This window comes from Micromonospora sp. NPDC047187, assembly GCF_040643355.1.
Lineage (GTDB): Bacteria > Actinomycetota > Actinomycetes > Mycobacteriales > Micromonosporaceae > Micromonospora > Micromonospora salmantinae.
On record NZ_JBEYUF010000003.1, the window covers coordinates 168,200 to 225,251 of the forward strand.

50 protein-coding genes and 1 pseudogene (2 of these 51 cut by a window edge) are annotated in these 57,052 nt (G+C 71.7%); 24 read left to right on the forward strand and 27 right to left on the reverse strand.

Going from position 1 to position 57,052, the window contains the following annotated elements; genetic code table 11:
• Positions 1 to 242, forward strand: the 3' portion of a protein-coding gene (locus ABZ794_RS08090) for an aspartate aminotransferase family protein (RefSeq protein ID WP_357514839.1). Its footprint begins 1,105 nt before the window's first position; only the last 242 of its 1,347 coding nucleotides appear in the window; its start codon lies off the left edge, out of view; its stop codon occupies positions 240 to 242.
• 119 nt (positions 243 to 361) lie between these two features.
• Here the strand turns inward: ABZ794_RS08090 and ABZ794_RS08095 are convergent, their stop codons facing one another.
• Complete coding sequence (locus ABZ794_RS08095; RefSeq protein WP_238691079.1) at positions 362 to 730, reverse strand: DUF3499 domain-containing protein; 369 nt, start codon at positions 728 to 730, stop codon at positions 362 to 364.
• Positions 731 to 883: 153 nt separating this feature from the next.
• On the opposite strand from ABZ794_RS08095, the gene ABZ794_RS08100 reads away from it, so the two are divergent.
• Positions 884 to 1,333 carry a metallopeptidase family protein gene (locus ABZ794_RS08100; RefSeq protein WP_074316962.1) on the forward strand — a complete coding sequence of 150 codons (450 nt, stop codon included), beginning with the start codon at positions 884 to 886 and terminating at the stop codon, positions 1,331 to 1,333.
• 73 nt (positions 1,334 to 1,406) lie between these two features.
• Here ABZ794_RS08100 and ABZ794_RS08105 read toward each other — a convergent pair whose 3' ends face one another.
• From ABZ794_RS08105 to ABZ794_RS08130, 6 genes are all read right to left on the reverse strand, one after another.
• Entirely contained in the window at positions 1,407 to 1,664 is a 258-nt protein-coding gene (locus ABZ794_RS08105; RefSeq protein ID WP_007455784.1) for a WhiB family transcriptional regulator, read from the reverse strand.
• Between the two features lie 458 nt (positions 1,665 to 2,122).
• The gene (locus tag ABZ794_RS08110) at positions 2,123 to 2,452 is read right to left on the reverse strand and encodes a phospholipase (RefSeq protein WP_238691078.1); all 330 of its coding nucleotides are present in this window, start codon (positions 2,450 to 2,452) and stop codon (positions 2,123 to 2,125) included.
• A gap of 19 nt (positions 2,453 to 2,471) precedes the next feature.
• Positions 2,472 to 3,866, reverse strand: coding sequence for a DUF4331 domain-containing protein (locus tag ABZ794_RS08115; RefSeq protein ID WP_357514841.1), 1,395 nt, complete (start codon positions 3,864 to 3,866; stop codon positions 2,472 to 2,474).
• Positions 3,867 to 3,917: 51 nt separating this feature from the next.
• Positions 3,918 to 4,196, reverse strand: a complete 279-nt coding sequence (locus tag ABZ794_RS08120) for a hypothetical protein (RefSeq protein WP_357514843.1) — start codon at positions 4,194 to 4,196, stop codon at positions 3,918 to 3,920.
• Between the two features lie 162 nt (positions 4,197 to 4,358).
• Positions 4,359 to 6,902, reverse strand: a complete 2,544-nt coding sequence (locus ABZ794_RS08125) for a bifunctional FO biosynthesis protein CofGH (protein ID WP_210784888.1) — start codon at positions 6,900 to 6,902, stop codon at positions 4,359 to 4,361.
• A gap of 200 nt (positions 6,903 to 7,102) precedes the next feature.
• Positions 7,103 to 8,101: a hypothetical protein gene (locus tag ABZ794_RS08130; RefSeq protein WP_210784889.1), complete on the reverse strand. Its 999-nt coding sequence runs from the start codon at positions 8,099 to 8,101 to the stop codon at positions 7,103 to 7,105.
• Positions 8,102 to 8,199: 98 nt separating this feature from the next.
• On the opposite strand from ABZ794_RS08130, the gene cofD reads away from it, so the two are divergent.
• The gene (cofD, locus tag ABZ794_RS08135; protein ID WP_357514845.1) at positions 8,200 to 9,147 is read left to right on the forward strand and encodes a 2-phospho-L-lactate transferase; all 948 of its coding nucleotides are present in this window, start codon (positions 8,200 to 8,202) and stop codon (positions 9,145 to 9,147) included.
• Complete coding sequence (locus tag ABZ794_RS08140; RefSeq protein WP_210784891.1) at positions 9,144 to 10,229, forward strand: coenzyme F420-0:L-glutamate ligase; 1,086 nt, start codon at positions 9,144 to 9,146, stop codon at positions 10,227 to 10,229. The genes cofD and ABZ794_RS08140 overlap by 4 nt, the downstream gene beginning before the upstream one ends.
• A gap of 30 nt (positions 10,230 to 10,259) precedes the next feature.
• Here the strand turns inward: ABZ794_RS08140 and ABZ794_RS08145 are convergent, their stop codons facing one another.
• Entirely contained in the window at positions 10,260 to 11,252 is a 993-nt protein-coding gene (locus tag ABZ794_RS08145) for a winged helix-turn-helix domain-containing protein (RefSeq protein ID WP_210784892.1), read from the reverse strand.
• A 278-nt stretch (positions 11,253 to 11,530) separates the two neighbouring features.
• Positions 11,531 to 12,578: pseudogene (locus ABZ794_RS08150) on the reverse strand (hypothetical protein).
• A 39-nt stretch (positions 12,579 to 12,617) separates the two neighbouring features.
• Here ABZ794_RS08150 and ABZ794_RS08155 point away from each other — a divergent pair.
• Positions 12,618 to 13,235: an NUDIX domain-containing protein gene (locus ABZ794_RS08155; RefSeq protein ID WP_210784894.1), complete on the forward strand. Its 618-nt coding sequence runs from the start codon at positions 12,618 to 12,620 to the stop codon at positions 13,233 to 13,235.
• On the opposite strand, the gene ABZ794_RS08160 is transcribed toward ABZ794_RS08155, so the two are convergent.
• Together ABZ794_RS08160 and ABZ794_RS08165 are read right to left on the reverse strand one after the other, a co-directional pair.
• Positions 13,204 to 14,295 carry a sugar phosphate nucleotidyltransferase gene (locus ABZ794_RS08160; protein WP_210784895.1) on the reverse strand — a complete coding sequence of 364 codons (1,092 nt, stop codon included), beginning with the start codon at positions 14,293 to 14,295 and terminating at the stop codon, positions 13,204 to 13,206. The genes ABZ794_RS08155 and ABZ794_RS08160 overlap by 32 nt on opposite strands.
• A 63-nt stretch (positions 14,296 to 14,358) precedes the next feature.
• The gene (locus ABZ794_RS08165) at positions 14,359 to 15,504 is read right to left on the reverse strand and encodes a glycosyltransferase family 1 protein (protein ID WP_112582435.1); all 1,146 of its coding nucleotides are present in this window, start codon (positions 15,502 to 15,504) and stop codon (positions 14,359 to 14,361) included.
• A 154-nt stretch (positions 15,505 to 15,658) separates the two neighbouring features.
• Here ABZ794_RS08165 and ABZ794_RS08170 point away from each other — a divergent pair, with 154 nt between their 5' ends.
• Positions 15,659 to 16,348: a TIGR03089 family protein gene (locus tag ABZ794_RS08170; RefSeq protein WP_210784896.1), complete on the forward strand. Its 690-nt coding sequence runs from the start codon at positions 15,659 to 15,661 to the stop codon at positions 16,346 to 16,348.
• Between the two features lie 122 nt (positions 16,349 to 16,470).
• On the opposite strand, the gene ABZ794_RS08175 is transcribed toward ABZ794_RS08170, so the two are convergent.
• Positions 16,471 to 18,468: an acetoacetate--CoA ligase gene (locus ABZ794_RS08175; protein WP_357514849.1), complete on the reverse strand. Its 1,998-nt coding sequence runs from the start codon at positions 18,466 to 18,468 to the stop codon at positions 16,471 to 16,473.
• A 143-nt stretch (positions 18,469 to 18,611) separates the two neighbouring features.
• Positions 18,612 to 19,130: a hotdog domain-containing protein gene (locus ABZ794_RS08180; RefSeq protein ID WP_091394150.1), complete on the reverse strand. Its 519-nt coding sequence runs from the start codon at positions 19,128 to 19,130 to the stop codon at positions 18,612 to 18,614.
• Positions 19,131 to 19,153: 23 nt separating this feature from the next.
• On the opposite strand from ABZ794_RS08180, the gene ABZ794_RS08185 reads away from it, so the two are divergent.
• Complete coding sequence (locus ABZ794_RS08185; protein ID WP_210784898.1) at positions 19,154 to 19,825, forward strand: hypothetical protein; 672 nt, start codon at positions 19,154 to 19,156, stop codon at positions 19,823 to 19,825.
• Positions 19,826 to 19,873: 48 nt separating this feature from the next.
• On the opposite strand, the gene ABZ794_RS08190 is transcribed toward ABZ794_RS08185, so the two are convergent.
• A complete protein-coding gene (locus ABZ794_RS08190; RefSeq protein WP_357514960.1) occupies positions 19,874 to 21,094 on the reverse strand; it encodes a multidrug effflux MFS transporter in 1,221 nt (406 codons plus the stop codon).
• A 379-nt stretch (positions 21,095 to 21,473) separates the two neighbouring features.
• On the opposite strand from ABZ794_RS08190, the gene ABZ794_RS08195 reads away from it, so the two are divergent.
• The 6 genes from ABZ794_RS08195 to ABZ794_RS08220 all read left to right on the forward strand — a co-directional run bounded on the left by ABZ794_RS08195 (position 21,474) and on the right by ABZ794_RS08220 (position 27,533).
• Positions 21,474 to 22,025 (forward strand): RNA polymerase sigma factor, encoded by a 552-nt coding sequence (locus ABZ794_RS08195; RefSeq protein WP_357514851.1) that lies wholly within the window; start codon positions 21,474 to 21,476, stop codon positions 22,023 to 22,025.
• On the forward strand, positions 22,022 to 22,825 hold the full coding sequence (locus tag ABZ794_RS08200) for a hypothetical protein (RefSeq protein WP_357514852.1): 804 nt from the start codon (positions 22,022 to 22,024) through the stop codon (positions 22,823 to 22,825). Before ABZ794_RS08195 ends, ABZ794_RS08200 begins: the two co-directional genes overlap by 4 nt.
• Positions 22,826 to 22,860: 35 nt before the next feature.
• Positions 22,861 to 23,661, forward strand: coding sequence for an ABC transporter ATP-binding protein (locus tag ABZ794_RS08205; RefSeq protein WP_210784928.1), 801 nt, complete (start codon positions 22,861 to 22,863; stop codon positions 23,659 to 23,661).
• On the forward strand, positions 23,658 to 25,046 hold the full coding sequence (locus ABZ794_RS08210) for a hypothetical protein (RefSeq protein WP_238691071.1): 1,389 nt from the start codon (positions 23,658 to 23,660) through the stop codon (positions 25,044 to 25,046). Before ABZ794_RS08205 ends, ABZ794_RS08210 begins: the two co-directional genes overlap by 4 nt.
• On the forward strand, positions 25,043 to 25,657 hold the full coding sequence (locus ABZ794_RS08215; protein WP_238691070.1) for a hypothetical protein: 615 nt from the start codon (positions 25,043 to 25,045) through the stop codon (positions 25,655 to 25,657). Before ABZ794_RS08210 ends, ABZ794_RS08215 begins: the two co-directional genes overlap by 4 nt.
• A gap of 247 nt (positions 25,658 to 25,904) precedes the next feature.
• Positions 25,905 to 27,533, forward strand: a complete 1,629-nt coding sequence (locus ABZ794_RS08220; protein WP_357514963.1) for a GAF domain-containing protein — start codon at positions 25,905 to 25,907, stop codon at positions 27,531 to 27,533.
• Positions 27,534 to 27,536: 3 nt separating this feature from the next.
• On the opposite strand, the gene ABZ794_RS08225 is transcribed toward ABZ794_RS08220, so the two are convergent.
• Complete coding sequence (locus ABZ794_RS08225; protein ID WP_210784904.1) at positions 27,537 to 28,175, reverse strand: response regulator transcription factor; 639 nt, start codon at positions 28,173 to 28,175, stop codon at positions 27,537 to 27,539.
• Between the two features lie 203 nt (positions 28,176 to 28,378).
• On the opposite strand from ABZ794_RS08225, the gene ABZ794_RS08230 reads away from it, so the two are divergent.
• Complete coding sequence (locus ABZ794_RS08230; RefSeq protein ID WP_210784929.1) at positions 28,379 to 29,341, forward strand: nitroreductase family protein; 963 nt, start codon at positions 28,379 to 28,381, stop codon at positions 29,339 to 29,341.
• 192 nt (positions 29,342 to 29,533) lie between these two features.
• Positions 29,534 to 30,109: a hypothetical protein gene (locus tag ABZ794_RS08235; protein WP_357514854.1), complete on the forward strand. Its 576-nt coding sequence runs from the start codon at positions 29,534 to 29,536 to the stop codon at positions 30,107 to 30,109.
• A 123-nt stretch (positions 30,110 to 30,232) separates the two neighbouring features.
• On the opposite strand, the gene ABZ794_RS08240 is transcribed toward ABZ794_RS08235, so the two are convergent.
• Both ABZ794_RS08240 and ABZ794_RS08245 read right to left on the reverse strand, forming a co-directional pair.
• Positions 30,233 to 31,222 (reverse strand): nitroreductase, encoded by a 990-nt coding sequence (locus ABZ794_RS08240; protein WP_357514856.1) that lies wholly within the window; start codon positions 31,220 to 31,222, stop codon positions 30,233 to 30,235.
• Positions 31,223 to 31,520: 298 nt separating this feature from the next.
• On the reverse strand, positions 31,521 to 32,690 hold the full coding sequence (locus ABZ794_RS08245; RefSeq protein ID WP_210784907.1) for an acyl-CoA dehydrogenase family protein: 1,170 nt from the start codon (positions 32,688 to 32,690) through the stop codon (positions 31,521 to 31,523).
• Between the two features lie 250 nt (positions 32,691 to 32,940).
• On the opposite strand from ABZ794_RS08245, the gene ABZ794_RS08250 reads away from it, so the two are divergent.
• On the forward strand, positions 32,941 to 34,368 hold the full coding sequence (locus tag ABZ794_RS08250) for a UDP-glucose/GDP-mannose dehydrogenase family protein (RefSeq protein WP_210784908.1): 1,428 nt from the start codon (positions 32,941 to 32,943) through the stop codon (positions 34,366 to 34,368).
• Between the two features lie 151 nt (positions 34,369 to 34,519).
• Positions 34,520 to 39,415 (forward strand): permease, encoded by a 4,896-nt coding sequence (locus tag ABZ794_RS08255; protein ID WP_357514858.1) that lies wholly within the window; start codon positions 34,520 to 34,522, stop codon positions 39,413 to 39,415.
• Positions 39,416 to 39,581: 166 nt separating this feature from the next.
• On the opposite strand, the gene purE is transcribed toward ABZ794_RS08255, so the two are convergent.
• The 6 genes from purE to mca all read right to left on the reverse strand — a co-directional run bounded on the left by purE (position 39,582) and on the right by mca (position 47,482).
• Entirely contained in the window at positions 39,582 to 40,073 is a 492-nt protein-coding gene (purE, locus tag ABZ794_RS08260) for a 5-(carboxyamino)imidazole ribonucleotide mutase (RefSeq protein WP_210784910.1), read from the reverse strand.
• Positions 40,074 to 40,104: 31 nt separating this feature from the next.
• A complete protein-coding gene (locus ABZ794_RS08265) occupies positions 40,105 to 41,280 on the reverse strand; it encodes a 5-(carboxyamino)imidazole ribonucleotide synthase (protein ID WP_210784911.1) in 1,176 nt (391 codons plus the stop codon).
• Positions 41,281 to 41,401: 121 nt separating this feature from the next.
• Entirely contained in the window at positions 41,402 to 43,495 is a 2,094-nt protein-coding gene (locus ABZ794_RS08270; protein WP_357514861.1) for a thioredoxin domain-containing protein, read from the reverse strand.
• Positions 43,496 to 43,547: 52 nt separating this feature from the next.
• Complete coding sequence (locus ABZ794_RS08275; RefSeq protein ID WP_210784913.1) at positions 43,548 to 46,079, reverse strand: bifunctional diguanylate cyclase/phosphodiesterase; 2,532 nt, start codon at positions 46,077 to 46,079, stop codon at positions 43,548 to 43,550.
• Between the two features lie 179 nt (positions 46,080 to 46,258).
• Positions 46,259 to 46,552, reverse strand: coding sequence for a hypothetical protein (locus tag ABZ794_RS08280; protein ID WP_210784914.1), 294 nt, complete (start codon positions 46,550 to 46,552; stop codon positions 46,259 to 46,261).
• Positions 46,553 to 46,600: 48 nt separating this feature from the next.
• Positions 46,601 to 47,482, reverse strand: a complete 882-nt coding sequence (mca, locus tag ABZ794_RS08285) for a mycothiol conjugate amidase Mca (RefSeq protein WP_210784915.1) — start codon at positions 47,480 to 47,482, stop codon at positions 46,601 to 46,603.
• Positions 47,483 to 47,685: 203 nt separating this feature from the next.
• On the opposite strand from mca, the gene ABZ794_RS08290 reads away from it, so the two are divergent.
• A complete protein-coding gene (locus ABZ794_RS08290) occupies positions 47,686 to 48,126 on the forward strand; it encodes a DUF4307 domain-containing protein (protein WP_210784916.1) in 441 nt (146 codons plus the stop codon).
• A gap of 156 nt (positions 48,127 to 48,282) precedes the next feature.
• Entirely contained in the window at positions 48,283 to 48,780 is a 498-nt protein-coding gene (gene greA, locus ABZ794_RS08295) for a transcription elongation factor GreA (RefSeq protein ID WP_091394193.1), read from the forward strand.
• A 96-nt stretch (positions 48,781 to 48,876) separates the two neighbouring features.
• Here the strand turns inward: greA and ilvA are convergent, their stop codons facing one another.
• The 4 genes from ilvA to ABZ794_RS08315 form a co-directional block, all read right to left on the reverse strand.
• Positions 48,877 to 50,097 carry a threonine ammonia-lyase gene (gene ilvA / locus ABZ794_RS08300; protein WP_210784917.1) on the reverse strand — a complete coding sequence of 407 codons (1,221 nt, stop codon included), beginning with the start codon at positions 50,095 to 50,097 and terminating at the stop codon, positions 48,877 to 48,879.
• 77 nt (positions 50,098 to 50,174) lie between these two features.
• Positions 50,175 to 51,584, reverse strand: coding sequence for an amidase family protein (locus ABZ794_RS08305; RefSeq protein WP_210784918.1), 1,410 nt, complete (start codon positions 51,582 to 51,584; stop codon positions 50,175 to 50,177).
• A 13-nt stretch (positions 51,585 to 51,597) separates the two neighbouring features.
• The gene (locus tag ABZ794_RS08310) at positions 51,598 to 52,740 is read right to left on the reverse strand and encodes a cystathionine gamma-synthase (RefSeq protein WP_210784919.1); all 1,143 of its coding nucleotides are present in this window, start codon (positions 52,738 to 52,740) and stop codon (positions 51,598 to 51,600) included.
• Between the two features lie 101 nt (positions 52,741 to 52,841).
• The gene (locus ABZ794_RS08315; RefSeq protein ID WP_210784920.1) at positions 52,842 to 53,888 is read right to left on the reverse strand and encodes a hypothetical protein; all 1,047 of its coding nucleotides are present in this window, start codon (positions 53,886 to 53,888) and stop codon (positions 52,842 to 52,844) included.
• Positions 53,889 to 54,028: 140 nt separating this feature from the next.
• Here ABZ794_RS08315 and ABZ794_RS08320 point away from each other — a divergent pair, with 140 nt between their 5' ends.
• The 5 genes from ABZ794_RS08320 to ABZ794_RS08340 all read left to right on the forward strand — a co-directional run.
• Positions 54,029 to 54,451: an HIT family protein gene (locus tag ABZ794_RS08320; protein WP_238691066.1), complete on the forward strand. Its 423-nt coding sequence runs from the start codon at positions 54,029 to 54,031 to the stop codon at positions 54,449 to 54,451.
• A gap of 75 nt (positions 54,452 to 54,526) precedes the next feature.
• Positions 54,527 to 55,189 (forward strand): peptide-methionine (S)-S-oxide reductase MsrA, encoded by a 663-nt coding sequence (gene msrA, locus ABZ794_RS08325; RefSeq protein WP_210784922.1) that lies wholly within the window; start codon positions 54,527 to 54,529, stop codon positions 55,187 to 55,189.
• A gap of 40 nt (positions 55,190 to 55,229) precedes the next feature.
• Positions 55,230 to 55,571, forward strand: a complete 342-nt coding sequence (locus ABZ794_RS08330) for a hypothetical protein (protein ID WP_210784923.1) — start codon at positions 55,230 to 55,232, stop codon at positions 55,569 to 55,571.
• 3 nt (positions 55,572 to 55,574) lie between these two features.
• Positions 55,575 to 56,228, forward strand: coding sequence for a nucleotidyl transferase AbiEii/AbiGii toxin family protein (locus tag ABZ794_RS08335; RefSeq protein WP_357514866.1), 654 nt, complete (start codon positions 55,575 to 55,577; stop codon positions 56,226 to 56,228).
• Between the two features lie 377 nt (positions 56,229 to 56,605).
• On the forward strand, positions 56,606 to 57,052 hold the beginning of the coding sequence (locus tag ABZ794_RS08340) for a ribonuclease Z (RefSeq protein ID WP_357514868.1). It continues 483 nt past the right edge of the window; 447 of the gene's 930 nt are visible here — the first part of the coding sequence; the start codon lies at positions 56,606 to 56,608; the stop codon falls past the right edge of the window.

Below are 57,052 nucleotides of genomic sequence, written 5' to 3' on the forward strand. Positions count from 1 at the left end.
ACGGCATCGAACTGGTCAAGGACAAGGCCACCCGGGAGACCTTCGACGAGGCCGAGTCGGAGCGCCTGCTGCGGGGCTTCCTCTCGACCGCCCTGTTCCAGGCGGGCCTCTACTGCCGGGCCGACGACCGGGGCGACCCGGTCATCCAACTGGCCCCACCCCTGATCGCCGAGCAGCAGCACTTCGACGAGATCGAACAAACCCTCCGCACAGTCCTAACCCAAGCCTGGACCAAGCTCTAACCCCACCCACCCACCGCTGTTGATCAAGAGGTTTGCGTCAAAGACGAGCCGGCTGATGACCGAAACCTCTTGATCAACCCAGGGAAGGGGGCGGGGCGGGGGCCGGGCGGGGTGCGGGGTTAGTGGTTGGGGGGGATTACTCGGAGGTGGCCTCGGCGGCCGGTTTGGTGGGGGTGCTCGGGACGGTTCTGGTCCGGCTCCGGGGGGCGGGGGGCCGGACGGGCGGCTTCGCGGACCGCTTCGGCCAGCGCGACCAGGTCGTCAGTCGTGGGCGGCGGCGGCTCGAACTCGCCCTCGTGTCGGACGACGTCCCAGCCCCGCGGCGCGGTCAGGCTACGGGCGTGCGGCTCGCACAGGTCGTACGTGTGCGGCTCGGCGAACGCCGCCAGCGGCCCCACCACCGCTGTCGACTCGTTGTAGACATAGGTCAATGTGGCGACCGCTTGCCGGGGGCAGCCGTTACGGGAGCAGCGCCGTGGTGACCTCACGTGCGGCAGGGTATCTCCATTACCGGGTCCGGCGCATCGCTTCGCGTTGCGACACGCCCGTCATGGTGATCACACTCGACCGTCCTGGGCGCGCCGCGCCACGGGATCGGCGCTGCCGCTGGCCAGCCCGACGCGGGCGCTACCCTTTGCCTCATGACGAGCCCGGAACACCGCCGCCCCGGCTCCGGCCGGCGTGCGCATCGTGACCGGCACGGGCGCGGCCTGCGCGGGCGGCTGGTTCCGGCCACCGTCCCGCTGGCGCGGACCAAGGCCGAGGTCTTCGACGACCTGGTCCTGGACACCGTCGAGACGCTGGAGCGTCGGTTCGCCAAGGAGCTGGCCGGGGTCGAGTTCGCGGTCGAGGACGTCCCGCCGGACCTGAACGTCTACGACTCGGACGTGCTGGAGGACGGCGAGGTCCCGTTGGCCCGGCTGCTGCCCGGCCGCCCGGGCCGGCAGGAGGTGCCGCCGCGGATCGTGCTGTACCGGCGGCCCCTGGAGTTCCGGGCGATGGACCGTGAGGACCTCGCCGATCTCGTCCACGACGTGATCATCGAACAGGTGGCGAACCTTCTCGGAGTAGACCCGGACGAGCTCGCCTGAGCCCAACCCCCGAGCCTGAGCCAACCCCCGAGCGGAGAGTCGGGCGGCCCCCACCGCCTCGACCTCGCACCGCTCAGGCTGCCCGCCGCTTCAACTTGCGCCGCTCCCGCTCGGAGAGCCCACCCCAGATGCCGAACCGCTCGTCGTGACCCAGTGCGTATTCGAGGCACTCGGTCTTGACCTCGCAACGCGAGCAGATCCGCTTCGCCTCGCGGGTCGAGCCGCCCTTCTCGGGAAAGAACGCCTCGGGGTCGGTCTGCGAGCACAACGCCCGCTCCTGCCACTCCGGCGCGTTTCCGAGCAGGTCGGCCACCTCAAGCTGGCCGTCCATCAAATGCCTCCTTGTCGCGCACCGGCGTCATCGCCGCTGCAACCCCCCACGCGAAAGGCGTGCTTGTCCGTCCGGTCCCGTTTTGTTGCGTTCCGTGCGAACAACCCCATTCAAATTACACGCGTGTAATGCGTGCGCCGTCAAGCCAAACTTGATAATGGAGTCGCCCTCCCGACACCCCCGGCCGGCCACTCGGGCCGTCCAGCCTCGCAACCTGCCCTATCGATTCAGACCCCGGCCGAGTAACGCCCTCTCCGGCGAGTTGCCCGACTTTTCTGCCGTGGCGCTTCTCCGACGAGTCGCCGACCGGACGGCACCAGAGACCTCCACCCCTAAGCTGATCTTGGTGGGGGACAGGTTAACGCGGTGCGGCGCAGACTGCCCGTCGAGCTGCGGACAGCACTCGCGCCCCGTCCACATTGTGGACGGGGCGCGGTGGTGAAACCGATGCGTCGAGGTCAGCCCGCGGCCCCGAAACCGCTGCTGGGCCAGGCGAACTCGGCTATCTCTCCACCATGGACGGAAATCGTGCCGGCGGGCGTACAGTCGTCCCACCAGACGGTATAAATTCCGCTCGGCAGATCGGGATAGACCGCACTGTGGAACGAGCCGTCCCGCACCCGACGCTCACGCACCGCCGAGTGGACCCGCCGGTCGTCGTCGCGACTGATCTCGATCTCCCTGCCGTGCAGATCCGGACCCGTGTAGACGATCAGGGCGCCGGTGTCACCGCCCAGATCGAGGACGACTGTCCCGGTCTCCGACGGCCCGTACGCGTGCTCGTGCATCCGCTCGCCCCCGGCCCGATCAGGACGCCGCCGGCGGGTTGTTGAACCCGTCGTACGGCGTACCCAGGTAGGGGAAGTTTCCGAGGAACGGCGCGGTCACGTCGGCGGCGCTCAGCCCCGGGGTGACCGCGGCGGCCGCCGCGTCCGGTTGGAACGTCTTGTCGACCAGCGGGACGGTGACCCCGGCGATGGCCCGCAACGCGATGCTGACCACGTCGTCGCCGACCCGCCGCCCGTTCGGGAACCCGGCCAGGTCGCCACCGAGCACCCCGAACCGGTCCGGCCGCCTGGTGGGCGGGATCGCCGTGTTCAGTCGCAGCATGTCGGCCTGCACGTCGCCGGTGGCGTTGGTGAAGCCGTCGATCAGCCCGGCCGGCACGCCGGTGAGCAGGATCGCCACCAGATCAGCTCGGGCCTTCTTCGCCTTGGTGAGCTTGTCCAGGTTGGGGAAGACGTCCGGGTAGAGCGCCGGCAGCAACGCGGCCAGCTCCGGTTGCTCGACGAACTGGGCGAAGCGCTTGTCCTCCGACGGCGGCAGCGAGTTCCACAGGTCCTTCTTGGACATCGGCACGATGACCTCGTTGAACAGTGGATTGCCCAACCGCGAGACCTGGGTGAACGGGCCGGTGCTGGTGTCCGCCCCGCCCCGGTCGCCGAGCACCCGCACCTGCCGACGCGACGCCGACGTCCACACCCCGATCACCGACGCCCGATCGGCGGCACCGTACCGGTTGGCGCGTCGACGCACCCGCTCCAGCGGCACCTGCACCGCGATGCTGTGCACGTTCATCCGGTCGGTGGCGTTTACCGGCTCCCCCTCCGCCTTGAAGATCTTCTTCCCGGCGACGTGCAGTTGCTGGAACGGCCGCAGCGTGCCGAGGTCGAAGATCGCCCCGAGGTCCACGAAGAACCCGTCGGCGCGCTGCCCCGCGAAGACCCGCTCCCCCGTGGAGAGCGAGTAGGTGGCCTGCCGCACCAGGTCGGCGTACTTCGGGGTGGACAGCGGGCCGACGTTGCACGGCGGGCAGGGCAGCCTGTGCGCCAGCCGGTGCTCGCGGCCGTCGGCCACCCGGGTCAGGCTGTAGAACTGCCGCCGGTTCCAGTTCTTGCTGTCCAGCGAATCGATCGGACCGGTGTTGTAGAGAAAGCTGTTCGGGTTGGTGATCTCGGTGGTGAATTCGAACCGGTAGGTGACATCCGGACGACCGTCACCGTCGTTGTCGATATGGATCTCGTAGCGCACGTCGTCGCCGAACTCGAAGAAGTTCGGGCCCCCGGAGGGGAGCTGCAACGGCACGTAGTTGGCGATCAACGTGACAGTGTCGCGCTTGTCGGGGCTGACGAACGCGTACAGGTCGGAGCTGTCGGCGACCGGATCCTTGGCTATCTCCGGGGCCTCGCGGTGGGAAGACATGACGGACCAACCTCACTGGGCGGGGACAGGATGGCGGGGCGGAGGGTCGGGTCAGCGCCGGGCGGCGCGCCGCAGCCGGTCCGCCAGGCCGCGGTCGCGTACCTCGATGCGCGTCTCACCGACGAAGACGTCCATCGTTCCCGAGTCGGCGTCACGCAGGTGCACGACGATCGGTTCGTCGGCTCGTCCGGCCGAGCCGGGGGCGTTCTGCGCGGCCGACAGGCCCGGCACGGTGAGGGCGGCGGCACCGAGGGTGGCGCTGGCCGCGGCGGTCAACGTCTGCCGGCGGGTCAGTCGCGGCCACTGCCGCTTCCGCTGATCACTGGTCATGGGCAACCTTTCCGGCGGTGGCGCGAGCGCGCCCGCGGAGACGGACGGGTCCGGTGCCGTCTCGCGACGCCGCCGGGCCCCTGAGGGGACACCGGCGGCGGTCCTCGCCGCGACCGCCACCGGCATCGCGTGGTACGGCCGGTGGCGGGGAAAGGTTCGACGTCAGGGCCGGGCGTGACCGTACGCAGTCGAACGCTTGCGCGCCGGACGACCGGCGGCCGTCGCGATGGCCCGCAACTGCTCCTCGGTACGCGCAGAACCGTTGTCGGAGCCGGCCATCCGGGAGATGGTCTCCTCCATCAGGGTGCCGCCGAGGTCGTTGCAGCCGCCCTGGAGCATCGCGACAGTGCCCTCGTCACCGAGCTTCACCCAGGAGCACTGGATGTTGTCGATCCGGCCGTGCAGCAGCAGCCGGGACATGGCGTGCACCACCCGGTTCTCCCGCCAGGTCGGCCCGGGTCGGGCGATACCCGCCAGATAGATCGGAGCGTTCGTGTGCACGAACGGCAGCGCCACGAACTCGGTGAAGCCGCCGGTGCGGTCCTGCACCCCGGCCAACACCCGGAAGTGCGCCAGCCACTGCCCGGGGTGGTCGACGTGGCCGTACATCATGGTGGAGCTGGACCGGATGCCCAGCTCGTGGGCGGTGCTGACCACCTCGACCCAGGCGGCGGCCGGGAGTTTGCCCTTGGTCAGCACCCAGCGCACGTCGTCGTCGAGGATCTCGGCGGCGGTGCCCGGGATGGTGTCCAGCCCGGCTTCGCGCAGCTGGAGCAGCCACTCACGGACCGGCACCCCGGCCTTCGCGGCGGCGGTGACGATCTCCATGGGCGAGAACGCGTGCACGTGCATCTCGGGCACCCGGGCCTTGATCGCGCGCACGATGTCGGCGTACCCGGTGACCGGCATCTTCGGATCGATGCCGCCCTGCAGGCACACCTCGCTGGCACCGAGGGCCCACGCCTGCTCGGCCCGGTCCGCGACCTGCTCGACAGAGAGCCGGTACGCGTCGGCGTCCCGCTCACGCTGCGCGAACGCACAGAACCGGCAGCCCACGTAGCAGACGTTGCTGAAGTTGATGTTGCGGTTGACCACGTAGGTGACGTCGTCGCCGACCGCCGCGCGGCGCACATCGTCGGCGAGGCGGCACAACTCGTCGAGCGCCGGCCCGTCCGCGCCGAACAGCGCCAGCGCGGCATCGGTGTGCGCGGGGTCGAGCAGCGCCGCCGGGTCGTCGGCGGCGAGCCGCAGCCCGGCCGCCAGGTCACGGTCCGCACCACTCCCGGCCGGTGCCAGGGGTACGCCCGTCCGGCGGGCCGTCGCCTCCGGGGTGACCTTGCCAGCGACCTCGGCCCAGTCGCCGTAGACGCTGTCGAAGTCGCCGCGCCGGTCGTCGGTGCGACCGGTGGTGTCGATGGTGGCGTGCAGGTCGACCCGACCGCCGAACACCTCCTCCGGCTCCTGCCACGGTCGTCCCTGCGGCATCGCCGACTCGACCGCCATGCCCGTCGACGGATCGGCCAGGGCGCCGACGTGCGGCAGCAACCGCGGGTCGAGCCACGGGTCACCCGCGCGCACGTACTCCGGGTAGATCGTCAACCGCTCCCGCAGCGTGAACCCGGCCAGCTCGGTGTGCCGGGCCAACTCGTCGATCTGCGGCCAGGGGCGTTCCGGGTTGACGTGGTCGGGGGTGAGCGGGGAGACGCCACCCCAGTCGTCGATGCCGGCGCGCAGCAGCAGGTCGTACTCGCCGGCGATGAGGTTCGGCGGGGCCTGGATCCGGGCCTTCGGGCCGAGCAGCAGCCGGGCCACCGCCACAGTGGCGGCCAGGTCGTGCAGCTCCGCGTCGGGCATGCCGCGCATCGCCGTGTCCGGCTTGGCGCGGAAGTTCTGCACGATCACCTCCTGGAGGTGGCCGTACTCCCGGTGGGCGCGGCGGATCGCGAAGAGCGCGTCCACCCGCTCCGCCGGGGTCTCCCCGATGCCGATCAAAATGCCGGTGGTGAACGGCACCCCGACCCGGCCCGCGTCCTCGAGCACCCGCAACCGGACCGCCGGCTCCTTGTCCGGTGAGCCGAAGTGCGGGCCACCCGGCTCGGACCAGAGCCGCGTCGCTGTCGTCTCCAGCATCATGCCCATGCTCGGCGCGACCGGCTTGAGCCGTTGCAGCTCCGACCAGGACAGCACCCCAGGATTGAGGTGCGGCAGCAGGCCGGTCTCCTCCAGCACCGCCACCGCACAGGCGCGCAGATAGTCCAGGGTCGAGTCGTAACCGCGTTCGTCCAACCAGGTCCGGGCCGCCGGCCAACGTTCCTCCGGCCGGTCACCCAGGGTGAACAGCGCCTCCTTGCAGCCCTGCGCGGCACCGGCCCGGGCGATCGCGAGGACCTCGTCACGGTCCAGGAACGGCGCCGGCAACCGGTGCGGCACTGTCGCGAAGGTGCAGTAGTGGCAGCGGTCCCGGCAGAGCCGGGTCAGCGGAATGAAGACCTTCTTGGAGTACGTGACCACACCCGGCCGCCCGGCGTCCCGCAGCCCGGCGTCGCGGATTCCTCCGGCGAGCCGCAGCAACTCGTCGAGCGCGTCGCCATGAGCGGACAGCAGCGCCGTCGCCTCGTCGACATCCAGCGCCCGCCCGTTCCCGGCCCGGCCCAGGGCCCGCCGCACGCTCGCATCGCTCGGGCCGGAGTGGGTGCGATCAACCATCCACTCACCTTATGCGCAGCCCGAGCCTGTCCCACCGCGCCCAGCCCGCACCGTGGGAAACGGCACCCCCGGCCGCCCTCCCGGTTGCCTCCCGGCCGCCCTCCCGGTTGATCATGAAGTTATTGCCGCGACACGCCGCGTGATCGGGCAATAACTTCATGATCGACGAGGGTCCGTCGGGGCCCGACGGGGTTGGGGACTCAGCGGGGCTGGTCGGGGTGGTCGTTGGGCTTGATGTGTTGGGTCCGGTCGGTGTCCGGATCGGCCGGGTGGGAAATGACCTCGGTCGGGTCCGCGGACTGGCGCGGGATCGCCTGAGTCGGGTCGGCCGACGGCGGCTGCCCGAACGGCGGCGGCGCGGCCGGGGACGGCGGCGCCGACTGGGGGGCGGGGTTCGCCGGCGGCGCGGACTGCGGTGCCTGGAACGGCGGCGCGGACTGCGGGTGCGGCGGGGCCGACTGCGGGTGCGGCGGGGCCGACTGCGGGAACGGCGGGGCCGACTGCGGGGACTGGAACGGCGGCGACTGCTGGCCGTACTGGCCGGCCTGCGGGTAACCGCCCGGCTGACCCGCCTGCGGGTAGCCGCCAGGCTGGCCGGGGGCGGGCCATCCGCCCTGCGGCTGGCCGCCGGGCTGACCCGGGGCCGGCCAACCGCCCTGCTGCTGCGGCCAGCCCGGCTGGGGCTGCCCGTAGACGCCCGGCTGCGGCTTGGGTCGCGGCACGTAGTAGTGGGCGCGCCAGATGGTGTAGACCACCCAGGCGGCGATCGCGAAGATCACCATCCAGGCGAACCGGGTGAGCACACCGAGCAGCGCGTCGAGCACCTCGGCCTCGGCCAGCCGGCCCACCGTCCAGATCAGCATGGTCAGCGTGCCGAACAGGGCGCTGACCGCGTACTCGACGACAGCTGCCTGCGTGATCAGTTTCGCCTTCGCCAACACCGGCGAGATGTGCGTGGCCAGCAGCACCGCCAGCAGCGGGAGGCCCACCGCCTCCACCCCGACGAACGCGTAGAAGGCGCTACCCGCGCGGTCGGTGAAGGAGCTGTAGTCGTTCGGGGCGATGAGCCGGAGCAGGCCCACGAAGAGGAACACGGCGTTGGCGCCAAGCAGCGCGAGCGCGGCGAGCTCCCGTAGCGGCTTGGTCAGCTGGCGGGCCTGCGTCGCGTCGGCGGACGCGGGCTCGGCGGGGCTGGTCACGAGTTCCCCCTCGGGGCATCAACGGACAGGGTGCACGTGAGCCTAGTCTCGCGGGCCACCCACGGATCGGAGGCGTCACGTGCGCGAGGATGGTCGACATGCGCATCGTGGTTCTGGCCGGCGGCATCGGCGGCGCCCGGTTCCTGCTCGGGGTCCGGGCGTACGCCCGTGACGTCGGCGCGGAGGTGACCGCCGTTGTCAACGTCGGCGACGACCTGTGGTTACACGGGTTGAAGATTTGCCCCGACCTGGACAGCGTCATGTACACCCTCGGCGGGGGCGCCGACCCGGAACGAGGCTGGGGTCGGGTCGGCGAGAGCTGGACCGTCAAACAGGAGTTGGCCGCGTACGGGGCGGAGCCGACCTGGTTCGGCCTCGGCGACAAGGACATCGCCACCCACCTGGTCCGCAGCACCATGCTCAACGGCGGTTACCCGTTGAGCGCGGTCACCGAGGCGCTGGCCAGCCGCTGGGAGCCGGGCGTACGCCTGTTGCCGGCGACTGACGACCGCCTGGAGACCCATGCCGTGGTGGAGGACGACCAGGGCCAGCGGGCGATCCACTTTCAGGAGTGGTGGGTACGGTACCGAGCGGACATTTCCACGCACCGTTTCGTGTTCGTCGGCGCGGAGACGGCGAAGCCGGCCCCCGGGGTGCTGGACGCGATCGCCTCGGCCGACCTGGTGCTGATCGCGCCGAGCAACCCGGTGGTGAGCGTCGCGCCGATGCTGTCCGTACCGGGGCTGCGTGCGGCGGTGGCGGACGGCCCGGCGCCGGTGGTGGGTGTCTCCCCGATCATCGGCGGCGCGCCGGTGCGGGGGATGGCCGACCGTTGTCTGGCCGTGCTCGGTGTGGAGTGCAGCGCGGCGGGGGTGGGTCGGCTCTACGGCGGCCGGGCGAGCGGCGGCCTGCTCGACGGTTGGCTGGTGGCCGAGGAGGACGCGGGCACTGTGGTGCCTGAGGTGACGGTCCGCGCGGTGCCGCTGCGGATGACCGACGAGGCGGCGACGGCGGCCATGGTCCGCGCCGCGGTGGAGTTGACGTGAGGCTGGAGATTCTGCCGGTGCTCGGCATCGGTCACGTGACCGAGGGTGACGACCTGGCTGCGGTGATCGCTACCGCCGCGCCGTGGCTGCGCAACGGCGACGTGCTGGTGGTGACCAGCAAGATCGTTTCCAAGGCGGAGGGGCGGCTCGTCGACGTGCCGGCGGACGGGCCGGAACGGCTGGCCGCCCGGGACGAGGTCCTGGCCGGTGAGACCGCCCGGGTGGTGGCCAGCCGGGGGGCGACCCGGATCGTGCAGACCCACCACGGCTTCGTGATGGCCTCGGCGGGGATCGACGCGTCGAACGTGGACAAGACCCAACTGGTGCTGCTGCCGGTCGACCCGGACGCCTCGGCGCGAGCGCTGCGGGACGCGCTGCGGGAGCGCTACGACCTGGACCTGGCCGTGATCATCAGCGACACGATGGGCCGGCCCTGGCGCAACGGGCTCACCGACGTGGCGCTCGGGGTGGCCGGGATGCCGGCCATCCGCGACCACCGGGGCGAGGTCGACCCGTACGGCAACGAGTTGCAGTTGACCCAGATGGCAGTGGTGGACGAGTTGGCGGGTGCCGGCGAACTGATCAAGGGCAAGTGCGATCAGGTGCCCGTCGCTGTGGTGCGGGGCTACCTGCCGGCCACCAGTCCGGACGACGCCGGTGGCGCACGGGCGCTGATCCGCGACGCGGCACAGGACCTGTTCTCGCTCGGTACCGCCGAGGCACGCGCCGCCGGGCTCTCCGACGCCGCCACCCTGACCGACGGTCCCGGCCCGACACCGGCCGACCTGACCGCGGTGCGACGGGCGATCGACGCGGTCGCCGGGGTGGTCGCCCCCGGCACTGTCTTCACAGTGGTCGACGAGGCCGAGGTACGCGCCGGTCTGGTCGCCGAGATGCCCGGGTGGCCGGACGGCGCCGACCTGCTGCTCGGCTCGGCCCCGACGCCCATCGAGCCGATGGGTCTGGTCCGCTTCGGTGCCGACCTGCACCGGCTGCGCGTCGCCCTGGCCGCCCAGGGCGTCGGGTCGACACTGTTGCCGCCACCGCCCGGCAGCCCGGCGAACGCCGCGCTCGCCCTGTAGGACCGCTTCCGGCCGGCGCGAACGGCCGGGTCACGCGTCCAGCATGGCCCGGCCCAGCGGGGTCAACGTGTGCAGCACGCTGTTGCGTTCGCGGTGGCTGACCAGCAGACCAGCGTTACGCAGCACCGTGGCGTGCTGGCTCGCCGCCGCCGGTGAGATGTTGAGCTGGCGGGCGACCTCGCCGGTGGTGCAGCCCTCGTCGCTGGCCTGCAACACCGCCGCCCTGGTGCGGCCCAGCAGCGCGGCGAGTGATTCGCGGGCGGCACCGGACGCGGCGCTGGCGTCGGCGGAGACCAGCGCGCCCAGCCGGTCCACCGGGTAGACCAGCACCGGTGGCAGCGCCGGGTCGAGCAGTGCGACAGGGGTGGTCGCGCAGAAGAACGACGGCACCAGAAGCAGCCCACGGCCGTCCAGGTGCAGCTCCCGGCTGTGCGGGTAGCTGTGGATCTCCAGCACCCCGCTCTCCCAGCGCATCGCCGGCCGGAGGCTGGTGAGCAGGCCCTCGACGCCGCCGTCGAGCAGCGCCCGCGCCCGCCGCGTGCGGTCCGCCGCGACCGCGGCCTGGATCCGGCTCCAGTACGGGCTGATCGCCACCGACCGGTACTGCTCCATCGACTCGGCCAGGTGGTGCAGCGCCGACACCTCACCGCGAGCGAGCGCTGCCGCCGAGGAGGGCAGCTGATTCTCCGCGGCCAGCACGCTCAGGTCCCGGTGCAGCAACTCGGCGGGGGTACGGCGGAGCGCGTCCAGCCCGGCCTCGAAGCCCTCGACGCTGGCGTACGGGGTGAGGAAGTCGGGGAAGTAGCCACGCGGTGGGTTCAACGCGAAGAGCAGGCGGAGCTGCTCGGAGGCCGAGTCCTGGCGCAGGTCCCGGGCCACGCTGCGCCGCCAGTTGGCAGTCAGCGGATCGCGGGTGCGGCCGCGCAGCACGTGCAGGCTGAGGACCAGCTCCCAGACCGGGTCCGCCGCCGGCGCCACCCGGGTCCGGAGGATGTCCTCCCCAGAAAAGTGGATCTTCAGCATGGAGCGCTCCTGTGTCGCCGGCAGGGGGATGCCGGATGACCGTTCGACTCTACCTGGCCGGCAGTAATCTCCATCTTTAAGCCTGGACTGAAAAACCTCGACGCCTCCGGGGCCGGTTCGGCATGCTTCCCATGCCCGAACACGGCGCCGCGCGTCCATGACGCCCGTGCTGCCGGGGCACCGGGACCGGGGAGGCCCCGGTGATCGGACGGCACCACGAGGGTCTGCGGCCCTTGCTCCGCAGAGGTGCCGTCCGGTCATCCCGGTCCCGCGCCGACTCAGCCGACCCAGAGCGCGACCCGATGGTCCTCGTCCGTGACGTAGAACGACCGTCCGTCCAGCTCCGCCACCCCCTCGACGTGGTGGAACGGGGCCAGGTCCGCCACCTGCTCCCCGACGAGCCGCCGCCCGTCGCCCGCCTCGCCACCGGTGAGCCGGAAGCGAACGTGTCGGGAGGTGACCTCACCCCCACCCGGGTGGTCGTCGAGCAGGACCGACCCCTTGCCCAACGCGTCGATCGAGCCGATCACGGCCGCGTACCCGCCGTCCACCGTCGGGGTGATCGCGCGGAAGCCGGTCAGCTGCCCCCGGCGGAGTGACACCTGTCAACACGTACGCGCCCAAGGCCCGCGGCCACGCCCGCTCGGCAGTGAACATGCCCGGCACACCGGCCACCTCGACCAGGATCGGCTCACCGGCGTCGGTGACCGGAAAACGCAGCCCGAGCAGCACCGTCCCGGCCGGGGTGAACGCCGCCGCCTCCACGTTCAACGGCAGGTCGTCCGGGGCCAACCGGCTCACCCAGCTCTTCTCCCGGACGGTCCCCCGGGCCAGCGTCTCCACGATGAACCGCTCCCGCACCCGCTCCCCCGCCGGCAGGAGGGTCAGCGGCGCCGCGGCTAGAGCATCGTTCACCGCTCGGTGCAGTCGAAACGAGTTGCGTACCACGTGCACCGGCAGCGGCCCGGCCGCCGCGTCGTCCTCACGGAACCGGGCCACGAAGGCGCGCCGAGGTCGCAGCGGGCCAGCCTTCGAGCCGAAGTGGGAGCCGAACACGTACACCCAGCCGTCGTGGTGGGCGAGCGCCTCACCGTCCTCGGTCCGCCCGTTCTCCACACCGGCATCCGCGCGCACGTGCGCTGCCGTCCACTCCCCGTCGTCGCGCTCCAGCAGCAACGCGAGGCAGCGCTCCACCGGCCCCTCGTCCAGCACGGTCCAGAAACCCCGCCGGGCAGCGTACGCGCGCAGCAGCGCCGCCGACCGCACCGGCAGCAGATCGCTGGCCTCGTTGCCGGCCACCACGAATTCGACGAGTCGCACTGTCACCGAGCCAGCGTACGGAGCACACGCTCGTACAGTGGCGGGGTGCCCGACACCGTGATCACCGGCCCGACCGCCCAGACGACCGGCCCCGAGGCGTACGCCGCGTTGCATGCCGACGCCACCGCGTTGCTGGAGGGCTGGCAGCCCACCAGCCCGGGCGCTGCCAACGCGCGGGACCGGACCCTCACCTTGCTCGCCGCCGGTCCGATCGCGATGAGCCGGCAGCACCGACCGGGGCACGTCACCGCCAGCGCGTTGGTGCTGGACGCCACCGGCTCGCGGGTGCTGCTCTGCCTGCACGTCAAGTTCGGGTGGTGGGTGCAGCTCGGCGGGCACTGTGAGCCGGTCGACCAGACCCTGGTCGCCGCCGCCCTCCGCGAGGCCACCGAGGAGTCCGGAATCGCCGGCCTGCGCATCGACCCGGTGCCGATCGACGTGGACGTGCACCCGGTGCAGTGTCAGGGCGGGTCCGCGCACCACGACGTACGGTTCGCCGTGCTCGCCCCGCCGGCGGCGGTGGAGCATGTCAGCGACGAGGCCGAGGCGCTGGGCTGGTTCCCACCGGACCAGCTGCCCGAACCACTGGCCGGCGGGACCGCGCAACAGGTCGCGCCGGCACTGGCAGCCCTCAGACGTAGCCCTCTTCGCCTCGCTCCTTGAGCTCGTCGACCAGGGCCTTGACGTCCTGCGCCCGGTCGCGCGGGCAGACCAGCACCGCGTCCGGGGTGTCCACCACGATCAGGTCGCGCAGACCGAGCACGGCCACCAGCCGACCCGACTGCGGGACGACCACGAGGTTGCTGCTGTCCCGCAGCAGCACGCCCGGCTTGGCCTCCGTGCCGAGCACCACGTTGCCCGCGTCGTCGGCCGGCAGCACGTCGCCCAGGGTGTGGAAGTCACCGACGTCGTTCCAGCCGAAGTCGCCCGGCACCGTCGCGACCCGACCCGCAGTGGCCGCGCCCTCCATCACCGCGTAGTCGACGGAGATCTTCGGCAGGGTCGGCCAGATCGCGCCCAGGACGTCGTCCTGTTCCGGGGTGCCCCAGGCGGCGGCGATCGCGGCGACGCCGGCGTGCAGTGCCGGCTGCTGGCGGGCCAGCTCGGCGAGGAAGACGTCCACCCGCCACACGAACATGCTCGCGTTCCACAGGTGCCGGCCCGAACTGACGTACGCCTCGGCGACCTCGGCTGCCGGCTTCTCCTTGAACTCGGCCACCGGCCGCCACGGCACACCCTCGGTCGGATCGCCGGTCTCCAGGTAGCCGTAGCCGGTCTCCGCACGGGTCGGAGTGATCCCGACGGTCATCAGCATGCCCTGCTCTGCCCCGCGGACCGCCTCCTGGACCGTGCAGACCCAGCTGTCCGGGTCGCGAATCAGGTGGTCGGCCGCGAAGCTGCCCATCACCGCGTTCGGGTCACGCGTCGCGATCACCGCGGCGGCCAACGCGATCGCCGCGCAGGAATCCCGGGGAGAGGGCTCGACCAGGATGTTCTCCTCCGGCAGCACTGTCAGCTGCCGTGCCACCGCCGCGACGTGCGCGGCACCGGTGACCACAAGGGTCCGGTCCGGTGTGGTCAGCGGCGCGAGCCGTTCGACTGTCGCCTGGAGCAGTGAGGCGCTGGTGCCGGTCAGCGGGTGGAGGAACTTGGGATGACCGGCGCGGGACAACGGCCACAACCTCGTGCCACTGCCACCTGCCGGAATGACCGCATAGAGCATCCGCACATCATGCCCGACGTACCTGCCCAAAGTGGCACGGGTCACCCGCAGCGGCGCGGAGGATCAGGAACGGGCGCGACTCCACGCCGCGATGTGCACCTCGGCGCTGGACTCCCAGGTGAACTCCTTGGCCCGGTCGAACCCCGCCTTCGCCAGCGACAACCGCCGCTGCTCGTCGTCGAGCAGGGCAGCCAGGTCGGTGCCGATCTGCTCCGGGTCCTCCGAGGTGTACGCGACCGCGTCGCCGCCCACCTCGGGCAGCGAGAGCCGGGGCGTGGTCAGCACCGGGGCGGCGCACGCCATCGCCTCCAGGATCGGCAGCCCGAACCCCTCGCCGTAGGACGGGTACGCGGCGACCAGGGCACCGCCGAGGAAACCCGGCAGGTCGGCGTAACGCAGGTAACCGGGGCGCAGCAGACGCAGGTGCGACGGCACCTCGGCCACCGCCCGGTCGATGTCTTCGTCGTGCCCCTGCCCACCGGCGATCACCAGGGCCGGCGGGTCGACCCGGTCAGCCACCGCCCGCGCCCACCCACGGATCAGGTTGGGCACGTTCTTCCGAGGCTCCTTGGCACCGAGGAAGGCGACGTAGCTGCTGTTGCCCAGCCCCAGACGCGCGCGTACCCGGGCCTTCTCCTCCTCGGTGGGAGCGTGGAAGGCAGCCTGGTCGACGCCGTGGTACGCCACGTCGATCCGCGTCGGGTCGGCGTCGAGCAGCCGGATCAGCTCGTCCCGGGTGGCCTTGCTGGGCACGATCACCCGGTCGGCGCGGCGCAGCGAGGTCTTGATGGCGCTGCGGAAGAACGTGCGGCGCGACTTGTCGTAATGCTCCGGCTCAGTGAAGAACGTCGCATCGTGCACGGTGACCGTGACCGGACACCCGGCCCGCAGCGGGCAGGTGTAGAAGGGCGAGTGCAGCACCTCTGCGCCCACCTGCTGGGCGAGCAGCGGCAGGCCGGTCTGCTCCCAGGCGAGCCGGGCCGGGCGGTGCGCCACGGCGGCCGGGGCCGGGATGATCTCCGCGCCCGGCAGCATGCGGGTGTACCGCTCGAGGTCGGTGCGGAGACTGACCACCGCCAGCTCCACCCCCGACCCGCACACCTTGCCGAGGGCACCGAGCAGACCGTCGACGTATCGACCGACACCACCACGGTCGGTGGGGACACTCGTGGCGTCGATGAGCACGCGGGGCGGGCGACCGGCGGTCACGGGGCGACTCCTTGAACTGGCGGGCCTGTGGGGAACAACACTCCGGGGGTAAAGCCTACGCCGGGGCGCGGGGCCGACGCTGACTGCGACCCGACGGTACGCCGACTTGCCATCGTCATCGAGTACGGCCCGCAGGGGCGTATCGTTCGCGCCGATGGCCGACAACATTGCCCGGGTGTTCGCCGACGCGATCGCGACCGACCCGACCCGACCGCTGCTCACCTGGTACGACGACGCCACCGGCGACCGCACCGAACTCTCCGGCGTCACCTTGGCGAACTGGGTGGCGAAGACCGCCAACCTCCTCGTCGACGAGGTCGGCCTCGCGCCGGGCACCCCGGCCGGCGTGCTGCTGCCGCCACACTGGCAGACCGCTGCGGTGCTGCTGGCCTGCTGGTCGGCCAAGCTGAGCGTCGTCGACACGCCGGGCGACGTGGGGGTGCTCTTCGCCGCCGCCGACAGGTTCGACGAGGCGCAGTCCTGGTCCGCCGACGAGCGGTACGCCCTCGGATTGGCCCCGCTCGCCGCCCCGCTGAGGCAGGTGCCGCCCGGGTTCGCCGACTACGTCGTCGAGGTACGCGGACACGGTGACCACTTCACGCCGCAATCCGGCAGTGGCCCCACCGACGCGCACCTGCTGGGTCGTGCCGAGGCCCGCGCCACCGAGTTGGGCATCGAGCCCGGCGCGCGGGTCCTGGTTGACGCCGGCCGTCACCCCGACCCGGTCGACTGGCTGCTGGCCCCACTGACCCGGGCCGCCACAGTCGTCCTCTGCGCCAACCAGGACCCGGCCCGCCTGGCCAGCCGCCAAGCCACCGAAAAGGTCACCCACACCCTCCCGTAACCCGCCCCGGCCCGCCCCGGCCCCGCCCGCCCGGCCCGGCGATCTTGCAGTTTCGGTTGTCGAGATGGGCGGGATGCCCCTTAGGTCGGGACAGCAAGTGCAAGATCGCGGGGGGATGGGGGTCAGGACGTCGTGCGGCGTTGGGCCAGGGCGGCGAAGGCGGTCAGGGACTCGGGGTTGACCAGGGCACCCTTGGCCGCCGCCTGGTCTACCGGGGTGCCGGTGAGGATCTTCTTGACTGGCACCTCCAGCTTCTTCGCCGAGAGGGTACGGGGCACCGAACGCACCTGGTGGATCTCGTCGGGCACGTGCCGGGGTGAGAGCGCCGTACGCAGTTCACGGCAGATCTTCGCGCGCATCGGGTCGTCCAGCTCCAGACCCTCGGCCAGCACCACGAAGAGCAGCAGCTCACCGGCGCCACCCTCGTCGTCCTCCAGGTGCACGACGACCGAGTCGAGCACCTCGTCGAGCCCTTCCACCACCGAGTAGAACTCGGCGGTGCCGAGCCGCACCCCACCGCGGTTGAGGGTGGCGTCGGAGCGGCCGGTGATCACGCAGCCACCCCGCTCGTTGATGGTGATCCAGTCACCGTGCCGCCAGACGCCCGGGTAGACGCCGAAGTACGCCTCCGCGTAGCGGGTGCCGTCCCTGTCGTTCCAGAAACCCACCGGCATGCTCGGCATCGGTTCGGTGATCACCAGCTCGCCCAGCTCGCCGATGACCGGCGTGCCGTCGGCGGAACGGGCCTCCACCTTGGCACCCAACGCCCGGCAGGCGATCTCACCGGCGTACACCGGCAGCAGCGGCACGCCGCCGACGAAACCGGTGCACACGTCGGTGCCACCGGAGAGCGACTGGAGCTGGACGTGGTCGCCGACGGTCTCGTACACCCAGCGGAAGCCCTCGGCGGGCAGCGGCGCACCGGTGGAACCCACGCCGCGCAGCGCCGACAGGTCGGCGACCTCCCGGGGAACCAACCCGGCCTTACGGCAGGCCAACAGGTACGGCGCTGAGGTGCCGAAGTACGTCGTCCCGGTCTCCGCCGCCAGCCGCCACAGCCCGCCGAGGTCAGGCTCGGCCGGCCGGCCGGGCTCAGCCCGGACCCCCGGGTTGCCGTCGAAGAGCACGATGGTCGCCCCCACCGCCGGGCCGGAGACCAGGAAGTTCCACATCATCCAGCCGGTGGTGGTGAACCAGAAGAACCGGTCGGCCGGGCCCAGATCGTGGTGCAGGGCGAGCATCTTCAGGTGCTCCAGCAGGATGCCGCCGTGACCGTGCACGATCGGCTTCGGCAGCCCGGTGGTGCCCGAGGAGTACAGCACGTAGAGCGGGTGGTCGAACGGCACCGGCGTGAACGTCAACGGCTCGTCGGTGGGCGCGGCCAGCTCGGCCCAGCCCAGCGCGCCCTCGGGGGCGGGGCCCGTCGGGTCGAGGTAGCTGATGCTGACGGTGTGGCGCAGCGACGGCAGGGCGGCCCGGATCGCGGCGACCTCGGCGCGCCGGTCCACCGGCTTGTCGCCGTACCGGTAGCCGTCCACCGCGACCAGCACCGTCGGTTCGATCTGCTGCCAACGGTCGGTGACGCTGCGGGTGCCGAACTCGGGCGCGCAGGACGAGAAGATCGCGCCCAGGCTGGCGGTGGCCAGCAGCAGCACGTACGTCTCGGCGATGTTCGGGGCGTACGCCGCCACCCGGTCACCGGCGGTGACGCCGAGCCGGCGCAGCCCGGCCGACACCCGGCGGACCTGCTCGCGCAGCTCACCGGCTGTCAATGTGACCGGCGGGCGGGTCTGCCCGTGGGAGATCACCACCGGGTCGTCGTCGGAGCGCCCCGGCATCCGCAGCACGTTCTCCGCGTAGTTCAGCGTGGCGTCGGGGAACCAACGGGCGCCGGGCATCCGCCGCTCGGCCAGGGTGGCGGTCGGCGGGGTGTGCGCGATCACCTCGAAGTGGTCCCAGATCGAGCGCCAGAACCCGTCCAGGTCGGTGGTGGACCAGCGCCACAGCGCGTCGTAGTCGGCGAAGTCCAACCCGCGGTACTCCCGCAGCCAGCGCAGGTAGGCACCGATCCGGGACCGCTCACGTACGTCCGCCGGCGGCGTCCACAGCATGTCACCCACTGCTCCACCCTCCCCCTGGCCCGACACGACACTGTGACTGGGCCGTGGCGCCATCTTGCCCTACCTCGAAGCGCCATTCTGCGCACCGGGTAGGCCAACCGACGCGTGCCCGTCCCACACTCCAACCCGCCACCTCATGTGGGTCAGCCGGCGCGGTGGGCCTGGATGGCACGGCGGCGGGCCAGCCGGTGCGCGCGGCGGATCTCCGCCTCCTTGTACCGGCGCTCGTCCTCCGCCGTCTCCGGCAGCACCGGGCGGACCGCCCGCGGCGCCCCACCCACGTCCACGCCGACGAACACCAGGTACGCGGTGGCCACCCGGACCGGCGCGTCCTCGGCCGAGTCCCACCGTTCGGCGACCACCCGCACGCCCACCTCCATGGAGGTCTGGCCGGTCCAGTTCACCTGGGCGTGCGCGTGCACCAGGTCGCCGACCCGGACCGCCTCGGAGAAGACGATCTCGTCGATCGCCGCGGTCACCGCGGTCCCGCCGCTGTGTCGGGCGGCAGCGGCCCCGGCCACGTCGTCGACGAACTTCATCAGAACTCCGCCGTGCACCGTGCCGTAGAGGTTGACGTCCACCGCGGTCATGATCTTGCTGAGAGTGACGCGCGAGTACGACGTCGGCTTGCCGGTTGGAGCGGCGGAGAGGTGCTCAGTCATGTCGAAAACGGTACGGTGCGCGGATGCGACATCTCTGGAGCTTCCTCGCCGGGCTGGTGGTGGCGCCCATCACCTGGGTGCTGGTCACACTGGGGCAGGACGGGTCGAGCCGGACGGTCGACCGCTGGGTGGAGATCGGCACGTTCAACACCGCCAACCTGATCGAGCCGGCCGTGTACCTCGGTGTCGGCGGTGTCCTGCTGGGCCTGCTCGGCACGCTGCGCTTCTCACCGCTGGGCCCGTTGGTGGCCGGTGCGCTGCTGGTCATCCCGTACATCGGGATGTTCGTGGCGCCCTTCTCGGTGCGGGACGCGATCCCGCACGAGTGGAAGGTGTTCGGCGATCCTCTGCCGCTGCGACTGCCCGTGGAGAACGGCACGCTCTTCCTGCTCGGCCTGCTGCTGCTGATGGCGACCTTCAGCCAACAGCGTTGGCGGCAGTGGCCGAGCCCGGCGACCGAACCGGCCGCGGCACCCACCCCCGCGTCGGACGGAGGCCCCCGCAACGACGACTTCACGTTGACCGACTGGCCGGCCCCCGCGCCCGCGGAGCGCGACACCGCGCCCCTCACTCTGGGTTACCCGGCGGACTCGACACCGACCGAGCCGCTGCCCCGCCGGGTGGGTGGCGAATCACCCTGGTCCGCCCCACCGCGCGGCCAACCGCGCCCCGAGGACACCACCGAGATCCGCTGATCGTCGGGGCGGGCCGGTGGACCGGCCCGCCCCTCCATCTCTTCCGGGCTAGTGCAGCGCGACCGCAAGATCCGGGTCGACGGTGCCGAGGCTGGCGCGGGGAACCACGAAGAGCATGACGATCAGCGCGGCGGCCATGCCGCCCGCGATGACGATCGCCATCGGTACGCTCCCGGTGCCGAACAGACCGGCCAGTGGCGCCGACACCGCGCCGATGCCGAACTGCACAGCGCCGAGCAGCGCCGCGGCGGTGCCAGCGGCCTCGCTGTGCCGGCTCATGGCCAGCGCCGGCGCGTTGGGCAGGGCCAGGCCGGCGGCGGCCAGGACCAGCCACAGTGACGCGAGCAGGGTGCCCAGGCCACCGACGCCGGTCGCCGCGAACATGACCAGCAGCAGGCCGGCCGCCGTTCCGGCGATCAGGGCGCTGACCAGGATCTGCTGCGGGGTGTAGCGGCGCAGCAGCCGAACGTTGAACTGGGTGGCCCCGATCAGGCCCACCGCGCCGGCCCCGAAGGCGATGCCGAACTGCTGCTCGTCGAGGCCGTACTCCTGCTGGAGCACGAACGACGAACCCGAGACGTACGCGAACAGGGCCGCCATCGCCAGCCCGGCGACCAGCACCAGGCCGACGAACGCCCGGTCGTTGACCAAGCCCCGGTAGTCGCGCAGCGTGGCGCGCACCCCGCCGTGCCGCCGACGCGCCACCGGAAGGGTCTCCGGGAGCCGGAGAGCGGCCACGACGATCAACAGCGCGCCCAGCACCGCCAGCGCCGCGAAGACGCCCCGCCAGTCGGTCCAGCTCAGCAGGCCGCTGCCCAGGGTCGGCGCGAGGATGGGCGCCAGGCCCATGACGAGCATCAGCCGGGAGAAGATCCGGGCGAAGGAGGCCCCGCTGAACAGGTCGCGGACCACTGCCGTCGCGACCACTGTGGCGGCGGCGACGCCGAGCCCCTGGAGTACGCGCAGCCCGCCGAGCACCGCGATGTTGGGTGCGAAGACGCACAGCACGGAGGCCACGATGTGCGCGGCCAACCCGGCCAGCAGCGGCACCCGCCGCCCGACCACGTCGGAGAGCGGCCCGATCAGCAACTGGCCCAACGCGAGGCCGACCAGCGTGCCGGTCAGCGTCAACTGCACGGCGGTCTCGGTGGTCTGCAGGCCCGCCGTGATGGCGGGTAGCGCGGGCAGGTACATGTCGATGGTCAACGGCCCGATCGCGATCAACGCGCCCAGCACGAGGACGATTTGCGCCCGCTGACGGTTGGTCATCAGGTCGCCGGGCAGCACTTCCTGCGCGACGGCGGAATCACGTCCGGTCTTCTCCACCAACTGCTTCATCATCTCGATCTCTCTGCGGGAGGCGTCGTCACGAGCGGCGGCGAGGGGCGTCACCGGGACCGCGTGGACGTGGCGGCACGGTGCGGGATGCCCGACGGCGGGCAGCTTGGACGTGACGAGGCAGGGTCGTGGCGGGGGCGGCCGGGTGGGGCGATGATCCGAGGGTGATCCTCTCGCTCGGCAACACCTCGGCGACGGGTGACGTTCCCGGTGTGTGGGGAGTCACCCCGCTCCGTCCGCACGGATCCAATGTGACCGAGGTCATATCAGAATCAGAACCGGGGCCGGGGTACGCGTCGTCTTGCCTGGTGTGAAACGAAGTGTGGACGGGCTCGACGAGGGTGAACTCCTTCGCCGCGTCGCTCGGGGCGACCGGCGCGCGTTCGACGCGCTGTACCGGCGTACCGCCCCGTGGTTGACCGCGCGACTGCGCCGGCGCTGCGCCGACGAGGGCGTGGTGGCCGAGGTGTTGCAGGACACGTACCTGGCGGTCTGGCGTTCGGCCGGCAGCCAGGCGCAGTCCTCCACCTCCGGCAGCGCGGTGGGCTGGTTGTGGACGATCGCCGCGCACCGGCTGATCGACGCGTTCCGCCACCGGGCCCGACGGGAGCGGGTTCCGTCGGTGCAGACCTTCGAGACCGTGGCCCCGGCGGCCGAGGACGAGGCGCTGGCCGGCGGGATGGACGCCAACCTGGAGCGTGCCCTGCACGAGCTACCTGCGGAACTCCGTCAGGTGCTGCGTTCGATGGTCCTCGACGGGCTGACCGCGCGGGAGACCGCACTGCTGCTCGGCATGCCGGAGGGGACCGTGAAGACCCGGGCCCGACGAGCCCGAATCGCCCTCCGGGAGGCGCTGTCATGACCACTCACCCGACTCCCACCCTCATCTCCCAGTACGCCTCCGGTGCTGCCGACGTCGACGACACGACCATCTGGGCGGTCGAGGCGCACCTGGAGACCTGCGCCGCCTGCCGAGCGGTGCTCACGGACGCCGTCGACCCGGGCACCCGGGACCTGCTGGACCGGGTGGCCGACGGAATCGCCACCGGAATCGCCACCGGCCCGGGCCCGGTACGCCGTCGTCGGCTGCTGCGCACGGGTGTCGCCGCCCGGGTGCTGCCCTGGCTGGTCACCGCCACCGGATTGATGCTGGCCGCGGCCCTGTTCGAGTGGACGTTCAACAGCCTGCCGTCGCTGGTGCTGCTCATCGCGCCGGTGGCGCCGCTGCTGCCGGTGGCCGCGGTCTGGAGCCGGCGCCTCGACCCGGCCTGGGAACTGACGGCCACCATGCCCCGCACCGGCCTGCCGCTGCTGATGCGCCGCACGTTGGGGGTGCTGTCGGCGGTCATACCGGTGCTGGCGGTGGCGGGCTGGGTCACCGGGCACTCCCCCGGCCTCTGGTTGCTGCCCGCCCTGGGGTTCACCGCCGGCGCGTTGGCGCTGGGCACTGTGGTGGGGGTCGACCGCGCCGCACTCGCGTTGACCGTCGCCTGGTCCGCCGGTGTGGTCGGGCCGAGCCTCGCCGACGGGCAACTTCCGACGGTCCTCACCGGCGGCAGCCTGCCGGGATGGGCGCTCGCCACAGTGGCGTTGACGGCCGTCGTACTCGTTCGAGCGTGGCGACGGCCGCACGAACCGCACCAGAACCTTCTGCACCGATGACGACATCGAGCCACTGCCGAATGGGAGAGATCATGATGCGTACGGTCAGCGTGGCCGAGACCGCCCCGTCCACCTACGCGTGGGCGGTGCACGCCGAGAAGTTGCAGGTCCGGGCCGGCCGACACCTCGCGGTCAACGAACTCGACCTGAGGCTGGGCACCGGTGTGCACGGGCTGCTCGGCCCCAACGGCGCCGGAAAGACGACGTTGATGCGAGCCCTGGCCACTGTGCTGAAGCCGGCCGGCGGGCGGCTGACGTTGCTCGGCGGCGAGGTCACCGGCAACGCCGACCTCCGCCAGGTACGCCGCGGCCTCGGCTACCTGCCGCAGCACTTCGGCTTCTACCCGCGCTTCACCGTCCGGGAGTTCGTCGAGTACATCGCCTGGCTCAAGGAGATGCCGAAGGCCGTCATCCCTGGTGCGGTACAGCGGGCCGTCGAACGGGTGGGTCTGGCGGACCGCGCCGACTCCCGGATGAAGACGCTGTCCGGCGGGATGCTGCGCCGCGCCGGCATCGCCCAGGCGATCGTCAACGACCCGGCGGTGCTGCTGCTCGACGAGCCGACGGTCGGCCTGGACCCGGAGCAGCGCCTCGACTTCCGCGAACTGCTGCGAGAGATCGGCCTGGACAGCTGCGTACTCGTCTCCACCCACCTGGTTGAGGACGTCGCGGTGGCCTGCTCCGACGTGGTGCTGATCAGTGAGGGCAGGTTGGTGTGGCAGGGCACCACCGGGCAACTGACCGAACAGGGTGGGGCCGGCGACGCCGGTGACAGCGCCACCGAACGCGGCTACTCGTCGGTGCTGCGCGCCTACCGTGGGCGGGTGTCGGCATGACGGGACGCATCCTCCGCATCGAACTGCGCCGCTCGGCGGCGCTGGGCACCGCCCTGTTGATACTGGTGAGCGGTGCGGCGTTGCTGCTGTCGTCCACCCAGTTCTTCGCGGGACGGTGGATGCAGCTGGCGGTGATGGCCCGGTCGCTGCTGATGGTGCTGCTGCCGCTCGCGCTGGCCGGTGGGGCGTGGATGGGCCGGCGCGACGCGCGCCACCGGGTCAACGAGTTGTTCGCCAGCACCGTCCGGCCGCGGTGGCAGCGCGTCGTCCCGACCGCCGGCGCTCTCGCGGTCTCGGTGGTAACCGCGTACCTCCTGGTGTTTCTCATCGCGGCCGGATGGGTGGTGCCGACGTCGAACTACTTCCCGAGCGCGACGATCGTCGTCCTCGCGGTCGGCGTTCCGGCGCTGATCGCCGCGGGTTGGCTGGGCATGGCCGCCGGCCGGGCCGTGCCCCGGGTGATCACCGCGCCGGTACTCGCCGTGGTCGGCTTCGTCCTGGTGGGGTTGGTGCCGGAGTTGGCCATGTCGCCCGCCATGGGCACGGATCTCGCGCAGTTCCGCCCGGAACCGGCGGCGGTGCTGCTCGTGCCGGCGATCACCGGCCTGGACGACTTCCAGACGATCGCGACGCGGGTCAGCCTGCTCCAGGCGCTGTGGCTGGTGTCCCTCGCCGCGACCGGCCTGCTGCTGCTCGGCGCGGTCCGTCGCCGCGCGATCGCGTTCGCCGTGCTCCCGGCGCTGCTCGGGGTCGCGGTCGCCGTACCGCTCCTGCCCGTCGGCGGAGCCCGCGGGGCGGCGGTCGTCGACCCGGTCGCCATCGAGCTGGTCTGCGACAACGACGGCCCACAGGTCTGCGTGACGCGGGCACACGCCGGGCTGCTGCCCGCCGTCGTCGGCCCCGCCCGCCAGGCGCTCGACATGATGGCGGCGAAGCTGCCCAACGCACCGGTCCGCGCGGTGGAGACCCAACAGGTCACCTACTGGGCGCGGCTGGACCCGGACACCGCACCGGCCCGGCACTCCGCCGACACGATCGTCTTCGACACCCCCACCATCGACCGCGTCGGCCGCGCCGATTTGTCCGGCGACTACTTCCTGCCGTCCCTGCTGGAGGCCGCCTGGCAGCAGGAGTGCGGCGAACAGTCGATCCGGGGCGACGTGTACCGGGCCCGGATGGTCGCCGCCGCCTGGCTGACCGGTCGACCACCGGTCCCGCAGACCGGATGGGCACCCGAGGAGATGGCGCTGCTGAGGAGCGCGTACCAGGCGCTGGTGAGCCTGCCGGAGGCCGAGCAACGACGGCGGATGGCAGCGGTACGCGAGGGCGTACTGGCCTGCCGGGACGACGAGCTGGTGGCGATCCTGCCGGGGGATCAGCCGTGAGGTGGCTTGGGCTGCACCTGCGCTCCCGCCGGGTGCCTCTCGCCCTGACCACCGCGACCTCGTTGATCGCGCTGACCTGGGCGCTGTCGCTGGCCTACACCGACTCGACGACCATCAGCGCCCGGACGGCCAGCCTCGCCATCATGCTGGCGGTGGTCGCCGTCGGCACCACCCTCAACGGCGCCGACGACGCCCTCGACCACACCATGGCGGTCAACTGGCCGGTACGCCGTGCCGGGCACCTGCTGCTCGCCGCCGGCGCGATCACCGCGCTGCTGTCGCTCAGCATGCTCACCGAGACGCGCTACGAGCCGTTCGCCCTCATGCTGCGCAACACCGCGGGGCTGCTCGGGCTCACCGCGCTCGGCGCCACAGTGCTGGGTGCCGCCCTGGCCTGGATCGCCCCGCTGACCTGGACCCTCATCGCGGTGCTGCCGATGATGGGGCCCAGCCGGGATCTGAAGATGCAGGTCGCCGGCTGGCTGATCCAACCCGCCGGGACCACCGCCGCCACCGCCTGCGCCGCCACCCTGGCGGTGACGGGTCTGCTGGCGTACGCCCTGCGGGGTTGCCCCCTGCGGCCGGCGAGCGAGACGGCCCCCGACCGGTGACGAATCCGTCGGTGGTCCGGCCCGCCGGTGTCGGAGCACGGACCATCGACCGCTTGGTCCGGCGAGGAGACGGGAACCCCGAACGGCACGGCACGTCAATTCCGTTGGCTGCTCGTAGCATCAGGGAATGGATACGTCGCACTTTGCTGACGACGGGCACCGCGGGTCCGACGACGACCAGCGGGACGTCCCTCTGTTGGGGCTGAGCCCGCTGTCCCGGGTGCGTCTGGACGAGCTGCTGCAGGAGATGCTCGATCGGGTCGGTGAGGTGGTCACCAGTCGTGAGCGGCTACGCGCTCTGCTCAACGCGGTGGTGGCGATCGGCTCCGATCTCGATCTACGCAGCACGTTGCGACGCATCGTCGAAGCCGCATGTGAGCTGCTCGGTGCCCGCTACGGCGCGCTGGGTGTGATCGGCCCGGACCGGCTCCTGACGGAGTTCATCACGCACGGTATCGACGCCGAGTCACATGCCCGGATCGGCGACCTACCGCATGGCCGGGGTGTGCTCGGCCTGCTGATCGCCGACCCCCGTCCGGTACGAATGCCGGACATCACGGAGCATCCACAGTCCTACGGATTTCCGGCGAACCATCCCCCGATGCACAGCTTCCTCGGCGTTCCGATCCGCATCCGGGATCAGGTCTTCGGCAACCTCTACCTGGCGGAGAAGCGAGGCGCGGTCGAGTTCACCGAGGATGACGAAGAGATCGCCGTCGCGTTGGCTGCCGCTGCCGGCGTCGCGATCGAGAACGCCCGGCTGTACGCCGTCGCCCACCGTCGCGAGCGTTGGCTGGCGGCCACCGCCGAGATCACGACCGTGTTGCTGGGTGAGGTCCGCCGCACGGAGGCGCTGGGTCTCGTCGCCCGCCACGCTCGCGAGGTCGCAGACGCCGAACTGGTTCTGGTCCTGCTCTACGACGAGGAGGCTGGACGGTTCACCATCGAGGTCGTCGACTCGACCAGTGGAACCACTCCTCCGCTGGTTGGTGCGGTCCTGCCGGCCGCCGAGACCACCTTCGCCGCCTCGGTGACGGGCCGACGACACACAGCCATCGAGAGCCTGGCCAAGGCTGCGCCCTGGCCCGCTCCGGTCACCGAGGGGCCGGCAGTGGTGTCCCCGCTGTCGGCGGGCGAGACCCTGTACGGCGTGTTGGTTGTGGCATACCCGGCCGGTCAGGTGCGGCAGAGTGACGACGACGTGCCACTGCTGGCCAGCTTTGCCGCGCAGGCGGCGCTGGCGATGGAGCGCGCCCGCGCGCAGGAGGAGCGGGAACTCCTCGTCGTCCTCGAGGACCGTGAGCGGATCGCCCGCGACCTGCACGATGTGGTGATCCAGCGACTGTTCGCCACCGGGTTGCAGTTGCAGAGCACCGCACCGCTGATCGCCCGGCCCGAGGTCAGCCAACGGGTCAACGCGGCAGTCGACGAACTCGACTCCACGATCCGGGACATTCGGCGGGCCATCTTCGAACTACGGGCTCCCATGAGTGCCGTCCTGCGCACCGAGATCCGCGATGCGGTTGACGACGCCGCCAGGTCGCTCGGTTTCCGGCCGGCGCTGGAGATATCCGGACCGATCGACAGCGCGGTGCCGGACGCCGTACGTCCCGACCTGCTCGCGGTGCTCCGGGAAGCGCTGTCGAACACGATCCGGCATGCGCGCGCCAGCCAGGTCAAGGTGCTGGTCCAGGTCGACGGGCCACGGCTCATCCTCACCGTCGACGACGACGGGGTGGGCACGAGCCCCGATGCTGCCCGCAGCGGCCTGGTCAACCTGCGCGAGCGCGCCCTCGGCCTGGGTGGTGATTTCGCGGTGCAACCAGCCCAACCGCGCGGCACGCGCCTGCGTTGGAGCGTTCCGCTGGGCGAGTGAGGTTCACGGGTGCCGGCCGAACAGCCGGGTGGCCAACACCGCCGCCTGGGTACGCCGTTCCAGCCCCAGCTTCGCCAGCAGGCTCGACACGTAGTTCTTGACGGTCTTCTCGGCGAGGAACATCTTTCCGGCAATCTCGCGGTTGGTCAGCCCTTCGGCTACGTACCCCAGGATCCGGCGCTCCTGTTCGGTCAACATCTCCAGTTCGCGCGGCTGCTCGACGCCGTTGCGGATGCGCTCCAACACCCGCTGGGTCACCGCAGGGTCGAGCAACGACTGGCCCGCGGCCACCCGGCGGACCCCGTCGACGAGGTCGGTGCCGCGGATCTGCTTGAGCACATATCCGTCAGCACCCGCCATGATCGCCGCGAACAGCGCCTCGTCGTCTTCGTAGGAGGTGAGAATCAGACCTCGGATCGACGAGTCCACAGTCCGAACGTCGCGGCACACATCGATGCCACTGCCGTCGGGCAACCGGGCGTCGAGAATAGCCACGTCCGGCTTCAAGGCGGGGATGCGCGCGGTGGCTTCCCGTGCCGACCCCGACTCACCCACCACTTCGATGTCGCCGGCGGCGTGGAGCAGGTCGGCCAGACCACGGCGTACGACCTCGTGGTCGTCGAGGAGGAAGACACGGATCATCTCCCTTTTCTACCGGTGCGGCTCCGGCGGACACAGGGCCGAAGGTCCCGTTGCTCACCGACAGACAGGGGACTGGGGCCCGGCTCCTTGGGACGTCCGGCCCTGCCGGTCCGGCCTGGTCGAGGCGATCGTGGGGGCAGGGCTCAAACCAGAACCTGACCTGGCTGACCTGCGACTCTGCGACTCCGAGGTGTGTCACCATGATCCGCACCGCGTTCACTCCTGCCGAGCTGCGTCCCGCGGTGTCCGCGGCGATTCGCGCACCGTCACTGCACAACAGCCAGCCCTGGCGTTTCCGGCTCTCCGCCGGTGGGATCGAGGTGCGGATGGATCCGGACCGGCTACTGCCGGCCAGCGACCCCACCCGCTGGGCGGCGCGGCTCAGTTGCGGTGCCGCCGTGTTCAACCTACGCCTAGCGCTTGCGGTCACCGGCACACCGCCGGACGTCCACCTCCGCCCGTGCCCACATGACCTGGATGCCGTGGCCCGGCTGGTCCCCGGCCGCCCACGGCCCGCCACGCCCGCCGAGCGGGACCTGTACGCCGCCATCTTCCGACGGCACAGCAACCGCAGGCCGTTCTGGCCCAACCCGGTCCCGGCAGATGCCCGGTGGCGTCTGATCGAGGCCGCCCGCGCCGAGGGCGCGTGGCTGGAGATGGTCATCGGAGTTGGCGCGGTCCAGACGGTCGCCGAAATCGCTCACAGCGCCAACCGGTTTCTGGAACGCGACTCCGACTACCAGGCTGAGCTGACGCGGTGGGTCCGGACATCACCCGCCGGTGACGGTGTCCCGATCGAGTCGGGCGGCCCGGTCCCGGAACCACAGGACCTGCTTCCCCAACGGGCCTTCGGGGTACGCGCCCGCGCGCCCGGCCGGGACTTCGAACCCGAACCACTCGTCGCTGTGCTCGGTTCGTACGGCGACAGCGCCACCGACCAGATCACCGCTGGCCAGGCGCTGCAACGCGTACTCCTCACCGCCACCGACAACCGCCTCGCCGTCTCGATGCTGTCCCAACCCATCGAGGTCACCCGGGCCCGCGAGCAACTACGACTGGCGCTCGGCAAGTACGGCACGCCTCAGATGGTCATGCGAATCGGCTACGGACAGTCAGGTAGGCCGTCCCCACGCCGGGACGTCGACGACATGATCGAGTTCGCCTGACCGCAGGGCCCGCAGCCGCCCGGACGAACGTCCCAGTCCCGCCCCATCCTCGGAGCGGGACGGAGGTCCCGGCGAGCAGGGGATTTGGTCCTGCGGCATCGATGCCCACTGGTCCTACTGGCATCACCCGGGATGCCGTGAACTGTAGTTGAGCGCCGGACGACCGAGCTGGCGGCGAACTTGGAGGATGCAATGACCACCATCGTCCCCCCGCGTCACGACAGGACCCCCCACATCGCATCGGGGACGGAGGCGGCACGGACCACCGGCGGCGGCGCTACCGCCCGGGCAGTGGCGAGGTACGCCTGGTTCGCCGCCCGGATCGGAATGGGATTCATCTTCCTGTGGGCGTTCGTGGACAAGCTGTTCGGCCTGGGCTACGCAACCCCGGCCGGTAAGGGCTGGATCGACGGCGGCCACCCCACGAAGGGGTTCCTCGCTGGAGCGGAAGGGCCTTTCGCTGGCGCATACCACAACCTGGCCGGTACCGCGTTCGCCGACACTGCGTTCATGGTTGGTCTGGCCGCCATCGGCGTCGCCCTGCTGCTGGGAATCGGGATGCGGATCGCCGCTGGCGCCGGGGCGCTGATGCTCACCATGATGTACACCGTCGCACTGCCCCCCACAACGAATCCCGTCATCGACGACCATCTCATCCTGGCCGTGCTGCTCATCGGGATCGCCGCCGCTGGAGCTGGCACCACCCTCGGTCTCGGCGGCTGGTGGGCCACCACTCCCCTGGTCAAGAAGCTGCCCTGGCTCACGTAGGTCGCATTGCACGAAGGCCGGCCCCGCCTTGGCGGGGCCGGCCTTCGTCAGGTCACACATCCACGACTGCACCCCTACGGCGCCGAGCGGGGCGTCTACTCCCAACCCCGGCCTGCGCGGGACTCACGCGCCGGACGTGTCAACGATCTGCGCGACCGGCAACCGTGGGGTGCGTGGCGGGCCGGCGTGTTCCGAGTCGGCGATCCCGAGCCGAAGCACCAGGTACGGGTGGCCGAGACCGGCCAACAGAGCCCGCAGAGTCTGTCGCGTGCTCGCCACCTCGATGACACCGCTGAGGGGTACGACGGACACGCCGAGTTCGGTGGCCCGTAGCCAGCCAGCCGACAGTGCCTCGCCGGCGCGTAGCCAGTCGCACGGATCGTCCTCGTCGCCGTACAGCACTGCGTAGACAGCCACTCGATCATGTCCTGGGCCGATCGGCAGCGTTCCCGCTCGACCGAAGTCGCGTCCGGGGACGGTCGTTTGCTGCTCCCGCTCGGGAAGCACTTCGGCCGGCAAGCCGGCACCCGCAGGTCGGGCCCGTCCGGTCCAGTACTCGAGTTCTTCCCGGATCTCGGGTTCGGCGGCCTCAACAGCGGCGGCCCTGGACGCCGCAGCGGCCAGTTGGAGGATCTGGTCCGACGACAGGATCTGGATTCGCGCTTCGGGCGACACCGCCTCCTTGATGGCTTGCAGCGCGTCCGCCGACAGTGGCTCATCGCTGACGGGTCGACGGTCGGTGTGCCGGAACTGCATTGTCTGCGCCAGGCGAACCGCCTCGGCCGTTACCGGCGTCCTGCCGGTCAGCCTCAGCCGGGCCAGAAGATCAGGCTGCGTGCCGTCGGGTAGCCGCTCGACCTCGGCGGTCCAGCCCTCCGCAGCGAGGGCGACCCGGGCATGGTCCAACGCGGCTCCGCAGCTGAGCAGTAGGAGCTGCCCCGGGGCATCGGTCGCGTTCAGTTGTCTGCTGCGTTCAGCGAACAGTTCGAGCCCGTCGGCGACGATCCGCCACCGCCACGGCTGGGTGTTGTGCACCGAGGGTGCGTACCCGGCGGCCGCTGCGGCGCTCGCGAGGGCGGTCGTACTCTGTCGCGTACTGGTGTCCCGATTCATCGTTCTCATCCTCTGGGTCAACCTGCGTGCGGTGCGGGCACGGCGTCTTCAGCCAGTCAGACGACGGCCCACGAACCCGGGACCTTCAGTGCCCACCGCAGAGCGTCGCGAGCACCCCGGAACCGTCGTAGCCGACGATGATCGGTCTGGTCATCATCGTGACTCCTTCCATCCCGCCAACCCAACGCCATCCGACCATGCCGGGGACAGGGACCGCAGGCCCACGTAGCGGTGCCATAGGTCCCTTCACCGCACACCGACCGGTCGTCGCGGCGGCCGGTCGGCGGGATCGAAGAACCTAGACGACGCCGGCCAGCAGTTGCCGCGCCATCACGATCCGCTGGACCTGGTTGGTGCCCTCGTAGATCTGGGTGATCTTGGCGTCCCGCATCATCCGCTCGACCGGGTAGTCCCGCGTGTAGCCGTAGCCACCGAGCAACTGCACCGCGTCGGTGGTGATCTCCATGGCGGCGTCGGAGGCGAAGCACTTCGCCGCCGCGCCGAAGTAGGTGAGATCCGCGTCGCCACGCTCCGACTTGCCGGCGGCCGCGTACGTGAGCTGCCGGGCCGCCTCGAGCTTCATGCCCATGTCGGCCAGCATGAACTGGATCCCCTGGAACTCGGCGACCGCCTTGCCGAACTGGCGACGCTCGGCCACGTACCCCTTCGCGTAGTCGAGCGCGCCCTGCGCGATCCCGACGGCCTGCGCCGCGATGGTGACCCGGGTGTGGTCCAGGGTCTTCATCGCGGTCGCGAAGCCGGTGCCCTCCGCGCCGATCATCCGGTCGGCCGGGATCCGCACGTTGTCGAGGTAGACCTCGCGGGTGGGCGAGCCCTTGATGCCGAGCTTCTTCTCCGGCGCGCCGAAGCTCACCCCGGCATCGGACTTCTCGACCACGAAGGCCGAGATGCCCCGGGACCGGGCGGACGGGTCGGTGACCGCGAAGACGGTGTAGAACTCGGACACCCCGGCGTTGGTGATCCAGCGCTTCACACCGTTGAGCACCCAGTGATCCCCGTCACGTACCGCCCTGGTGGTCATGGACGCCGCGTCGCTGCCCGCCTCCGGCTCGGAGAGGCAGTACGAGAACATCGCCTCACCGGCCGCGACCGGCGTCAGGTAACGAGTCTTGAGATCGGCGGAACCGGACAGCAACAGCGGCATGGTGCCAAGTTTGTTCACCGCCGGGATCAGCGAGGAGGACGCGCAGGCGCGGGCCACCTCCTCGATCACGATGGCGGTGGCCAGCGCGTCCGCGCCCGCGCCGCCGTACTCCTCGGGAACGTGCGGGGCGTGGAAGTCGGCCGCTCGCAGCGCGTCGTAGGACGCCTTGGGGAACTCCCCCGTCTCGTCGGCCTCCGCGGCGTGCGGAGCCACCTTCGCGGCGCAGACCTCTCGCACTGCTTCCCGGATCGCCTCGTGCTCCTCGGGCAACCGGTAGACGTCGAACGACTCCCCTGCGGCCATCTCGGCCCTCCCCTTCACCACTATCATGCGCAGTCTGTGACGACTCCTGACCGCCGACCGCGCAGACTGAAGACTAGCGACTGCAGTTCAGGTGATGTTACCGGCGCGTAGGGATGGGCAGGACGGTGCACCTAACGCGCTCAGCGATGATGGAGATTGAGACAGTGAGCCACCCTCCGGTGCCCCGCCCAGGCGCCGCAGCAGAATGCGACGCGACGACGCGACGCCAGCGCGAGCGGAGAAGACAGGCGTGACGATCCCCTACCCCACCATCCAGCCGACCCCCGCCATCGCCGCGGTGACCCCGCCCTCGGGCGCGCCCCGGCCGCGGGTGACGTTCCTAGGGACTGGTTACCTCGGTGCGACGTACGCCATCTGCTACGCCGAACTGGGCTACGAGGTTCTCGGGTTCGACGTCGACGCCGACAAGATCGCGATGCTGAACGCCGGTCAGGTGCCGATCCACGAGCCCGGCCTGGACGAGCTGCTCCGGCGCAACCTCGCCGCCGGCCGCCTCCGGTTCAGCACCGACATCGCCGAGACCGCCGAGTTCGGTGACGTGCACTTCATCTGCGTCGGCACCCCGCAGCGGGCCGACGGCATGGGCGCCGACCTGTCGTACGTCGAGGCGTCGGTCACCAGCCTCGCGCAGCACCTGACCCGCAAGGCGTTGATCGTCGGCAAGTCCACCGTGCCGGTCGGCACCGCCGAGTGGGTCGAGCAGCTCGTCGGCAAGCACACCCCGAACGACCTGGACGTCGAGGTGGCGTGGAGCCCCGAGTTCCTCCAGGAGGGCTTCGCCGTCGACGACGTCCTGCGGCCCAACCGGATCGTGGTCGGCGTCAAGAGCGAGTGGGCCAACGGCATGCTCTACGCCGCGCACAAGGGCGTGTTCGACCTGGCCGCCACGGAGGACCGCGAGGTGCCCCTGGTGGTCACCGACTTCTCCACCGCCGAGCTGGTCAAGGTCGCCGCGAACGCCTTCCTGGCCACCAAGATCTCCTTCATCAACGCGATGGCCGAGGTCTGCGAGGCCTCCGGTGGCGACGTCACCCAGCTGGCCCGCGCCATCGGCTACGACCCGCGGATCGGCAACCGGTTCCTCCAGGCCGGCCTCGGCTTCGGAGGCGCCTGCCTGCCCAAGGACATCCGGGCCTTCCAGGCCCGCGCCCAGGAGCTGGGCGCCGGCGAGGCGCTGCGCTTCCTGCACGAGGTCGACCTGATCAACCTGCGTCGGCGTACCCGGGTGCTCCAGCTCGCCGCGGACCTGCTCGGCCGCCGCTCCGGCCCGGCCGGCCCGGACTTCTCCGGCACCCGGATCGCGGTGCTCGGCGCCACCTTCAAGCCCAACACCGACGACGTCCGCGACGCCCCGGCGCTCGCCGTCGCCGCGCTGCTGCACAAGGCCGGCGCCGACGTGCACGTGTACGACCCGCAGGGCACCGAGAACGCCCGCCGTGCGGTCCCCGAGTTGACCTACGAGAGCAGCATCAACGAGGCGGTCAACGGGGCCGACCTGGTCTGCGTCCTCACCGAGTGGGCCGACTTCCGCAACGCTGATCCGGTCGCCCTCGGCGACCTGGTCAAGGGTCGCAAGGTCGTCGACGGCCGCAACTGCCTCGACCCGGCACTGTGGGCCCAGGCGGGCTGGGAGTACCGGGGCATGGGTCGCCCCTGACCCAACCGACGCACCACCGGCCGGCCATCGAGCATCTCGGTGACCGGCCGGTGTCGTTGTTTGCCCCGGACCCGCCGACAAGAGTCGAAATCCGCGCCAGCATTGGGCATGCTGCGACAGTGGGAGTCCACAGTGCGGGTGGAGGGGTGTCGTGGCGACCTTTCAATGCTCCTCGTGCGGCCGGGAGATCAAGCCGGCCGTCCGATGCCCGCACTGTGGGGCAGATCAACCACAGTGGGTCGAACACCTGGCCGACATTGAGCGTTCGATCGCGGAGATGAAGGCGCGCGACGCCGCCATCGCCCGCGAGCAGCGGCAGATCGCCGCCAAGATGCAGGCCGCGCTCTTCCAGCGGGACATCCTCGCCCACGCCGGCGAGGAACGGATCAAGCAGGCCACCCGGCCACGCCGGGTGCTGCGCCGCCGCCCCGGCCGGCGGCCACCGACGGCCACCATGGGACCGCCACCCCGGGTGCCCCGCCAGGGCACTCCGCCCGCCCCGGAGGATCCGCCGCCGCCCCCGCCCCGGGCCGCCTGGCTGGACGTCGACGACCCGGAGCACCCGCCGGAGGCGTCCTCGCGCGAGGTGCAGAACATCCCACTCGGGCTGGGCGCGCTGCTGCTCGGCGTGGCCGCTGTGGTCTTCGCCGCGGTGGCCACCAGCTCGATGGACGCGCTGGCCCGGCTCGGCATCCTGCTCCTGGCCACCGTGCTGATGCTGCTCGCCCCACCGGCACTGGCCCGGCGCGGGCTCACCTCGACCGCCGAGACCATCGCCGCGGTCGGCCTGCTGCTGGTGCCGCTCGCCGGCAACGCCCTCTGGGCGGTGGACCGGATCGGCGCCGGCGGCGGCTCCGGCACCGTCTTCGCCGGGGTGATCTTCGCGGTCACCGCCGCAGTCGCATTCGGGTACGCCGGTTGGACCGGTCTGCGCGCGCCCCGCTTCGCCACAGTGCTCGCCGCCCAGCCGGTGCTGCCTCTGCTGGCGTACGACCAGATCACCGGCCCGGGCGGCTGGGCCCTGGTGCTGGCCCTGGTCGCCCTCGTCAACCTCGGCCTGGCCCGCTCCGGCGTGACCGTCGAACGCCCCGTCCGGCAGGACCTGCCGTCGCCGGGCACGCCGTCCGCGGCCCGCCAACGCGACGCCGAGAGCCGGCCCGAGGGCGACCCGGAGGAGGCCGCCGAGCTGATCGACGCCAGCGGCGGCGCCACCGACCCGCGGCCGACCCGGCCGGTGCCCGGCCTGCGTGAGCTGACCTGGTTGCTGCACGCCGTGGCGGTCGCCGTCTCGCTGGCGTACGCGGTCACCGCCCTGCTGCGGGCACAGACCGTGCCGACCGCGACCGGCGCCGGGGTGGTGCTGCTGCTGGCCGCCGTGATCGGGCTGGCCGGCGCGTTGGTGCTGCGTCGCCCGCCGCTGCCGGACGTCGCGGCCGGCATCGTCACCCTGGCGGTGATCGGCTCGCTCAGCCGCATCGCCTCGGTGGCACTCCCCGGCCGGGCGCTGCTGCTGATCGCGGCGGTCATCACGGTGACCGGCTTGGCGGTGCGCGCGGTCCCGGAGGCGGCCCGACGTGGCCCACAGTTCGCCTCCGCGGTGGCCCTGACCGTCAGTGGTCTGGTGGTCGCCGGCGGCGCGCTACGCGCCGGGGTGGCACCGGTCCGTGCGGCACTGCCCGCCTGGAACCCCGACCTCAGCCGGTACCAGGGCGAGTTGGCCGCCGCCGTCGGGCCGACCACCTGGCAGCTCGCGGGTGCCGCGTTCCTGCTCACCATCGCGGCGGTGCTGGCCCTGCCCACCGAGATCCGCCGGGAGTTCGCTGTCGCCGGCGCGGCGCTGACCGCGCTCGCCGTTCCGGCCTCGTTCGGTCTCGGCTGGGCGACGGCACCCTGGCCAATGGTGATCACCGCGATCGGCATCGGAGTCATCGGGCTGTCCGCCCGCACCGACCGAGCCGCGGTGGCACACGCCATCGGGGCGGCCGTGGTCGGCCTGTTCGGCGCGGGTGCCAGCCTGACCAGCCCCACCCTCACCGCCGCAGTCCTGATCACCCTGTTCGTGGCGGGCATGCTGGTCACGCTGGCGCCCCGGATCCGGATCGCCTCGGCCGCCTCCGACACGGTCACCGCCTGGGCCGCCGGTGGCGCCGCGTTCGCGCTGCCCGGGGCGGTGGCGGCGTTCGTGGCCGCCACCATGCCGAGCGACCCGACCCCCACCCCGGCGAGCCTGCGCGAGGTGACCGTCCCGATCCTGGCGGCCAGCTTCCTGGCGGTCTGCGTGACCCTGGGCTACGCCGCCGTCGTGCAGGTCTCCCAACGTCACATCCCCGCGCCGCTGTCGGTCGGCACCGGGCTGGGCGCGCTGATGGTCACCGCCGCCGCGTTCGGGGCGCCCGGCGCGACCGTCGCCGACGCCTGGGTGGGCGCGCTGCTGCTGGTCGCGGCGGTGCTGCTCTTCCTGGCCCCCTCCATCGACGCCGGCCGTCGAGCCGACCTCACCCTCGACGGCTCCGACCTGGCCGCCGCGGCGGTCACCACCGCCCTGGTCGCCACGCTGGTACGGATCGGGGCGGTGCTCGCCCCGGGCGGGCAACTGGCGGTGGCCGCCGCCCTGCTCCTGGTGGTCGCCGTGGGCGCCCGCAGCATGCCGGAGGAGTGGCGACGCGGTCCGATCCTCGGCCTCACCGTCGGCGGTGCCCTCATCGGCGTCCTCGCCGGCTGGTCGGCGGTGCGCGGTGGGGTCGGCGTGCTGGCCACCCCCGGCCCGATCTGGAGGGGCGACCTGAGCGACTGGCCGGCCGCCCCCGTCGGCGGTGCCACCTGGCAGGCGCCGGTCGCGCTGGCGCTGCTGGCCCTCGCCGCCGGCATCCTGCTCCCGCCACCGTGGCGCTGGGACGTGTCCGGCGTGGCGGTGGTGCTCGCCACGATCGGCGCACCGGCCGCATTCGATCTGGCCTGGTGGTCGCCGGTCCTGGTCGGCGGAATGGTCGCCACCGTGTTCGGCATGGCCGCGGTGGCCACGGAGGAGGCGCGCGCCGGGCTGTCCCGGGCCACAGTGGCCGGGGTCGTCGCGCTGCACGCCGCCGGAGCCGGACTGGTCCGCCCGTGGACCACGGCCCTGGCGCTGGCCAGCATCGCGCTGATCGGCGTGGTGGTGGCCACGCTGGCCCGCGTCCTCGCCGGTCCACAGGTCGCCGACATCGAAACCGAGGGGATGCCGCCGCACCTGGCGCAGATCGGCGGCGCGGCGATCGGTGCCGCCCTGCTGGCCCTCCCCGGTGCGGTGGCGGCGCTGTCCGCCGAGTTCGAACACTCGGCGCAGGTGGTGCTGACCGCCGCGCTGGCCGCTACCAGCCTCGGCCTGGCCGCCGTGGCCGCCGTCCGGCGGTTGGTGCCGCAATATCTGCCCTGGGTCAGCGTGGCGGTGGTCGGCGGGGCCACCATCAGCGCCCTCGCCGCCATCCCCACCGGCCTCGCCGCCGGCGTCTACGCGGCCGCCGCCGCCCTGCTCGGCGTACTGGCCGAGCTGATCCGCGCGGCCACCGTGCCGCCCACCGGCGCGGCCCAGCCGGTCCGGCGCTGGGCGGTACGACTCGACGGCGCCCTCCGGCGGCTGCCGGACGACCCGGAGCGACGACGGTGGCGGGTCAACCCGGCAGCGGGTGCGTTGGCCGCAGCGGCGCTGCCGACCGCCCTGGCGCTCGCCTCGATCGCACCCGCGCTGGTCACCGCCCTGGTCGAGCCGCACCGCACACTGACCCGGATCTGGCAGGGTCCGCCCCCGGAGTTGCTCACCCCACCGTCGGACGTGGTCAACCCGACCCACGTGCTGACGGCGTTGCTGCTGACCGCGACCGCCGCGCTGGCCGCCACGGGGTTCAGCGGTGGGCGGCGGTCCCGGGCCGTGCCGGTGGTGCTGCCCGGGGCGGCCGTCACGCTGCTGATCGCACCCATCGCGCTGGGCCAGGGCTGGCCCGCCAGCACCGTCGCCGCGCTCTCCGTCTTCACCATCGCGATGCTCGGTCTCGCACTGACCCCACCGCCGGCGCTGGTCGAGCGGGCCCGCTCGCTGCGGCTGGCCCGGGTGCTGGTGTTCGCCATCGGTCTGGCCGGTGGCAGCGCCGGGCTCGCCGGCAGCCTGGCCGACCGGCAGATGACCCTGTTCACTCTCGGCAGCGCGGTCGGGGTGGGTGCGGTGGCGGCGCTGTTCGGCACCACCCAGCGGGCGCGCATCCTCGGCTGGCTCTTCGCCTCACTCATGGCGCAGCTCTTCGTGCTCACCGCCGGCCTGGTCGCCGGGCTGGCGGCGGTCTGGTCCGCGTTCGGGGTGCTCGCCGTCGGCGCGGTCCTGCAGGTGCTCGCCGCGACCCTGCCCCGGCTGCGCCGCCCCGAGGCGCAGCGGGAGGCCTCCACCGTCGAGTGGACCGGGTACGCTGCCGCGCTGATCGCGCTGGCCCTCGCCTTCGACTCGCCCCGCCACATCGCCGCCCTGCTGGCCGCCTGGGGCGCTGTCCTCGGGGTGGCCGCGACCCGACCCGGTCGCCGGCCGGTGGAACGCCGGATCCTGTTCTGGGCGGTGGTGGTCTGTGAGATCACCGCGTGGTGGATCCTGATGCGGGTCGCCGACGTGGCGTTGCCCGAGGCGTACACGCTGCCGTTCGCCGTGCTGGCCCTCCTCGTCGGAGTCCTGGAGCTGCGCCACCGGCCCGACATGAGCAGTTGGGTGGCGTACGGGCCGGCGCTGGTCGCGGCCTTCGTGCCGACGCTGGCGATCGTGCTGGCCACCGAGTCCAGCACTGTGCGGCAGATGCTGCTGCTGCTCGGCGCGGTCGCGGTGCTGATCTTCGGGTCGTCCAGTCGACAGCAGGCCCCGGTGATCGTCGGCGCGTCGGTCACCGCGATCACGGCGATCCACGCCCTGTTCAGCCTGGGCCCGTGGCTGGCGCTGATCCCGGTGGGCATCCTGCTGCTGGTGCTCGGCGCGAGCAACGAGCGCCGCCGCCGCGCCCAGGAACGCCTACAGACCGCCCTGCGCGGCATGAGGTGAATCGGAGGGTCCCTGCGGCGTGCGTGAGCGGGGACGGTGAGTGGGCCGGGTTCGCGCCACCCGCGTCCGTCCCGCGCGATCTTGCACTTTCTGTCGCGACATAAGGGACAAAAGCCGCGAAACAGCTACAGGAAGTGCAAGATCGCGGGGGTAGGGCGGGGCGGGGTTACTGCAGGGTGGCTTGGAGGGCGGCTTCCTTTGTTGCTACCAGCTTTTCCAAATCCTGCTGGTAGGTCGTCATCTTGGCGCGCAGGCCCTCGTCGGCGGCACCGAGGATCCGTACGGCGAGCAGGCCGGCGTTGCGGGCGTTGCCGATCGACACTGTGGCGACCGGGATCCCGGCCGGCATCTGCACGATGGACAGCAGCGAGTCCATGCCGTCGAGGTGCTTCAGTGGCACCGGCACACCGATCACCGGCAGCGGCGTCACCGAGGCCACCATGCCGGGCAGCGCGGCAGCGCCCCCAGCCCCCGCGATGATCACCTTGAGGCCCCGGTCGGCGGCGTCGCGCCCGTACTCGATCATCGCGACCGGAGTCCGGTGCGCCGAGATCACCCGGACCTCGTACGCCACGCCGAACTCGTCCAACACCTCGGCGGCAGCCCGCATGGTCGGCCAGTCCGAGTCGCTGCCCATGATCAAGCCAACCGTGCTCACTGCGGCCCTCTTCTCGTTCCCGAAACCGTACTCACTCGTGGCCCTCGCGCAGCCAGCGCGCGGCCCGCGCGGCCCGCGCCCGCAGGTCGTCCAGGTCGTCACCGAGCACCGTGACGTGCCCGATCTTGCGGCCAGGTCGCACCTGCTTGCCGTACAGGTGCACCTTGGCACCCGGCTCGGCGGCGAAGAGGTGGTGCAACCGCTCGTCGATCGACATCCCGCCCGGCTCACCGCCGAGCACGTTCGCCGACACCACCACCGGGGCGGTCAGCGCGGTGTCACCCATCGGGTAGTCCAGCACGGCCCGCAGGTGCTGCTCGAACTGCGAGGTCCGGGCACCCTCGATGGTCCAGTGCCCGGAGTTGTGCGGACGCATCGCCAGCTCGTTGACCACGATCGCGGGCCGGCCGGCGGCGTCGCGCACCTCGAACAACTCCACGGCCAGCAGGCCGATCACACCGAGCGCGGTGGCCAGGTCGATGGCGAGCTGCTGAGCGGAGACCGCCAACTCCTCGTCCAGGCCGGGCGCCGGGGCCAGCACCTCCACGTTGATGCCGTCACGCTGCACGGTCTCGACCACCGGGTACGCGGCCACCTGACCGAACGGCGAACGGGCCACCTGCACTGCCAACTCCCGCCGCAGCGGCACCCGCTCCTCGACGATCAGCCGGGTGCCGCCGGCGAGCAGCGTGCTCGCCAACTCGGTGGCCTGGGCGGCGTCGTCGACCATCCAGACGCCTCGGCCGTCGTACCCACCCCGGGCCGCCTTGAGCACCACCGGCCAGCCGACCTGCTCGCCGAAGCCGACGAGGTCGGCGGGCTCCCCGACCGGCCGCCAGGCCGGGTTGGGAGCACCCAGCTCGGTCAGGCGTTCCCGCATGATCTGCTTGTCCTGGGCGTGCAGCAGCGCGTCCGCCGGCGGGTAGAGGGGCACCCCTTCCGCCGCCAGCGTGCGGATGTGCTCGGAAGGTACGTGCTCGTGGTCGAAGGTGACGACGTCGCAGCCCTTGGCGAAGGTGCGCAGCGCGGCCAGGTCGGTGTGGTCGCCGTACTGGACGTCGGCGGCGACAAGCGCCGCGCCGTCGTCGGGGGCGGTCGCGAGCACACGCAGTGACTGGCCGAGGGCGATCGCGGCCTGGTGGGTCATCCGGGCCAACTGGCCGCCACCCACCACGCCGACAACTGGCAGACCGGTACGGGAATCCATAGCGCGGCCAGCCTATCCGGGCCGCCGACGGGCCCACCGGGAGGGCTGGCGACCCGCCTCGGAAGCTCTGGCGGGACCACCCGGCGGGCAGCGCGGGCGACTACCGGGCGTGGCCGTGCGCTCAGCCCAGCTCGGCTACCAGCTCCTCGACCGAGGTGACCGGCCGCTGGCAGACGAAACCCCGGCAGACGTACGCGGCGGACCGCCCCTCGACCAGCGGACGGTCGGCGAGCAGCGGCACACCCGGCTGGTCCGGGCGCCCGGCGACGACCACCGCTCCGGGCGGGGCGTGCCGGCGGGCGGCGGCCACCAGGGGGTCGCCGGCCGGGTCGCCGGTGACAACGGCGATCTCGTACGGCCCGGAGAGCAACGCCTCCCCGACCATGGCCGCGTACCCGGTGAACCGGGGGTGCTTACCGACGATCGGTGCGACAGTGCCGAGGGCCGCTTCGGCGGCCTCCCGGTAGCGCGTCTCCCCGGTCAGCGCCGAGTACGCCACCAGCCCGGCGATCAACGCCGACCGGCCGGACGGGGTGGCGTTGTCGGTCGGGTCGGCCGGCCGGGCGACGAGCCGCTCCGCGTCGTCGGCGGTGTCGTAGAAGGCGCCGCCGGGCGCGGCGAAGTGCGCGAGGGCGGTGTCCAGCAGCTCGCCGGCCACTGTCAGCCAGCGGCCCTCGCCGGTGAGCTGGTGCAGCGCGCAGAATGCCTCGGCAACGCAGCCGTAGTCCTCCAGGACGCCGGCCGGCTCGCCGACCTTGCCGTCCCGGGAGACCCGGCGCAGTCGGCCGTCCACCAGGTGCACGGTTGCCAGGTGCTCGGCGGCCTGGCGCATCGCCCCGTCGGCGACGATGGTGACGCCGTCCATCAGGTTGGCGTCCTCGTCCTGCGGGGACACGTACACGGCGGCGACCTGCTGGAACTCGGCGATGGCGGTGATCGCCAGACCGTTCCAGGCGGCCACCACCTTGTCGTCGAGGGCCGGCTGGGGGCGGGTGTCCCGGGCGGCGAGCAGCCGCCCGACCACCTGCCGCCAGCGGGCACGCACCTCGGGCGCGGCATCGTCCACGTCCCGGGCGAGCTTGAGCACGCTCATGCCGTGTTCGACGCCCTTCTTTCCGTCCGGAGTGCCGCCTTGCGGCGCGGAGGCGGAATGAGGGGCGAAGGTGCCCTCTTCCGTGACGGTGAACAGGTCGGCGGCGAACCGGCCGTCCTCCTCGCCCAACGCCTCCACGAGTTGGGTGGGCGTCCAGGCGTAGGTGAGCCCCTCGACGCCCTCGGTGTCGGCGTCCAACGCGGACGCGAACCCCTGCCCCGGCCGGTGCAACTCGTCGGCGAGGAACCGGGCGGTGTCCCGGGCCACCCGACGGGCCAGCGGGTCACCGGTGAGTCGCCACAGCTGGGTGTAGACCCGCAGCAGCAGCGCGTTGTCGTAGAGCATCTTCTCGAAGTGCGGCACCGTCCAGTGCGCGTCCACCGAATAGCGGGCGAAGCCGCCCGCGAGCTGGTCATAGATGCCGCCCCGGGCCATCGCCTCGGCGGTGTGCCGGGTGATCTCCAGGCTGCCCGGGTCGCCGGTGCGCTGGTGGTGGCGCAGCAGGAAGAGCAGGTTCATGTGCGGCGGAAACTTCGGGGCGCCACCGAACCCGCCGTTCGTGGCGTCGTACTCGCTGGCCAGCTTCGCGGCCGCCGCGTCGAGCAGCGGGGCGTCCAGCGGCGCGGTGGGGCCGCCCACGGCCTGCGCGCCGCCGATCGCCTCGACCACTGCGGCGCCCTGGCCCAGCACCGCCTCGCGCTGCTCCCGCCAGGCGGTGGCGACCGACTGGAGCAACTGGACGAAGTTGGGTCGCGGGAAGTAGGTGCCGCAGAAGAACGGGGTGCCGTCCGGGGTGGCGAAGACGGTCATCGGCCAACCACCCTGGCCGGTCATCGCCTGGGTCGCGGTCATGTAGACCGCGTCCACGTCCGGGCGCTCCTCACGATCCACCTTGATCGACACGAAGTTGTCGTTCATCAGGGCGCCGACCTGCTCGTTCTCGAACGACTCGTGCGCCATCACGTGGCACCAGTGGCAGGCCGCATAGCCCACCGAGATGAGCACCGGAACATCCCGCCGCTTCGCCTCGGCGAACGCCTCGTCCGACCACGGCCACCAGTTGACCGGGTTGTCGGCGTGCTGGAGCAGGTACGGACTGGTGGCGTCGGCGAGTCGGTTCACCTGACGACCATAGCCAGCCCCGGCGCGGACCGCGCGGGCTCCACCCGGACGGTCAGGACGCGCCGTCGGCGCGGAGCCGGAACACGTTCGACTCCGCCGAGTCGCGCAGCGACCCCAGCACCGCACCGATCTTGTCCGCCGGCATCGGCTTGAAGAAGTGGTAGCCCTGCGCAGAGGTGCAACCCAACTCGGCCAGGGCCATTCGCTGCTCGGCGGTCTCCACCCCTTCGGCGACCACCCGCAGCCCCAACTCGTGAGCGAGGCCGACCGTCGTCCGGACGATCGCGGCGGCCTCCGGCGAGTCGGCCATCCGGATGACGAAGGAACGGTCCACCTTCAACTCGTCCACAGCGATCCGGGTGAGGAAGGTCAGCGACGAGAAGCCGGTGCCGAAGTCGTCGACAGCGAGCTGCACGCCCATCGACCGGAGCGTGGCCAGCACCTCGTCGATGACCTCCAGCTCGCTCATCACCACCGTCTCGGTGATCTCCAGAACGAGCCGGTGCGGCGGCACCTGGTGGCGGCGCAGCGCCTCGGCGATCTCCGCCGGCAACCGGGGGTCGAGCAGGCTGCGCGCCGAGAGGTTGACCGAGATCGGGACGTCCAACCCCTCGCGGGCCCAACTGGCGGCCACGCTGAGCGCCTTGTTCAGCACGTAGCGGGTGAAGGCGCCGAGCTGCTCGCTGTTTTCCACCGGCCGGATGAAGTCGGCCGGGTTCAGCCACCCACGCCGGGGGTGCTGCCAACGGATCAGCGCCTCCACCCCGGTGGGCGCACCCGTGGCCAGGTCGACCGCCGGCTGCAACGCCAGCACCAGCTGGTCGTCGACCTTCAACGCCTCACGCAGCTCGGCCAGCAGGGCGAGCTGGTCGGTGCTGGCCGCGTCGCGCGCGCCGTCGTACGCGGCGACGTTGCCGCCGCCCTCCTTGGCCTGGTACATCGCGATGTCGGCCCGACGCAGCAGCTCGGTCAGGTCCGCGGTGCCCGCGGCGGCCACCACCACCCCGACCGAGACCTCGATGGACATCCGTACGCCGGCCACCTCGGTCGGTGCGGCCAGCCGTTCGGCGATCTCGCGGGCCTGACGCAGCGCGTGGGCCATCGGGGCGGCCCGGTCGCCGAGCACCGGCACCGCCGTGAGCAGGAGGGCGAACTCGTCGCCACCGAGTCGACCGAGCAGGTCACCGGCGCGGACCAGCGCGTTGAGTCGGTTCGCGGTCAGTCGCAGCAACTGGTCACCCGCCGCGTGGCCGAGGGTGTCGTTGACTTCCTTGAACTGGTTGATGTCCAGCAGCAGCAGCGCCACCGGGTGGTCGTGGCTGAGCTGTCGCAGCGACTGGTCGCCCTTGCTCAGCATCGCCGCCCGGTTGGCGAGCCCGGTGAGCGGGTCGTGCACCGCCTCGTACGACGAACGGGCGGTCACCAGCCGCAGCTCGTGGTGGGTCGCGGCGTCGTGCAACGCGGCGGCGAGGGCGTCGCCGAACGCGGCCACCGCGTCACGTTCCCGGGCCGTGGGCGGGGCCGAGCGGGGGAACCGCACCCGCAGCCGACCGACCGGCGTGGCGCCGACCGACAGCGCCCGGCTCAGCTCGTGCTCGTCCGGCTCCGACTGGTCCGGTGGGCCGGTCTCCCGGTCGACAAGCTGACCGCTGGCGTCGCCCCGGTAGCGGTGCCACCGGCCGTCGACCCGGGCCACGTCGACGTCCACCAGCTCGGCGTTGAACAGCGTCAGCGCCCCGGTGACCGCCGCGCTGGCCACGCCGCGCTCGTCGAGCTGGTTGAGGGCCGCGGTGGCCTCGGCGAAGGCACGCCAGGTGCGACGCTCCTGATCGGAGCGCAGCCGGTAACGGTAGGTCTGCTGCAACAGCCACAGCAGCGGCGGCAGCAACAGCAACCAGCGGGGGTCGAGTTCCAGCAGGGCGACCACCACGAGGCCGACCGCCACGTTGCCGACGAACATCAGCAGCTTGCCGCGCAGCGCGGCGAACAGCGCCGGCCCGATCGGCAGCCCGTGCCGCAGGCCCAGCGTCACGCCGCCGAGCCAGGCGGTCACCAGGAGGTACGTCACCGAACCGGCGATCACTGCCAGCGCCAGGATCGGGGTTGGTGGCGAGAGCAGCGGCCGCCCGAGCGCGGTGGTCACGGAGACGGCAAGCGCCGACGCGGCGGCCAGCGACGCGGCGATCCGGACGATCTCCAGGGCCGGACGGCGGTCGTTGTGCAGTGACAGCAACGTCCAGGCCAGCCCGGTGCCGAGCAGCGTGGCGGACGGGAGCCAGCCGGCTGGAGTCAGGTAGAGGCAGACGATCAGGGCCGCCTCGCCCCAGGTGATGCTGACCATGCCCGCGGCCGAGCGGAATCGCAGCCGGGCGAGCTGGGCGAGGGCCAGGACGGCGACGGCGATGCCGAAGCGGGCCGGACCGCCGAGGGGGTCGTCGGCCGGCAGCCGGACCGGGAGGGTCAACCCGACCGCGGCGGCGGCCAGGGCGGTCAGCGTGACGGCGGCGGTGAGCACGAGCAGCCGGCCCGGTGTGCCACGCACCCCGAGCCGATCGAACGGGTCGTCGGCCGGACCGGAGGTCATCGACCTCCCCCGTCAGCCGACCGACCGACGTCGCGGTGGGCGGCCGGTGCTGTGCTGGTCATCGGCGCCCCCTCCCGCACACGGCTCGGAGACTTTTGGTCCCCCCGGCGGAAGGCTAAGCCAAACCGGGTGGCCGCAACAGGGGGCGACCACCCGGTTCGGCGTGATTCACGCGCGGACTACCCGTTCAGGTGCTGCTGGTGCCCGTTGGGAGCGGGCGTGGATGAATCACGCGCCCCGGTCCCGTCTGTCGGATCGACGACTGTCGCATCGGCCCTGGTCGGGTCGGTCGGCCCGGACTGCTGGGGGAAACGGTCCGGCAGACGGCGCAGCCGAGCGTTCATGTTGCGGATCAGCAGGATGGTCGCGGTGGCCAGCAGCAGGATGAGGAAGAGGCCCATCGGCCCGGCCAGACCACCCGTGCGGGTGTCCCCGAAGTTGTTCTCCGCGAGCACCTGGGCAGCGGTCAGCATGGCGTTCCTCCGATGTGCGGTTGGTAACCAGGGTAGCCCCGCCGGGAATCAGCGCGCGTGCGCCGTCTCCCGCACCCCGGCGAAGAGATCGGACTCGGGCAGTGGGCTGTCGACCATCGAGCGGGCCAGCTCGTAATCCTCGGTCGGCCAGGCGCGCTGCTGGAGCTCCATCGGCACGTGGAACCAGAAGCCGTCCGGGTCGACCTGGGTGGCGTGGGCGCGCAGCGCGTCATCACGGACCGTGAAGTATTCGGCGCACTCGACCCGGGTGGTGATCCGCGGGCCCTTGTCGGGGCGGTCCTCCCACCGCTTGAGCCACTCCTCGTAGGGCGACTCAAGACCGGCGGCCAGCATGCCCTCGTGCAGGGCCATGATCTTGCCCTTGGAGAAGCCGATGTCGTAGTAGAGCTTCAGCGGCTGCCAGGGCGCGCCCAGCTCCGGGTAGCGCTCCGGGTCACCGGCGGCCTCGAACGCGGCCACGCTCACCTTGTGGCACATGATGTGGTCCGGGTGCGGGTAGCCACCCTCCTCGTCGTACGTGGTCACCACGTGCGGACGGAACTCGCGCATCAGCCGCACCAGCGGGCCCGCGGCGACCTCGACGTCCTGGAGGGCGAAACAGCCCTCGGGCAGCGGCGGCAGCGGATCACCCTCGGGCAGCCCCGAGTCGACGAAGCCCAGCCAGGCCTGGTCGACGCCGAGGATCGCCCGCGCGGCGTCCATCTCGGCACGCCGGATCTCGCCGATGTTGGCCCACACGTCGGGTCGGTCGAGCTTGGGGTTGAGCACGCTCCCGCGCTCGCCACCGGTGCACGTCACGACCAGGACGTCCACCCCCTGAGCGACATATTTCGCCGTGGTCGCCGCGCCCTTGCTCGACTCGTCGTCCGGGTGCGCGTGCACGGCCATGAGACGCAGTTGCTCTGCCAACTTCGGCGCTCCTCGTCTGTGCCGGACGGTGGACCCGACCGGGCTCGACCGGCTGACCTGCCGGGATCTTTCCTCACCGCACCCTGTCACCGGCCACCAGCGCCGGGCATGACCTGCCATTCCTGCCGCTGGACCGGGTGGGAGGATGGGGCTCTGTCATTCTTGCCGATGCCGCCGACAACAACGCCAGGAGATACCCGCCGGTGACCGAGACGCACGCCACAATTTCACCAGGCGCGCCGGTATTCCCGGCCGGGCGCTACGGCCGCCGTCGGGCACCGGGCGGAAAGCGCCGCCGTACGCTGCTGGCCGCGCTGGCACTGTTTGCCCTCGTCGCGACGCTGACCGTGATCTCGGTGCGGCTCTACCGCCAGTACGGCGACCCGGTCTACGACGCCCAGGTGATCACGTACACCGACATCACGGACAAGCAGGTGCTTGTCGACTTTCGGGTGACAGTTCCGCCCGGCGGATCGGCGGTCTGCGTGCTGCGCGCCCGGGACCGTGCCGGCGCCGAGGTCGGCCGGGAACAGGTCACAGTGACCGCCGATCCCGGGGATCGGCACGTCACGACCCAGCACCGCCTGGCCACCACCGCGCGGCCGTTCATCGGTGAGGTCCTGCGCTGCCGAGCACCGTCCTGAGCTGCTCGAACAGCACCAGAAGCCGGGCTGGCGGGGCGCCTACCGCCGGTGTCGGATCCGGACACCGGCGGTGATGGCCGACACGCTGTGTCGTACCGCACTGGTAACTTGGTAGTTCACCTGTCAGCCAGCCACGCACAACTGAGGAGAACGCCTGTGTCCACTGGCAACGAGGCGCCCGCCACCTGGCTGTCGCAGGACGCGTACGACCGCCTCCAGGCCGAGCTCGACGAGCACATCGCCAACCGCCCGGCGATCGCAGCTGAGATCAACGCTCGGCGCGAGGAGGGCGACCTGCGGGAGAACGGCGGCTACCACGCCGCCCGCGAGGAGCAGGGCAAGGCCGAGGGTCGCATCCGCTACCTGCAGGAGCTGCTGCGCACCGCGAAGGTCGGCGAGGCCCCGACCGCCGACGCGGTGTCGCCGGGCATGGTGGTGACGATCTACTTCGACGACGACACCAACGACACCGAGACCTTCCTGCTCGGTTCCCGGGAGATCGCGGCCACCACCGACCTGACCGTCTACAGCCCCGAGTCCGCGCTGGGCAAGGCGATCCTGGGCGGTCGAGCCGGGCAGACCTGCACCTACACGGCCCCCAGCGGCGCCGACATCAAGGTGACAGTGGTCAGCTTCGAGCCGTTCTCCGGCTGACCGTCGCCGGTCGCGCTACCCGCTTCCGGCTGGCTCGACCGACGCCGGCACCCGCTGTCGAAACACCGCGCATCCGAGGCGTGGCACCCACCGGTGTCACGCCTCGGCCGCGAATACCACCTGGTAGCCGCTGGCCCGCAGGGCGCTGATCAGGGTGTCCGAGTGCTCGACACCCCGGGTCTCCACCGACAGCGCCACCTCCACCTCGCCGAGGCCGAGGTGCGGGTTGGCCCGCTGGTGCTCCACGTCCACCACGTTGGCCCGGTGCTCGGCGATCTGAGTGAGCAGCGACGCGAGCTGCCCCGGCCGGTCCGAACAGCGGACGGTCACCCGCAGGTAGCGACCCGCCGCGGCCAACCCGTGTTCGATCACCCGCAGCATCAGCAACGGGTCGATGTTGCCGCCGGAGAGCACCGCGACCACCGGCGTCTCCACCTCGACCACGCCGGCCAGCAGCGCGGCCACTCCGACCGCCCCGGCCGGCTCGACCACCTGCTTGCCGCGCTCCAGCAGCATCAGCAGGGCCCGGGAGATGTCCTCCTCGGAGACCGTGACGATCTCGTCGACCAGCTTGCGCACATGGTTGAAGGTGATCTCGCCCGGCCGACCGACCGCGATGCCGTCGGCGATTGTGGAGAAGATGGGCAGCCGGACCGGTTCCCCGGCCACCAGTGAGGGCGGGAACGCCGCCGCCCCGGCCGCCTGCACGCCGATGATCCGGACGTCCGGGCGCAACGCCTTCGCGGCCACCGCCATGCCCGAGATCAGACCGCCGCCACCCACCCCGGTGATGATCGTCTTCACGTCCGGGCACTGTTCGAGGATCTCCAGCGCCACAGTGCCCTGCCCGGCGATCACATCGGGGTGGTCGAACGGGTGGATCAGCACCGCGCCGGTGCGCTCGGCGTACGTGTGCGCCGCGACCAGCGACTCGTCGACGGTGTTCCCGGCCAACTCGACCTGCGCGCCGTACCCCTTGGTGGCGGCCACCTTCGGCAGCGGCGCGTTGACCGGCATGAAGACTGTGGCGTGCGTGCCGACCAGGCCGGCGGCGAGAGCGACGCCCTGCGCGTGATTGCCCGCGCTCGCCGCGACCACGCCGCGCTTCCGCTCCGCCGCCGACAACCGGGAGATCCGCACGTACGCGCCCCGCACCTTGTACGAGCCGGCGCGCTGCACGTTCTCGCACTTGAGCCACGTCGGCCCGCCCAGCGCCGCGCTGAGTGGCCGGGAGGGCTCCAGTGGGGTGGTGCGGGTGACGCCAGCGAGCAACTCCCGTGCGGCCCGCACGTCGTCGAGACCGACCAGTTCCGTCATGCCCCGATCGTGCCACCCGCCTGCGGAGCCCTCGGCGGCGACACCGGAGTGCCCGACAGCGCGCACACCGTCGACGGTCAGGCGGTGGCCGGCGACTCCGTGCCGACCCGGGGGTAGCCGGGGGCGTGGCGCGTCCACGGGGCGGCCATCTCGAACTGACCGGCCACACCGAGCAGCAGCAGCTCCGAGCCGGGCGGACCGACCAGCTGCACGGCGACCGGCAGGCCGTCCGGGCGGCGGCCGACCGGCACGACGACCGCCGGCAGGCCGGCGATGTTCCAGGGTGCGGCGTACGGGGCGTACCGGATGTTGGCTGTCATGTTCGCCCGCCAGGACCGCTCCGACCAGCGGGCCGCCTCCGGTGGCGCGCTGGCCAGCGCCGGGGTGAGCAGCAGGTCCACCGAGTGGTCGGTGAAGAAGTCGACCGACCGTTGCCGCCAGGCTGCCCGGTCCGCCTCCCGCACGTAGCCGCGACGCTGCGCCCACTCGCCCAGCGCGACGTGCCGGCGGGTACGCCGTTGCAGCCCACGCCGGTCCAGACCGGAGGCCCGGACGTCGGTGGCGGCTGCGGCGAACCAGGTGGCGATGCCCTGCAGGCCGAGCGCGGTCGGGTAGACCGGATCGGCCGGCACCGTGTCGTGCCCGGCGGCGGCGAGGAGCCGACCGGCGGCGGCGACAGCGTCCCGGTTGGGTGCGTCCGGTGCGACACCGCGCACCGGGGAGCGCAGCGAGACACCCACCCGCAGCCGCTGCGGAGGGACCAGCTTCTCGGGACGCCGGCCGGCGAGCACCGAGAAGCCGACCGCCGCGTCGGCAACCGTGCTGGTCAACATGCCGTGCTCGGTGAGGCCGAACCAGTCGTCCGCCCCGAGCTGGCAGGGGACCACGCCCCGACCGGGCTTGAGGCCGACGAGTCCGCAGCAGGCCGCGGGAATCCGGATCGAGCCGAGACCGTCGTTGGCGTGCGCGATCGGCACCAGCCCGGCGGCGACCGCGGCGGCGGCACCACCGGAGGACCCACCGGGGGTACGCGTGCTGTCCCACGGGTTACGGGTCACCGCGCTGTCGTCGTCGGTCAGTGCCCACAGCCCCAGCTCCGGCATCCGAGTCACGCCGAGGATCACCGCCCCGGCGCCGCGCAGCCGACGCACCACCTCGTGGTCGGCCTCCGCCACGTCGGTGCGGGCGGCGGCCGACCCGTTCCAGGTGGGCAGGCCGGCGACCGGGGTGTTCTCCTTGACCGCCACCGGAACCCCGGCCAGCGGCAGGTTGGCCAGGTCCTCCTGCTCGTCGACCTTCTCCGCCTCGGTGATCGCCTCACCGCCGCGAACGGCGCGGAACGCGGCCAGCTCACTGTCGGCTCGGGAGATGTACTCGAGGTGGTCGGCGACGACCTGGGTCGCCGAGACGTCACCTCGGCGTACCCCTCGGGCGATCTGCTTGGCGGTCGCTCCGACCCAGGTCGCCATGATGTCCTGCACGGCCATCCTCCCCCAGCGGTCAGCCCAGCGCCTGCTCCAGATCGGCGAGTAGGTCGTCGACCGTCTCGATGCCGACAGACAGTCGCACGAGATCGCCGGGAACTTCAAGCGGCGAGCCGGCAGCACTTGCGTGTGTCATCCGACCCGGGTGCTCGATCAGGGATTCCACACCACCCAGCGACTCGGCGAGCACGAAGAGCTTGGCCCGGTTGCAGATGTCCACGGCGTGGTCCTCACCACCGGCGGCGCGGAACGAGATCATGCCGCCGAACCGGCGCATCTGCTTGGCGGCGACCTCGTGACCGGGGTGCGAGGGCAGCCCCGGATAGAGCACCTGGGCGACCTTGGCGTGACCGTCGAGGTACGCGGCGAGTCGCTCGGCGTTGTCGCAGTGCCGGTCCATGCGTACCCCGAGGGTCTTGATGCCCCGCAGGGTGAGCCAGGCGTCGAACGGGCCGTTGATCGCGCCCATCGCGTTCTGGTGGTAGCGCAACTCCTCGCCGAGCCCGGCGTCGGCGACGACGAGGGCGCCACCGACCACGTCGGAGTGCCCGCCGACGTACTTGGTGGTGGAGTGCACCACCACGTCCGCACCGAAGGCGATCGGCTGCTGCAGGTACGGCGAGGCGAAGGTGTTGTCCACCACCAGCAGAGCGCCCGCGTCGTGTGCCACGGCGGCCAGGGCGGCGATGTCGGCGATGCCGAGCAGCGGGTTGGTCGGCGTCTCCACCCAGACGATCTTCGTTCGGCCGGGCCGCACGGCCGCCCGGACCGCGTCCGGGTCGGAGACCTTGGCCGGGCTGAACTCCAGGCCCCAGCGCTGGGCGACCCGGGCGAAGAGCCGGTACGTGCCGCCGTACGCGTCGTCCGGGATCACCACGTGGTCGCCGGGCTGGCACACGGCCCGCAGGAGGGTGTCCTCCGCCGCCAGGCCGCTGGCGAAGGCGAGCCCCACCGGCCCGCCCTCCAGCGCCGCCAGGCACTCCTGGAGCGCGTCGCGGGTCGGGTTGCCGGAGCGGCTGTACTCGTAGCCGAGGCGAGGCGCGCCGACGGCGTCCTGGGCGTACGTGCTGGTCTGGTAGATCGGTGGGATCACCGCGCCGGTGCGGGCCTCGGGGTCCTGACCGGCGTGGATGGCGAGCGTCTCGAAGCCGTGACTCATTCTGGTGAGGCTAGTGCCCCGTCCCGAGGGCTGGAACGGAACCCGCGCTCCCGGGCGAGGGTCGGACCGACCGGCCCGACCCTCGCGCTCCTGGTGCCCGGTCAGCCGGCCGGAACGGGCAGGACGTGCAGGGTCGCCGGACGGGCTCCGGTCCAGTCTGAGGTGACCGCGTAGACCCGGGCTTCGTTCGGCGCCCAGGCCAGCCCGCCGGCACTGAGTTCATCGCCCAACTCGTAGCGGGCCTGTTCGGTGCCGTCCGCCGCGAACACGAAGACGTCCGGGGCGTAGGCGGCGTCGGCGCCGGCGACGATCCGGGTGCCGAGACGCGACAGCTCGACTGCTCGCGGGTACGGACCGGTGGCGTACGTCGCGGTGGGGGTGGCGATGTCGGCGAACGGGAACGCCTGCACCAGCGGTGGGGAGCCGGCGGCCGTGTAGAGGGTGGTGCCGGTCGGGTCGAGGGCGATGTCGCGCAGGTTGCTGCCGACGGCCGAGAACTGGTTGGTCCGCAGCATGGTCAGCGCTCCTGCGGCGCCGATCTCGTATGCGTACACCGACGCCGGGCTCAACCCCGGCTGACCGGCGAGCAGCACCGCCCGGTTCTGAGCGGCGGCGGCCAGCAGCGGAGCGTAGTAGAAGTCCTCGCTGACCACGCCGGTGCTGAGGCGGGCCGGCTGACGGCCCAGGTCGATCCGGCCGATGTTGCCGCCCCACTGGTCACAGCCGTAGCCGAACCACAGGTACCGGCCGGTCAACGCCAGCGACGACGGGCACTCGCCCGCGCCGGTGTCGTACCGGGCCGACTCGATCAGCGAGCCGGTGTCGAAGGCGGCGATGGCGTTGGCGGTGGGCAGCGCCACGTAGAGGGTCCGCCGGTCGGCGCTGAGCAGCAGGTCGGTGGGGCCGGGCAGGCCCGACAGGGTGCCGACCACGGTGCCGGTCGCGCTGGTCACCACGACATCGGTGGCGGAGCTGCCACCGCTGACGAAGACCCGGTCACCGGCCGACACCACGTCGGCCACGGTGCTCAGCGGCAGTGGGGTGGCGGTCGGCGCGGCGGCCGCCTGGGCGTGGCCCGGGGCCGCGCCGGTGAGCAGCCCGGCGGTCAGCGCCGCCAGTGCCAGGGTGAGGGCTCTTCTGATCTGCAAGCTTGGTCCTTTCGGAGCATCGACGCGCACGCCGACGGCCGGGATCACCCCGTGTTCATCCATTTACGTAGATGATTACCACAGCCGATTCACGCGTGGGGGGCGCCGTGACGCGCGAGGCCGCCGCATAGCCTGGCCCGATGAGCGGTTGCGTGTTCTGCGGGATCGTGACGGGCGAGGTGCCGGCGTTCCGGGTGGTCGACACCCCGGACGGGGTGGCGTTCCTGGACACCCGGCCGGTGTTCAAGGGGCATGTCCTGGTGGTGCCCCGGGTGCACCTGGTGACCCTGCAGGAGTTGCCGGCCGACCTGCTGCCCGACTACTTCGCCATGGTTCAGCGACTGGCGGTGGCGGTGGAGACCGCCCTGGGCGCCGGTGGGACCTTCGTGGCGATGAACAACAAGGTGTCCCAATCGGTGCCCCACCTGCACACCCACGTGGTCCCGCGCACCAAGGGCGACGGGTTGCGGGGCTTCTTCTGGCCACGTACGCGGTACGACGACGACACCGAGGCCCAGACGTACGCGGACCGGATCGCGGCGGCGCTCCCCGGCGGGGCCTGACTCACTGTCACCCGGGTAAGGAAGGTGGACCCTCCGGTGTTACACGCTGGGAGTGGTACGAGAGGAGATCCCACCGTGTTTTTGCGCCGTATGAACGCCGATATGGTCTCGCCCGACCAGGCCCTGCCGGGCCGTCCGATCGCCATGCCGGTCGCCGACCGCCACGAGGTGCTGGGCACCCCGTTGAAGGGCCCGTTCCCTGAGGGCCTTCAGGTCGCGGTCTTCGGCATGGGCTGTTTCTGGGGTGCCGAGCGGCTGTTCTGGACGCTGCCCGGCGTCTACACCACGTCCGCCGGTTACGCGGGTGGCATCACCAAGAACCCGACGTACGAGGAGACGTGTTCCGGCCGGACCGGGCACGCCGAGGTCGTCCAGGTGGTGTACGACCCCAGCAAGATCAACTATGAGGATCTGCTGAAGGTCTTCTGGGAGAACCACGACCCGACCCAGGGCATGCGCCAGGGCAACGACGTCGGTACCCAGTACCGCTCGGCGATCTACACGACCACCGACGAGCAGCGGACCATCGCGGAGTCGTCCCGGGACGCGTTCCAGCCGATCGTGACGCGGGCCGGCAAGGGTGAGATCACCACTGAGATCGCCCCGCTCGGCAGCTACTACTTCGCCGAGGACTACCACCAGCAGTACCTGGCGCCGACCAAGAACCCGAACGGGTATTGCAACCACGGCCCGAACGGCCTGAGCTGCCCGGTCGGCGTGGCCCGTGTCGCCGGCTGAGTCGAGGCGTTAGCCTGATTCGGACACATGGGAGGGCACGATGAGCGGCGACAGCGTTAGCCGTCCGCACGGTTACGCAAAGCCGGTCGTCGTGCCCGAAACCCTTGATCAGCTTTGCGGACCCACGTCCGGGGTGATAGACCTGCCACGCCACTTGAAGTGGTCCGGCAACTCTCGTTACGACCTTGCGCAGCCCGGACGTATTGGCGACCTGTACCGGACGGTCCTCAACGAGGCTGCCAGTCCGGCCGACCTCTACACCTACGTCAGCCGCGACTCGCTGATCCAACTCTGGCCGTCGATGTGGTTACCTCAAGCCGTGCGCCAAGCCTGGGAAGAGTGCTTTCCCGAACTCCGCAGCGCCCCTCGACGCGCCGCCTGAACGATGCTGCCGAGCCACATCAAGATCACCCGAGTCGCACTCGCGGCTGCCGGCCGATTTGGCTTCGCCTTGGCCGGTGGCTACGCGGTGAGCGCGCACGGCATGGGCAGTCGACTCAGCGGCGATGTGGATCTCTTCACGGCCTGGCACCTACGCGCCTCGTTCCCGGAAGCGGTCGACAACGTCATCATCGCTCTGGAAGAGCACCAATACGCGGTCACCGCCCTGATTCGGAACGACACGTTCGCCCGTCTGCTCGTCGCGGACCAGAATGATCCAGACGGAGAGCCGGACAAGCTGGAGATGTCGGCGGACTGGCGAGCGCACGACCCCGTGATGTCCGCCGTCGGCCCTGTCCTCCATCCCGACGACGCCGTCGCCAACAAGATGTGTGCGCTCTTCGGCCGCGCCGAAGCTCGGGACTACCTCGACGTGGACGCCGCCCTCCTCAGCGGCCGGTACACGAGGCAACGTCTGCTCGAGCTGGCGGCAGCTGCGGATCCCGGCTTCGAGCCGCGTGCCTTCGCAGACGCCCTGGGCGCGTTGACCCAGATCACGGACGCGGACTTCGACTGCTACGGGATACCGCCCGCCGAGCTACCCGCTCTCCGCGAGCGTTTCGCGCACTGGCGACGCGAGCTCACCGACGCTCCGTAGGCACAACGGCTGATACCGCGTCCACCCGCAATGCCTGCTGCCCGGCCACCGAGTAGTTGGGGCATTCCCGTTCGGCCCTGTGATCGAAATCCGTTGCCGAGCCCGACGAGAACTCGATAACGTGGCCGTACACGTGAAAGGAGGTGGTCCAGACTTGTATAGCAATCGGACTCGTGAGGTGGCTGTCAGCTAGCCGCTGTCCTCGACAGTGAACGGCTCGCCGTAAGGCGGGCAGCAGCAACATCGTCGAGACCGTGTGGCAGCGGTGCGGCGAATCCACGACAGCCACCCGACCCCCGGGGTGCCGGCCAAGTCCAGCCGGCCCGCGCACATGCGCGGAGCGCCCCGGGGGTCGCTCCATATCCGCGGGAGTGGCGATGTCCATGCGCGAGCTGGTGGTGCTGGGGACGGCCAGCCAGGCGCCGACCCGTCAGCGCAACCACAACGGGTACGTGTTGCGCTGGGACGACGAGGTGATCCTCTTCGACCCGGGTGAGGGCAGCCAGCGTCAGCTCCTGCACACCACTGTCACCGCCACCGACCTGACCCGGATCTGCGTCACCCACTTCCACGGCGACCACTGCCTGGGCCTGCCCGGCACCATCCAGCGGCTCTCCCTGGACCGGGTGGCGCACCCGGTCGCCGTGCACTTTCCCGCCGGCGGCGCCGAGTACTTCGCCCGGCTGCGGTACGCCACCTCGTTCTACGAGACCGCCGAGCTGCGGGTCGAGCCCATCGAGGCGGACGGGCAGCGGATCGCCCTGCGCTGCGGCACGCTGGAGGCACGCCGGCTCCGGCACCCCATCGAGACGTACGGCTACCGG

What these genes read in the sequence shown, in the direction of transcription:
- ABZ794_RS08100 (WP_074316962.1), top strand. Translation starts at nt 884, where the DNA reads ATGACGAGCCCGGAACACCGCCGCCCCGGCTCCGGCCGGCGTGCGCAT.
- ABZ794_RS08105 (WP_007455784.1), bottom strand. Translation starts at nt 1,664, where the DNA reads ATGGACGGCCAGCTTGAGGTGGCCGACCTGCTCGGAAACGCGCCGGAG.
- ABZ794_RS08110 (WP_238691078.1), bottom strand. Translation starts at nt 2,452, where the DNA reads ATGCACGAGCACGCGTACGGGCCGTCGGAGACCGGGACAGTCGTCCTC.
- ABZ794_RS08115 (WP_357514841.1), bottom strand. Translation starts at nt 3,866, where the DNA reads ATGTCTTCCCACCGCGAGGCCCCGGAGATAGCCAAGGATCCGGTCGCC.
- ABZ794_RS08120 (WP_357514843.1), bottom strand. Translation starts at nt 4,196, where the DNA reads ATGACCAGTGATCAGCGGAAGCGGCAGTGGCCGCGACTGACCCGCCGG.
- ABZ794_RS08125 (WP_210784888.1), bottom strand. Translation starts at nt 6,902, where the DNA reads ATGGTTGATCGCACCCACTCCGGCCCGAGCGATGCGAGCGTGCGGCGG.
- cofD (WP_357514845.1), top strand. Translation starts at nt 8,200, where the DNA reads ATGCGCATCGTGGTTCTGGCCGGCGGCATCGGCGGCGCCCGGTTCCTG.
- ABZ794_RS08145 (WP_210784892.1), bottom strand. Translation starts at nt 11,252, where the DNA reads ATGCTGAAGATCCACTTTTCTGGGGAGGACATCCTCCGGACCCGGGTG.
- ABZ794_RS08160 (WP_210784895.1), bottom strand. Translation starts at nt 14,295, where the DNA reads ATGCTCTATGCGGTCATTCCGGCAGGTGGCAGTGGCACGAGGTTGTGG.
- ABZ794_RS08170 (WP_210784896.1), top strand. Translation starts at nt 15,659, where the DNA reads ATGGCCGACAACATTGCCCGGGTGTTCGCCGACGCGATCGCGACCGAC.
- ABZ794_RS08180 (WP_091394150.1), bottom strand. Translation starts at nt 19,130, where the DNA reads ATGACTGAGCACCTCTCCGCCGCTCCAACCGGCAAGCCGACGTCGTAC.
- ABZ794_RS08185 (WP_210784898.1), top strand. Translation starts at nt 19,154, where the DNA reads ATGCGACATCTCTGGAGCTTCCTCGCCGGGCTGGTGGTGGCGCCCATC.
- ABZ794_RS08190 (WP_357514960.1), bottom strand. Translation starts at nt 21,094, where the DNA reads ATGACCAACCGTCAGCGGGCGCAAATCGTCCTCGTGCTGGGCGCGTTG.
- ABZ794_RS08200 (WP_357514852.1), top strand. Translation starts at nt 22,022, where the DNA reads ATGACCACTCACCCGACTCCCACCCTCATCTCCCAGTACGCCTCCGGT.
- ABZ794_RS08205 (WP_210784928.1), top strand. Translation starts at nt 22,861, where the DNA reads ATGCGTACGGTCAGCGTGGCCGAGACCGCCCCGTCCACCTACGCGTGG.
- ABZ794_RS08210 (WP_238691071.1), top strand. Translation starts at nt 23,658, where the DNA reads ATGACGGGACGCATCCTCCGCATCGAACTGCGCCGCTCGGCGGCGCTG.
- ABZ794_RS08220 (WP_357514963.1), top strand. Translation starts at nt 25,905, where the DNA reads ATGCTCGATCGGGTCGGTGAGGTGGTCACCAGTCGTGAGCGGCTACGC.
- ABZ794_RS08225 (WP_210784904.1), bottom strand. Translation starts at nt 28,175, where the DNA reads ATGATCCGTGTCTTCCTCCTCGACGACCACGAGGTCGTACGCCGTGGT.
- ABZ794_RS08235 (WP_357514854.1), top strand. Translation starts at nt 29,534, where the DNA reads ATGACCACCATCGTCCCCCCGCGTCACGACAGGACCCCCCACATCGCA.
- ABZ794_RS08240 (WP_357514856.1), bottom strand. Translation starts at nt 31,222, where the DNA reads ATGAATCGGGACACCAGTACGCGACAGAGTACGACCGCCCTCGCGAGC.
- ABZ794_RS08245 (WP_210784907.1), bottom strand. Translation starts at nt 32,690, where the DNA reads ATGGCCGCAGGGGAGTCGTTCGACGTCTACCGGTTGCCCGAGGAGCAC.
- ABZ794_RS08265 (WP_210784911.1), bottom strand. Translation starts at nt 41,280, where the DNA reads ATGGATTCCCGTACCGGTCTGCCAGTTGTCGGCGTGGTGGGTGGCGGC.
- ABZ794_RS08275 (WP_210784913.1), bottom strand. Translation starts at nt 46,079, where the DNA reads ATGACCTCCGGTCCGGCCGACGACCCGTTCGATCGGCTCGGGGTGCGT.
- ABZ794_RS08280 (WP_210784914.1), bottom strand. Translation starts at nt 46,552, where the DNA reads ATGCTGACCGCTGCCCAGGTGCTCGCGGAGAACAACTTCGGGGACACC.
- ilvA (WP_210784917.1), bottom strand. Translation starts at nt 50,097, where the DNA reads ATGACGGAACTGGTCGGTCTCGACGACGTGCGGGCCGCACGGGAGTTG.
- ABZ794_RS08305 (WP_210784918.1), bottom strand. Translation starts at nt 51,584, where the DNA reads ATGGCCGTGCAGGACATCATGGCGACCTGGGTCGGAGCGACCGCCAAG.
- ABZ794_RS08310 (WP_210784919.1), bottom strand. Translation starts at nt 52,740, where the DNA reads ATGAGTCACGGCTTCGAGACGCTCGCCATCCACGCCGGTCAGGACCCC.
- ABZ794_RS08320 (WP_238691066.1), top strand. Translation starts at nt 54,029, where the DNA reads ATGAGCGGTTGCGTGTTCTGCGGGATCGTGACGGGCGAGGTGCCGGCG.
- ABZ794_RS08330 (WP_210784923.1), top strand. Translation starts at nt 55,230, where the DNA reads ATGAGCGGCGACAGCGTTAGCCGTCCGCACGGTTACGCAAAGCCGGTC.
- ABZ794_RS08335 (WP_357514866.1), top strand. Translation starts at nt 55,575, where the DNA reads ATGCTGCCGAGCCACATCAAGATCACCCGAGTCGCACTCGCGGCTGCC.